Below are 48,589 nucleotides of genomic sequence, written 5' to 3' on the forward strand. Positions count from 1 at the left end.
CGTTGGCCGACTGGATAGTCAGTTCGCGCATCCGCTGCAGGATGTTGGTAATCTCGCCCATGGCGCCTTCAGCAGTTTGTGCCAAAGAGATGCCGTCGTTAGCATTCCGGACCGCCTGGTTGATACCGCGAATCTGCGAGGTCATACGGCTGGAGATGGCCAGACCAGCAGCATCATCTTTAGCGCTGTTGATACGCAGACCAGAAGAGAGGCGCTGCATCGATTTGTTCAGCGAGGATTGAGAGGTACCCAGGTTACGTTGAGCGTTCAGGGAAGCAACATTAGTGTTAATTGTAAGAGCCATGATTTTTCCTCCATGAATTTTGTGGTTTGGGGCGTCCGTGCCCCAGGTTTCAAATTATTTTTCTTTGTTTTTCCGTTTCAGCCGGGAAGCTTAAGCAAACGTTCTTTCACCTCCTTTATCAATATTTTCCCCGCTGTTGGCCTTTTCGGCTTTTCCTTTGAGAAACTTTAATTTTTTTTGCACTAATGACAGTAGCGCAACCTACTAACTTCAAATTTTTTAAAAAGTTTATTTTTTCTAAAAAAAACACCGTCTTTTATCCACTCTCATCTTGAAAATAACGACAAATCAACGAAAAAGGGATCGGCAATACCGATCCCTTCAAGAGCATAAATCAAGGGGGAAAAGCCCCCAGTATGGGCACAATCGACAAAAAACTATTTAAGCGCTGATGCTAAAATTGCTGCTTCGCGACGGAAAACCGGCACGTCCTGCAAAATAGGATATGCAAGCATCGAATACTCACTCCAATAACAATTACCAACCTTTTCCATCGGCAACTTGGTAGCGGGGCAAGCCCAAGGCGATTTTTCTGCCTCTTTCCTACATCCAGCAGGTGGAGTGATAATAAAAGCATAGGTTGGATTCAACGGGTTACTGATATTATCCAGTGGCACGATATCTTCACAGGTAGCCCCACACTCCTTGATAAACTCTGGAAGCCCTTTAATATATCCGAGCCGATCCATTCTCGCCTTTCCATCAGGTGAATTCCCTTCGTAGTACGGCTCGAACAAAATCAATTTTTTCTTTGCTACTCGCAAAAGCTCAGCTAAAGCCAGTTCTTCCCTGCCTCCGTTCGGTTCCAAAGCATGTGAAGTCCATATAACATCTATAGAACTATCAACAAACGGTAAATAAAAGAGGTCAGCGACAAAAGGATTGATTTTTTGAACGAGGTCTTCGGGCAGCTCTTCAGCAACAAATCGCTTTCCTTTAATCAACCTACTTAAACTGATATCGCAAGCATAATACGTAAACGAGCTTTTATAACAACATTTGGCAACCCCAGCCAATGTTGTCATCTCGCCAGTCCCGACATCTAGGACAGATTCTGCTTCAGCACAGTAATGGGACAATATACTAGCAATTTCTCCAGTATACGCCTCCCAGCTGTCTCGATTTTTTTTTACCGAGTCAACATAGGATCCGGCTTGAAGGTCATAAGCAATCTCAATAATCTCAGGACTGTTTTGTTCGAGACCAAAGCGTTCTTTTAAAAGTGACGTAATATTATGACCTTCTTCGTAAGCCGACTTTGCGTAACGCAAATCTCCATAAAACATGAATATTTCCCTTTAAGCACACTCTTGAATGGCCCTTGAGCCCCAAGCCCCTACTCGAGAGCTGAGCAAGTCAGAACATGCGGAAAAAATATTTTCTGACGCATTACCGGATATCAATTGCTTTGAATCGATATGCATCTTCATAAGAGTATTATGATTGGCATGAACCTGCTCAAGATGTTTATTCAAAGAGCCAAGGCTTTCTTCGAACGACTGTCCCAAACACCAGCAAGCATCGTTTTCTACAAGCTCCCGAATAAGAAAATATTTTTCGGATTGATCAATAAGGTTTACAGCGGGCAAGCCGGCAAAAGCAGCTTCATAGGAAGTCACTCCACCAGAAAAAATACCAACAGCGCAGTTTCGTAAAACTTGCCACATACTCTTGTTGGTCCTGGCTAAAATAATTTCATGCCTTTTATTATTTTTGATTTCAGCGATGAGCTCATCATATGAATGACAATAACCTTCGCCAAGCATGACCCAGAAAGTTGCATCCACCGCACAGTGCTTGAGAGTTCGCAATATTTTTAAAGTTTTGTTTGGTGCGTCCCCGCCGCCCATACAGATCGCAATGGGAAAAGTTCCTGATTCGAGAGTTTTTTCATATTCCCCGGCGCCAATTTTGCCACAATCACCCTGAATAATTGCATAATCAGGCCCGGCATAGACTTGGCCTGGGCCAGGCTCCGCGACGGGTTGATAACGGGTTCGACTAAAAAGAAGATCGACCTCTGCCATGCGATTGAAAATCGGGGAAAGGCTTGCAACGCGAGGAGCGCGCTGACGAATCGCGAACATTGTCTCTGCTTTCATCTCAAGCATATCGACAAAAGCCAGATCGTAGCTATTCTGAAGTGCCAGCTCATTTTCACTAGCCAAGGTAATTTTGTTCTGCACGTAGCCGTTAACGAGGGAAATAAGTGAGGCATCCCCGATAAGCACAAAATCGATAACTAAAGCGCCTAAACGATTTAAGCCCGCTGCCAACGTCCGTGACCGGATCAAATGACCCAAACCGATTTCTGTCGATGCTTTACAGACAAAAAGAATTCTCATTCTCTTCTGACATCCTCCAGACTCAAGGCCTGATATTGTTTTACGTCCCGAACCAGCCGGCTCCCGGCCACCAGATCGATCTGATCGGCATCCAAAATACCTTCCGGGCGAACAACCAATAAATCTTTATCGGCAACAAGCTCACCAGACTTTAGGTCTCGAGCGGCATAAATCGAACGTCGTGCTCTTTTGCGGGTGTAAAGTTCGGCTTCGGTCAGTTTATCTGCAACATCTGCCAAAGCAGATTGAGCTTCGTGCAGGTCAGCAACATAACGTCCAAGCCCATCTTCTTCCATCGCATAGGCATGGTCGAAACCGGCTTGGGTCCGATCCTCGGTGTAGTGTTTTTCAAACCAGGTCGCACCTTTTGCCAGAGCCATACAGGCGGCCAGGCTGTCTCCCGTGTGGTCAGAAAAGCCAACCGGATAGCCGAAATTATTCTTCAAGGTTTCGATAAACTGAAGATTGGTTTGTTCAAGTTTCGCTGGGTAGACCGACACGCAATGCAACAGCACCAAGTCGAGGGGGCCGACTTTTTCCAATTCTCGCAGCGTTTTTTCAATGTCGGTGAGTGTTGACATTCCGGTTGAGACAACCATCTTCTTGCCTCTTTCAGCAACTTGGCGCAAAAATCTCAGATTATTCAAATCACAAGAAGCGGTTTTGATGTACGATGGGTCAAACTGCATCAACAGATCGAGGCCGCGCTCGTCAAAAACCGATGCTGACATGGCAACACCTTGGTCCTGGCAGTATGCCGCTAATTCCTCGTATTCCTCGTCTTTAAGCATCCCCTCTTCACGAATGCGGATGACTTCCTTGATATCGTAATGACCATATTCGTATTCACCCGGCAAGTAGAGACCCCATGGATAAATAATCTGGAACTTTACCGAGTCCGCCCCCGCTCGCTTGGCAATATCGACCAGAGATTTCGCTTTAACCAGCTTTCCGTTATGGTTTGTTCCCGCCTCTGCAATGATATGGATTGGCTGAACTTCAGGCATTGGGTTATTTCCTTTCACAAATCATCTCTGCAAACCGTGCGCAATTCGTTACCAGGGTCTGGCGCAAGTCAGCCCACCGACCCTGACGCAAATGCTGGACCATCCCATCCAGATCGCCAAGATTATCGATGCGATTCTCAACTTCTTGCAGAAGGTTATCCGTAAGAAGATTGATATTCCATTGGTCCATCCCCAGAGTATCCAGCATGCTCAACGCGCGCTGATCATAACTGATCTTGATAGCGGGAACACCTAGAGCAACACAAGGGATAAACGAGTGGAGGCGGAACGTCAGATTAAGGCGCGTATTCCTCAAAAAGGAGAGATAAGTAAACACATCTTCCGTATAAAGATAGTCAACCTCGTCAAAAGAAGCGGCAAAAGGAATATCCCGATGATCATGACAAAGAATTTTCACCTTGCGATAACCCTTGGCCCGTAACAACTCTATCAAGGCTGCCATCTGCCCCCGGAGTTCATATTGGTAGCCGACAGGAATACTCATCAACGTCGGTGTGCGGATAGAAATAAGAGCATCTGTCCGATCTTCGTCGGTTATCTGTACCTCATGCTGAGGAACTTCATCCAAAAAGAGTGTTGGGCACCCACCTAAAATGGAGGAGCCACCAAGGTTGTTGACATAGTCGTGGGTTGCATGGTCGCGGGAGAGGGAAATAGCAGCATGCTGATTAATCAAAGCGATATTGCTATCCGTCATCACATCGGTTCGATCGACCAGTTTCAATTCTTTGTTATAAATTTTCCCGCGCGACACACTGAAAATCATCAATGGGCGCTCTAAGGCTTTAAGCGCCGTCGAATTGATTTCCAATTCTCCGTTTTCATAGAGGTTTCCACCTCCGACGATTACACCGTCGCCAAACTGGTTAATCTCATAGACTGTCTGTGAAGACAGTCCGGCTTTTTTCTGTGCTTCGTATTTGCCAGTCGCAGGCAAGGCAATGATATTAAGACCTCCAGGGAATGCCTGCCGGATAAAATGGTTCAGACCGACAAAGATGACATCGTTCCCTACGTTAAACCCTTTTGGCCGAATGGAATAAAGATTGATCATTTAAAACCTCCCCGGGTCTTCTCTGAATCGAGAAGTGTTGATTGATAAAGGTCAACCACATGCTGTAGCGGACAATCAAAAAGCCTTGGTTCTTTTTTCAGTAACTGCTCTACAACATTTAGATCTTCAGGCGTGTCTATGGTTAAGCGAACAGTGCTCAAATCAGCCTCGCCAACAATCGATGCATAGCTAAAATCATCTAAATTTTGATAGAAATAACTGCTGATATGTTCCCTGTGCTCCGAAGTTAAAATCGATTTTTCAGAATTCAAAAAAAACTCACTGCGAAAAATTTCCACACTGACACCATAAGGGAATCTGCGAGGCACCAGATTGGTGACAAAGTCGCAATTCTTCTGATTGAGTAAATTCAGCCCATCATTTAACAAATCAGGCTGGACAAAAGGGCTATCGCCATTAATGCGAGCAAAGGTATCAATCTTGTGTTCCCGGAGACATCCACAAACACGCTGGTAAACGTTCCCCAAATCGCCCCGATAGCAGAGAACCCCTTTTTTCTCAGCAAAATCTGCAAGGGGATCATCTACAGGCCTTGCCGTAGTTGCCAATATGGGGACGAAAGAGTTGGTTCGTTCTACTCCCTTTAGACATCTTTCGATAAGAGGAACACCTGAGACCGGTGTCAACGCTTTTCTGGGGAATCGACTCGAATCCATTCGGGCAAGAATTACCCCGGCAAATTGGATCATTCTACACCCCTCAGGCTGGAAATAAGATTTTGGGCAGTCTGATTCTTAGGGTCCTGCTCAAGCACAAGATCGAAAACTTGCTGAGCAGCTTGGCATTCACCCATGGATTGATAAAGCTGCCCCAATTGAATCAATGCAGTTAAATCTGTCGGAACTTCTTCAAGATAAGCAACATAAGCATCTGCTGCAGCCATCACGTTTCCAGTTATTCTCAAAAGCTCAGCGTACTTGGGCTTATAAACGACAGCAGCATTCGACAAACACTCAAGCGCCAGCAAAGCCATTTCATAGTGCTTTTCTTGTAGTGCTAGAGAGAGTATGCGCTTTAACGCTTCTTCAGTCAGATGATTATAAACATCCCCGACAAGAGCTTGGTAGTGGGTGAGAGCACCATCGATATCTCCTTTAAGCTCTAACTGCAAACCTTTTACTAAGCTGCCAAGATTATCAGCGGCCACTCGATTTTGGTGAATAGACAATCCGTCATCCAAACGCTTTAATGCTTCCTCGTCTTTTGCCCGGAAATACCGCATAGCTCGTTCGCGGACCCCTACCAAGGAACGAAACCTACGCACCTTCTTCATCTGCCCGGTTTCGGTTTCGGCCATAATATCGGAAAATTCAGCCTCCAACTTTTCAAAGAGCTGCCTGTCCGCATTATCCAGTTGCTCAGCGGTCTTGTGGTGCAGCTTCAACCAGACTAAAGCTCGACCAGGCTGCTTGTCTTTTTGCCATTGCTCTGCCAGTCGAGCAAAATCAGGATGAGAGTTCTCTTCGTCCAAGCGACTGTGCAATCTCTCCGCAGCGCTTTGCACTTTTTTCCTCAAATCACTGGAGCCTTCTTTGTAGGCCTGATAATAAGTGTGAATAACCTCTTCCATCTCCTGAGAGCTTTCAGTTCCTTCATAATTTGGACGAACGATTTTAAGAAACTTCCGAATCACGTATTTTTTGACAAACACACTGAGATCGGAGAACGTCTCGTTCAAAGTCTTTTCTATTTTTTCAAACTGCGCCTTAGCTTTTCGCGCATCCTTTTTATTCTTAAAGAGTTTTTCGTTGTATGAAAGTGCTTTTGCTGCCAGTTTTCCAATCTCTTTAAGCTGCTCATCTGCCCTGTTAAGCTCTTCAAGAACGGAAGAGTAATATTCTTGACGGGTCTGATTATCGGCAGAATCTGGCAACAAGACTAATAGTTTGGCGTTGGGGTCACAGTCAAGTGGCTCCAAAACGATTTCATCGAGTGAGACATGCTCTACATTTTCTATCTTTGCAGCCCTCGGGTTTGGATTGATCAATCGACAGCCATGTTGAGTTGCCATCTGCGCTTGGCCGCTTAAAAAGGAGATTGCGGATGCATAACCGACTCCTGTTTCAGCCTGCCCCCCGTCATTGGTAGCAATTGAAAGAGTATCCCCAAGCCGGGGGCCGGCGATGCTTTCGTTGCTCCCGCCAGCGTGGGTTATCCCGTTATCCGCATAGCACAAGTCAACCCCTACGAGAATAACCTGCTTAAATCCCATTGCAATTGCAGCGTTTAAAGCAGTGTTGGTAACAGTTGGAGGACTGACTTTCAGATTAGTCGGGTTCATTTTACTTACCCAGGGAAATCGTTCCCCAACATAGAGGCTTCGCCCACTCCACTGACCAACAAGCTGAGGAGAAGCATGATATGCGTGAACGAAAATTGTCCGATCCCACATTTGCAGCATTTCGCGACTAACATCGAAACTGGTCGACTGTGGATCTACGGAAAAAACAAGGTCAGGAACAAAATCATATTGCAACAATTGCCGACTGATGCGCGACACCGCCAAAACAAAAAATTTGTCACGATTTTCCTCAACCCAAGGCAACATATCATCCAAAGATGGGCCACCAGCCAAAAGTACTGCTGTTTTCCCTTTGAACTGGTCCTTGAGCACAATAGATTCTGTCTGGTTCTCTGCGAGATTCTCTAACTGCCTTTCAGCAAAATAGGCCAGTCCGATTTCAGCAACAACCGCATTTTTTCTACGACCAAGGCTATCCTCAATTTTTAAAGATAGATCACGATATTCTGACAACCGACCATCAACAGCACAAAGCGAATTAACATGGCTGACTGAATCGATATAAAGATAGTCATTCACCTTGAACGTATTCGCTTGAGCCCAAAGGTTCTCCAAAGTTACGACAGAAAAATCGGCAGGAAGATCGGCCAATAGACCTTCCTGCTCTAAACGCTTTTGAACTGAGTCGAGTTCTACAAAAATATAGCGTGAACTGTCTGAGCGCTGCCTATTTTTAAGAAAATCAATAAGCAATCCAGAATCAGTTCCAACAATAATATAGAGTTGAGTTTCTTTTAAGAATGTGTCTCCGAAGTGATTTTCATATAGGGCAGTAGCACCGACTTGGTTGAAAGCGATGCCATTTACCTCATAAAGGTATCTATCTCCGAAAGAATTTTTTAGAAAGACACCAAAACTATCACTGCTCTCCATGACCAGCCCTTATGATTTGCTTTGTTAGCAGACAAAAACTTGGCACCAACATTAAAATATGCAAAAAAAAGGCCATTCCACAGATTCCCCGCAGAATGGCCCTTTCATATCAATTAGCCCGGCACTGTCAAAATGCCGTCTCAAACTTCAGGCAATGGCGTACGAGAACTAAACTGGGTGCCCTCGAGAATCACTTGAAGCGCTCGATTTGTTTTCGGAGCAAACAAAATCGGAGCAGCGAGGTTAAGAGTTATATTATGATCAGGCGGTACCGTCACAACACTGATCACAAGGCATTCGTCACTTTCATTAATACCCAGCTTTTGCCGCTCACTCCTATCCGGAACCACTTTATAGTCGAAATAGAAATCTGTCGGGTTAGTCAGAACAAAAGCAACCTGGGGGTCTTCAACACTCTGGATCCAAAAAAGAGGTCCTTCTTTTTCGTTCGGCATAACAATAAAGTGCCTTAACCCTTCAAAACCGATAAGGCCCTCTGGAAAAAGAAGTGTATTATCAGGATCGTATTCGATCTCACCAAAACGGGAATTTATTTTTTTCATTTTTCTTTCCTCCCCGCATTCAAGAGAGTGCTCAATTCGTTGAGATCGGCAATGTTCCACTGGGTCGCCTCCTTATTTTCCTGCTTTATCTTCTCAAAAACTTCTTGCCGGTGAACTTTCATCTCCCTGGGAGCATCAATGCCGATGCGAACACCGCCGCCTTTCAACTCGACAACAGTGATCTTGATGTCATCACCAATAATAATTCCCTCACCTGCCTTACGGGTAAGTACTAACATAGTGCCTCCTGGCTTTGTGGTCCGCGCAACCTCCGTGCAACGGTCTTCATGGATAGGTTAAATATAGTCGAGGATAGACAACTCTGAAACTTTACCAGTTACATTCAAGGCTGCTTGGAAACTCTGTTGCTGCTGTTCCATGCTTGTGATGGTTTCAAGGATATCAGCATCCTCAAAGCGAGAACGGAATGTCTCCATATCGATCTTGATCTGCTCCATATGATCAAGAGCCGTTTCCAGTCTGCGACCGACATTTCCTTTTATGCTTCTGTGGCGTCGTACCTGATTAGCAGCACTTTCTATATTGTCGAGTTCAGCAACAACAGCATCTGGGTCATTCGCCCTCAACGCTTCCTCAACAGTCGTAATTACTGCGAAAATATCTATTGCACCTGGATCGGTCACACCATCATTATCAGAGTCCCCAAGAAGTAAATCATTTCCTGTCAGGTTGACCTCGATCAACTCATTTGGGGAGATTTCAAACTCAACACTGCCCGCGTCACCGTTGTACAAAACCGGGGCTTCGCCCGGCCCTGGATATGCAGGGTTCGAAACAAAGGGCGTCGTTTTCTCGCTAAATCCCGCGAAAAGATATTTCCCATCGACCTGGGCATTCCCGGCAACCATTAGCTCCTCTTTCAAAGAAGCAACCTCATCCGCATATGTTAACCGGTCAGATGCACTGAGAGCACCATTGCCAGCAGCGATCGCGATCTCTTTAAGCCGGATCAAGGTATTTTCCATCCCATCAAGGTAGCCGTCCATATTATCGACGCGGTCCAGCCCCGACTCGATGGTTTCGATGTAACGGTCAGAGGCCATAATCTGAGTCCGGGCACTCAAAACCGGGCTGATTGCTGTGGGATCGTCTGATGGGCGGTTCAGTTTTTTCCCGGTTGCGGCCTGCAGTTGCAAGCTCGCCAGTTTATCGCTGGTACGGTCCAGAAACGCCTGTAGGCTGCGATATGTTGTGGTTTGCGTTGCTCTCATAGGTCACCTAGCTCTTCAGGGTCAGAAGAGTCCCCATCATCTCGTCAACAGTGGAAAGGAATTTAGCAGAGGCTTCAAACCCTTTCTGGTACTGCATCAGGTTGATCATTTCGTCTTCCAGCGAAACGCCATCAATGCCGTCACGCAGGTTCTGCAGTTGAATCAAAGAGTCTTCATAGCCTTGTGATGCTTGACGGTTACGCGCGGTCTCAACGCCAACAGTTGAAGCAATTTTGCCATAATAGGAGACAAAGGTGTCGTTACCACCGAAGTCCGCCTGCTGCTTCTGCTCAAGTTGTAGGATAGCTAAGGCGTTGGTGTTGTCACCCGGCGCTCCGGTGGTCCCGGCTGCGATCTCGCTGGTCTGCGTGATATTCATTGTCAGCGATGCCGCGCTTCCGGCTACGGCCGCAGGTGCAACGAAAAAATTCTGGCCAGCGGCACCACTCAAATCGGTTCCTGCCGTATGCTGAGCATTCACTTCATTGGCGAAGGTGTAGGCCAACTGGTCGAGACGATTGACAACATCGGGAATCATCACGTCGCGGACTTCATACAACCCACGGAACTCGCCGCCCAGGGCAGTACGGTCCAGCGCCAGGTTTGTTGTCCCGAAATCGAGTTCAAGGTTGACTTCAGTGCCGGAATATACGCCGACGATATGAGTCGCTTCATTCCCCTCAACCAGCGGCATGCCGTTCTTCAGGTGAACCGAAACTGTGCCGTTGGATGTTTCAAAGCTGGATGCGCCGATCATTTCCGAGAGATTTTTGAGCAGCATATCTCGACGATCACGGTCGGAGTTGGCTTCCTGCCCCGCCAGCTCTAAAGAGGAGATCCGATTATTCAGCTGAGCAATTTCATCCAAATGCAGGTTCACACCGTCAATTTTCGAGCTGATGGTGTTGTTGATATTTGTCACTGACTGCTGGGTTTCGTTATAAACATTGACAAAAGCATTGCCAATCAACTCACCACGCTGCAACACCATCTGTCGCTCGACTTCGCCGCCCGGGTTAGTGGAAAGCTGCCGCCAGGCATCGAAGAACTGATCGAATTCGTCCGAAAGGCTGCCGTCACCGATACTAACGACGCGCTCAAGCTCTGCCAACGGGTTTGTCATGCTACTCTCTAAACCAACATCAGCTGATTTGTCTTTGATCTGCCCGTCAAGAAAAACGTCGTGCGAACGCATTACCGAACCGACGGTGACACCGGTACCAATAAAGTAATCACCAAAGCTCAACGCCGGGTATGGCGTCATGTTAGGGGTTTGACGCGAATAGCCCTCGGTGTTGACGTTGGCGATATTCAGACCGGTGATCTCGATCGCCTTCTGGTTGGTCTGCAGAGAGGTTCTGCCTGAATTGAGAGCTGCGTTCAAACCTGCCATGACTTACACCTTCCCCGAGAGCAGCCGGCCACCCTGGCTCAGGGTCTGGGCCTGGCCACCGCCACCGTAAACCTGCGGCATTGCCGCTTTACCGAAAAAGCCCATCATTTCACGAACCATATTCAGGCCGGTCCAGAGCAGGAACGCATTGCGGCGATTTTCATGATCGATCTGCTTCAGCAAGTCCTGTAAGCCTTCCACCTCTTCTGGCTGCGGTTTCAGGTCGGCCAGTAGCGCTTCTTTTTCCGCCACCACCGCCTGCAAACCGGCCATGTCCAGAGCTTTGGCTTTCTCCCGCTCATCAAGCAACAGCTCGAGCAGTTTTTCCAGCCTGGCTTTCAGGTCCATGTTCATCCCTAGCTGTCCTTCATGATGAAAGGAAGAACGCTGGCAGCTACCTTCTCCAGGTCGGGCTGATAGGTTCCACTTTCAATCTGGGCCTTCAAGGCCTGTAGTTTTTCGGCACGAGCACTCTGCTGAGTCGCCTCAGTTGCCTGGGTTTTGCTGGCCTGCTGCAGCGCACTGGAAAAATCGACCCGATCCGCTTTGCCAGCTTCACCTGATTTCTTGGCGACGTCCGGCTTGCCGGTACGGTTGATGCCACCGAGAGGGCCGAATCCCTTACCACCATTAATTTTATCGACCATGATTGACTCCCTATTCCCCTTCTTCTTCAGCTACACCTGCAAAATCATCCAGCTTTTGCATAATCGCATCGTAAGTTTGTTGTGATATCTCCGGCAGGGTGCCGCCAAAAGCTTCTTGCGCATCCTTGAAGCCCTTGTCGATCGCCTGCTTCATCTCTTCCAGCTTTGCCGGATCGTTGCCGAAAGCGTTGATAGCAAATTCGACGATCCGGTCGGAGGTTTTCTCGACACCGAAGTAACCGTCTTCGGAGATCAGCTCCTGTGCTTCCTCAACGGTCATCTCGTTCATGTCGATTTCACCGCTGCCGGTGCTGATCAGGAGCGGAATGTTCTGCTCTTCCAAAGTCTTGATCACCAGGCTGCGCAGAACTTCGTAAGGGGTACCGACATTCAGCCCCGACTGGGGGCCGTAGGTCGCTTCCGGCTGCCCGGATTGATTCAGCGAAACCCGATCCTCTGTTTGTGATTTGCCTTGTTCACGTTGACGCCGCTGGATCAGCTCGTCATGCTGGACCGCCTGCATTGGCCGGTTAGCACTTGTGGGATCGATCTTTTCGCTCATTTTATCCTCCATGTAAGCAACCGATGATGCGTCCCTGCACCACCTTTTACAACCTCTTTGGATACTTTATCGACAGCGGAGAATTTTTTCTTTAGGGGAATTTGGAGAAAATTGAAGATGGAATTGAGAAAGGATAGACAGAAAGTTGAAACAAAAGTCCCCTCTCCCCGAGGGAGAGGGCTAGGGTGAGGGGATAACGGCCGGTCAATCCCCCTCATCCGCCCCTACAGGGCACCTTCTCCCTTGGGGAGAAGGAATTCGAGCTACTCCTCAGAACCGGAATTTTCATCCAGCAGCTGCTGCATCATCAGGTCTGCCAAACCGATGCCACCTTTTTCTGCCATAATTTTAGCCGCTTCGGCATCCTGCAGCTGGGTATAGATATCATCGGCGTTACCACGCGGAATCAAACCATCATCGGGAATGGTGTTACGCATCTCTTTGAACATCTGCTGGATGAACACCGCCTCGAACTGCTCGGCGGCTGCGCGCAACTGCTCCGGATCCTTCCCCTTGGCCTGCTTTGGTGCTTGGCTGAGCGCTTGGCTGACCAGCTGTTTTGGATCTACCTTGCTGTCCATAGAGATAAACTCCTAGAGAATCACCAGATCTGCATGCAGGGCACCTGCTGCTTTGATCGCCTGGAAAATGGCAATCAGATCCCGTGGTGACGCGCCGATAGCGTTGAGAGCTGCCGCAACATCACCGATACTGACAGCCTCCTGCATGACCACCAGGTTGCCCTTTTCTTCGGTAATATCGATCAGAGTATCCTCAGTTTCAATCGTATCGCCATCAGTGAAAGGCAGTGGTTGTGAAACCGCGGATGATTCACTGATTACCAGGTTGAGGTTGCCATGCGAAACAGCCACAGTGGAAATACGGACCCGATCTCCCATGACGATAGTGCCGGTCTTCTCGTTGACAACAATCCGCGCCAGTGTGTCGGGAGTAACATCCAGCGTTTCCAGTTCGGCGACGAAATCGACCACCCGGTCAAGATAGCGGTCCGGCACCATAACCTGCATCTGACCGGCGTCGAGCGAACGTGCGATATTGCCGCCAAAGTATTCGTTGACGGCGTCGGTCATACGCGAAATGGTCGTGAAATCAGAATCTTTCAGGCGATATTTCAGGTCACGCTGCTGCCCGAAGACAAAGGGAACCTCACGCTCAACCAGTGCACCGTCCGGAATCCGCCCGGCGGTGGGATGATTTTTCTGTATCTTGGCCGCTTCACCGCCGAAGGCCAGAGAACCAACCACCAGGGGGCCCTGCGCAACCGCATAAATTTTACCGTCAGCTGCTTTCAGGGGCGTCATCAGCAAAGTTCCGCCAGCCAGGTTGACAGCATCGCCAACCGAAGAAACCGAGACATCGATGCTGGTTCCGGCGCGGGCGAAAGGAGGCAGGCCTGCAGTCACGATAACGGCCGCCACGTTGGAAACACTCACCGTGTTCGGATCAACAGTCACGCCGAGCCGCTCCATCATGTTAACCAGCGACTGAATGGTGAACTGGGTCGCAGCGCTGTCACCGGTGCCGTTGAGGCCAACGACCAGACCGTAGCCGACCAGTTGGTTGGAACGAACCCCTTCAAGCTGTGCCAATTCTTTGATGCGCGAAGCATCGGCTGTAGACAGCAGGACAACCGCCCAGAGAAGAAGCAGCAGGATGATGACCTTATCGGAAAAGTTTTTAAGTGTCATGGCTCGGCTCCTGCGACAAGCTAAAACGGCCAGATCTGATCAAGTCCACGGACCAGCCAGCCCTGCTGTTGTTTGTCGCTGATAACACCTTCGCCGACATAGGCGATACGGGCGTTAAGGACATTCTTCGAATCGACGATATTACCTGCCGAAACATCGGCCGGGCGCACAATCCCTGTCAATTTGACAATCTGGGTTTCACTGTTAACGGTCACCGTCTTGGTCCCTTCGAGACGTAAGTTGCCATTCGGCAACACCTCGATCACCTGAGTGGTCAACGTCGCGGTCAGAGTTTCCGTGCGTTCGGTCTTCCCGGTTCCCTCAAATTCGTTGCTGGTACTGGCACTGATCAATGTATCCGTACCATCGGCGCCTGCCAACCGGCCGATGGTTCCCTCCAGTCCGAGCAACCTGGGAATACCTGCTGACATAGTACTGGTACGATCGGTTTCGGTGGTTGCTTCTTTGCTTGCGCTGGCATTTTCGACGATGACCACGGTGATGATATCACCGACAGTACGCGCTTTCATATCCTGGAACAGGCCACCACGGCTCTCTGTCCAGAGCGAACCGGCGGTCTGTGGCGGCAACGGCGGCTGCAGAACCGGCTCAATCGGCTCGGTCGCAGTCAGATCAACATTACGCGCCGGACCGGCACAGCCGGAAAGCTGAATCGTCAAAACTATCAGTGCGAAAAAAATACTTTTCATATTTAATACTCCACTGTCACCAGCCCCGGGCCGAGCACTCTGCAGCGAATTTCTTTGTGCGTGTTGACGTTCAACACCCGGATGGTTTCATCAAGCACACCGTCCTGCTTGGCTTCGCCGGCAGCGGTCAGCAGCAGGCTCCCCCGTTCGACCCGGATCACCACCCGATCACCCCGGTTAACGAGAGGCGGAAACTCGACCTGTTTGCGCAGAATCGGCTGTCCAAGTCGTACCGAACGCTTTAACCGCTTGCCTAATACCTCATCGGCGATGAACAGCGGCTGCTTTAATTTCGCGATATTCTGCTGCTGGAAAATGGCATTGGTTTTGTCAAGAATTTCACCACGTCGCAGGTTATCGGCAGCAACCAGGATCTCGGCCAGCGCTTCAATCTCAACGCGGATCGAACGGTTGCTCACGACCCGATCATCGACCCGGGTCATCAAAGTGACTCGGCGACTACCGATCACGCCCGGTTTAGCAGGAATAACCTGAAAATCGAGGTGGCCAGTGGGAACAGTGAAAGGTTGGGGAAGCCGCATCGCGGTGAATCGGAGTTCGACTCCTGGCAGACGCTCTGACGCGTCAGTCAGGAAATCACTCAAGACCTCGGCCATTTCCTGCTGACTGATCTCTACTCCCTTTTCTTCCGGGGATTGCGCCATTGCCACAAACGGCAGCACCGCCAGAACAATTATCAGCAGCATTTTTTTCATTGATTCAACCTGTTAGCGGACCAGACCGCTGGTCATTTGCAGCATCTCATCGGCTGTCTGAATCGCCTTGGAGTTAACTTCGTAAGCGCGTTGGCCGGCAATCATGTTGACCATCTCTTCCATAATGTTGACGTTGGAACCTTCGAGAAAGCCCTGGGAAAGCGTGCCAAATCCCTCATCACCCGGAGTACCTGTCACCGGCGTACCAGTGGTCGGTGTTTCCGCATAAAGATTGCGGCCCAGGCTCTTCAACCCGGAAGGGTTGGAAAAACGGACCAGTTCCAGCACGCCGACCTCAGTCGGGGTGCTTTCACCATCTAGCAAAACTTCAACGTTGCCAGCTGGCGCAATAGAAATCGAGGTTGCGTTTTCCGGGATAACGATACTCGGAACAATCGCATAACCGTCTGAAGAGACCAGTTGGCCGGTGCTGTCTTTTTTCAAAGCTCCAGAACGGGTGTAGGCATCGGTTCCATCAGGCAGAGCAATCTGGAAAAAACCTGCTCCTTCGATCGCCACATCGAGCTCGTTTTCGGTCTGCTGAAAATCACCAGTGCTGAACACCTTCTGCACCGCAGCAACCCGGGAGCCGAGGCCAACTTGGACACCGGTTGGCACCTGCCCACCTTCGACACCGGTCCCCGCCGCTTTCTGGGTCTGGTAAAGAATATCCTGAAAATCGGCGCGGCTTTTTTTAAACCCGACGCTGTTGACGTTGGCCAGGTTATTGGCGATAACATCCATGTTGGTCTGCTGAGACTGCATGCCGGTGGAAGCTGTCCAAAGTGCCCTGATCATCTTCTTATCTCCTTTTCACCGCAGCCGCGGCGCTTAAATTTTTACTGGACCTGGCCGATTTCGGCGGCCTTGGCGCCCATATCGCTGTAAATCCGCAACACTTTCTGGGTCGCTTCGAAGGTCCGCAGGTTGGAGGTCATCCGCACCATGGTGCGCATCATATCGACGTTCGATGACTCCAGGTTTTTCTGCAACATCTCTGGCTCAAGGTGAAGTTCCGGTTCGGTATTGTCTTTCGGAATAAACAGGCCGTTCGGAGCACGCATCAAAATCGACTTATCCTCAAACTGGTAAAGTCCAATCTGGGCGACAAACTGGTCACCATGATAAATCGAGCCATCAAGGTTGATATTCACGTCCGGGTGCGGCAGGATGATCGGCTCCTCTTCAACACTGAGAACCTGAAGACCTTCTGAAGTCACCATCTCACCGAGAGTATTCATCTGAAACCCGCCGTTGCGGGTGTAGCCCATTTCTCCGTTTTCACGCAGAACCTGGAAAAAACCATCATTGATGATTGCCAAGTGCAAAGGCTTTCCCGTATAGCCGGTTTCCCCCGGAGTAAAGTCGATCTCTTCCTTGGTGGTGCGAGAATAATTGATGCCTTTCGTTGCCATGCCGGAGGCGGCTTCACCCAGTTTGGCCTCGAATGTCATTTTCCCTTTTTTGTAAGCAGTGGTGCGAACCGCGGCCAGATGTTCACTGATGTTGTCCATCATCTGCATCCGTCCGATCAGGCCCGAAATTGCACCGTATTTTCCGCTTCCCATCGATTACTCCTCTGTTGTTCCTGCTTACTTCTCGACCCTTCGGGGGAAAAAGTTTAGTGCCTCACTTCGGTAGCGCCGCGCGCTTCAATTTCGCCAGTTGCATCAGCTGCTCAACCTCGGCAACCGGCATCTGCAGCGCCTCGGAAATCCCTTTTGCATCCAGTCCCTGCTCGGCCAGCGCACCGACGTAACTGTACTTGTCGGTGCTTTTCACCGGAGCTGCCGGTTGGTTCGATTGCAGTTGCTGCCGTTCGACAGCATCGAGACTAGCGGAGAAGTTCGCTGCGGGAGCCTCTTCGGCCGATACCTCTGCCGCCAACTGTTGCTCCAGAGCTGCGACCCGTCGTTTCAGCTTGCGGTTGCCCAGCAGCTGGTAAAAACTCAGCAGCAGGCAGAAACCGACCAGCGCGAAAAGAAGCAACGGGGTGAGCTGGGCGCTAAGCATTACGAGCCCCCGGTTTTCAGCGCGTTGATGCTGCGACGCATCTTGCCCTTCAATTTGCCGAGGGCCTGACTGTGCAGCTGGGAGATGCGACCTTCCGTCAACTCGAGGACCTCAGCAATCTCCTTCTGTGAAAGCTCTTCGTAGTAGAGCAGGGCGATGACCAGCCGCTCTTTTTCCGACAATAGTTCCAGATAACCGGCCAGCTCTTTGGTCAGCTCGTTCGCTTCCAGCTTTTCCTGCACGCTGGTCTGGTTGGTATCTTCCAGATTGTCGATAAAACTCTTGCCGCTATCATCGCTGTCATCCAGCTTTTCATGCAGGCTGACATAACCGAGCTGACTGACCTGCAGCTTCAGCTCGTGAAAATTGTCCAGCTCCAATTCCATCGCCGCTGCAATTTCTGCGTCTTCCGGCTCGCGACCAAGCTGTTTACCGAGTTCGTCGGTGGTTTTGTTCAAACGTGATTGCTTCTCACGCATGGTGCGCGAGAACCAATCCATCCGCCGCACTTCATCAAACACGGCACCGCGAATACGCCGCTCGGCGAAGGTCTTGAACAGCACACCACGCCGTGGATCGAAACGATTGGCCGCATCGAGCAAGCCCATCAGCGCCGCGCTACGGATCTCATCCCGATTTACGAAACCGGGCACCTGAGTCATCATCCGGTCGACGAGAAAATCGACCAATGACAGATGGTTCTCGATCATCTTTTCGCGCTCTGCCGGGCCTGGTGGCCCGTATCCGCCGGGATAACTCATCAGCTCGCCTCCGAACCCACCCCGAGGAACTGCTTCCAGAAAAACTGCAGCGTTCCCTGTGCCTGAGTGTTCATCGGCGTATCGATCAAGTTCTCCGCCAGTTCGACGAACGCTTTGGCAACTTTGTGATCGGGGGCCAAATCGACCATTACCCTCTGTTCGCGCACCGATTCGTGCATTTTGCGGTCGAAGGGGATACAGCCGAGATAATCGAGAGAGATATCGAGGTAACGACCGGAAACCATGGTCAGTTTTTCGAACACGTCGAGCCCTTCATCCGGCTCGCGCACCGAGTTGACCGCCAGCAGGAAATGTTTCTGATGGAACTGAGTCGACAACAGCTTCATCAACGCATAGGCGTCGGTGATCGCCGTCGGCTCCGGGGTAGTGACAACCAGGATATCCTGGGCGGCGACGTTGAAATAGGTGACGTTATCGGAGATGCCGGCTTCGGTATCGATCAAAACCACGTCGAACTGCTCTTCGAGGGCGTCGAGGGATTCGATCAGGCGCATTTTCAGTTGTCCGTCAAGACGGGTAAACTGCTGCACGCCGGAACCAGCCGGGAGAATTTTAAGTCCGTGCGGGCCTTCCACCATCACCTCTTCCAGCGTACGCTCGCCGTTGAAGAAATGGTTCAGGTTGTAAGGCGGAGCCAGGCCAAGCACAACATCGATATTCGCCAGGCCGAGATCGGCGTCGATAATCAGAACTTTCTTGCCAAGCTTGGCCATCGACACCGCGACGTTGGAGACTACGGCGGTTTTACCGACTCCCCCTTTGCCACTGGTGATCGACAGCACACGTGTCATCGGCATATTCAGTTCGGTTGTACTGCTATCACGCTGATCCTGCATACTGCGCAGGGTCCCAGCCTGATCTGCGGCTCCACTTATCATACGGCAATCCTCCGTGATTCCGTTTCGTTCTGCATCACCAGTTCCGCGACCATCTGCGGCTCGGCCAACAGCAGGTCTTCCGGTACCTGCTGTCCGTTGGTCAGGTAAGCCAGCGGCAGATTACTGCGGGTCGGCAGATTGATCAGTGCGCCGCAGCGATCAGTCTCATCCAGCTTGGTGAAGATCAGCTTGGAGATCGGCAGTTGGCTGAAAGCTTCAAGGCTTCTGCGCTGCAAACGCTCGTCGGTTGGTGCGGCCAACACCAGGCAGTTTTCGACATCAGCACCCTGGCCGAGGAATTCGTTCAGCTCTGCAATCCGCTCATCATCACGCGGACTGCGGCCGGCGGTGTCGATCAGGATCAAGTCCTTATCACGATGACGGCGGAAAGCCTCCTGCAGCTGATCAGGACTCAGCACCACTTCAACCGGCAAGCCCATGATCTCGCCGTAAACCTTCAGCTGTTCGACGGCTGCGATACGGTAGGTATCGATGGTCACCAGGGCGACACGAGCACCTTCATTGGTGATCGCTTCGGCGGCCAGCTTGGCGATGGTGGTGGTCTTGCCGACGCCGGTCGGACCGATCAGGGCAACCCGCTTCTGCGCATCGCCACGCTGCCACAACGGGCCGGCAGCATTCACCAGGTTCGCAACGGTCTCAGTCAGAAAGGCGCGGCACAGATGCGGCTCCTGACGCTGACGATCATTCATCTGCTGAGCAGCGAAGCGGGCAATCGTTCCGGCGGCTTCACTTTCGATGCCCTGCTCGACCAGCAGCTCGATCAGGTCATCCAGATCTTTTTCCCGTTTTGCCAGCGGTGTCGGCTGAACCGGACGCGGTGCAGCTGCAACTTGAGGCAACGGCTCCGGCTGGGTCGGCATCTGCGACACCTGCCCGGCCATGGGCAGTGGGGTCTCGACAACATCCTGAGCCTGACGGGTTTGCGCCAGTTCCTGCACCAGATTTTTAAGCTGATCAATTTCGCTTTGCAGCTGGTTCACGTTCTGTGCTTCAAGCTGCGAGCGCAGGCTGCGTACTTCCTCTTCCAGCACGGCGCTTTCGTTCAACTCCACCCGCCTATCACGGCGGGCCGGTTGTGCCGGAGGTGTCGATTCAAATTGTGACAAATCGACCAACTCATCTTCCAGGGTATCGATCCGCTGGCGGTAAGCAGCGGGAATCTGCTGGGGAGCAGGTTTGCTTGCCGCAGCCTGTGGCTGACGTTTGGAGCTCGCTTTCATCGCCGGTGATTCGATTGCTGCGGTCACTTCGATGCTCTGTTTGCCAAGCACGCCCAAACCCTTCTTGCGCAGGGTTTTGGTGGAAAGAATCAGGGCCTCGGCACCAAGAGTCTCTTTAACCTGCTTGAGAGCACTCGCCATATCGTCTGCTTCAAATTTTCTAACCAACATCGACATTCACCGTTCCGACCGACCGGACCTTCAGGTGCGGAGCGATCTCGTTGTGAGAGATGATAGCCAGACTCGGCAGGTAGCGTTCGGTCAACCTTTTGACATGGAGACGGATTGTTGGCGTGCAGAGCAGCACCGGGGTCGCCCCCGCCAAATTCTGCAGTGCCTTGTTCAGGCTGTTGATCAGCGCCTGGGCGAAGCCTGGCTCCAGAGCAAGGTAAGATCCCTGTTCCGTGCTGTGCAGCGCTTCCTGAATCCTTGTTTCGACGTCTCGGTCAAAGGTCATAACTTCCAACACCTGCCCGTCCGGGCTGTAGCTGTTACTGATCGAGCGGGCCAAAATTGCTCGAACATGTTCCGTTAGTTGATCAGGATCTTGCACAACTGGTGCCCAATCTGCCAAAGTTTCTAAAATAGTTCTAAGATCGCGCACAGAAACCTGTTCGCGCAGCAGGTTCTGCAGAACACGCATCACCACACCCAGGCTGAGCAGGTTAGGGACCAATTCCTCGACCAACTTCGGATATTCGTTGGCCAGATTATCGAGCAGGTTCTGGGTTTCCTGGCGACCGAGCAGCTCGTGACCGTGCTGTTTGATCAGCTCGCTGAGGTGAGTGGCGACAACGGTAGTATTGTCGACAACGGTATAGCCAGCAATCTGCGCACGTTCTTTCTTGTCCTCGGAAATCCAGATCGCCGGCAGCTGGAAGGCCGGTTCGACAGTATCGATCCCTTTAATGGTTTCAGTCGCGGTCCCGGGGTTCATGGCCAGGTAGTGGCCGGGCAGCAATTCTCCACCCCCAATTTTGACACCTTTCAAAATAATGGCGTATTCGTTCGGCTTGAGCTGCAGATTGTCCTTGATATGCACTGGCGGCACGATGAAGCCCATGTCGAGGGCGAACTGGCGACGGATCGACTTGATCCGCGGCAACAGTTCGCCATCTTGGGAAGCATCGACCAGCGGGATCAGCCCATAGCCGACCTCCATCTCCAGCAGGTCGACGGAGAGCATCTGCTCGTAATTATCTTCGGTCAGCAGTGGCTGTTGAGGTTCGGCTGCTTCCAGTTCCTCGGTCGCTGCTTCGCGCTCCTTGCTCTTCTGCACCCGGTAGGCAACAAAACCGATAAACATGGAGATGAGGAAAAACGGGATATGCGGCAGACCCGGAATGATGGAAAAACCGAGCAGAATTCCGGAAACAACCCAGAGAGCACGGGGATGGACGGAAAACTGACGCTTCATCTCGTTGCCGAAGTCATCGTCCCCCGCCGTCCGGGTGACCATGATGCCAGCACCAGTCGAAATGATCAGCGCAGGAATCTGGCCAACCAGGCCGTCACCAACTGTCAGAATGGTGTAGTTGGCTGCCGCTTCCGCCATCGGCATACCCTTTTGCGCGACACCGATAACAAAACCGGCGCCGATATTAATCAGGGTAATGATGATGCCGGCAATGGCGTCCCCTTTGACGAACTTGCTGGCACCGTCCATCGCGCCAAAAAAATCGGCTTCCGAAGCTATCTCTTCCCGTCTTTTGCGTGCACCGGCTTCATCGATCAAACCAGCATTGAGATCGGCGTCAATCGCCATCTGCTTACCTGGCATGGCGTCGAGGGTGAAGCGTGCTGAAACTTCCGCAACCCGGCCGGCACCCTTGGTGATAACCATAAAGTTGATCAAAACCAGAATACAGAAGATAACAATACCCACCACGTAGTTACCGCCAACCACGAACTGGCCGAACGACTGGATAACGCTACCTGCAGCGCTCGGCCCCTCGTCTCCATGCAGCAGGATCAAACGAGTCGAAGCCACGTTGAGTGACAGGCGAAACAGGGTGGTGATCAGCAGGATACTGGGGAAAATAGCAAAATCGAGAGCACGAACTGTATAAAGAGAGATAATCAGGATCAACAGACCGACAGTGATATTAAGCGACAGGAAGATGTCGAGCAACATCGGTGGCAACGGTAGAATCATCAGCATCAGGATCAATACCAGTCCTACGGCGACCAGTATATCGCTGCGCATCACTTTTTCTCGCCAGTTTCCTTCCAGAATTCCGTCCAAAGCTGCCATGCCTGCTCCCCGGAGCCTGAATCCCGACAGTCAGCTGTCAAGCTTTTGGCTTGCCCTGACTGTCATCATTAGCTCCTGATAAACCTTTTACTTCTAAAGTGTTAGCGTTTCTTCAGGTTGTAAACATAGGCCAGAATCTCGGCCACAGCGGTGAACATTTCCTCGGAAATCTGCTCACCAACCTCCTGTTGGTACAAAGCCCGTGCCACCGGCTTGTTTTCGACAATAGGAACTTCATTTTCTTTGGCAATTTCCCGAATGCGGAACGCCAGATGATCGCCCCCTTTGGCGACGATGGTCGGTGCATCCATGGTTTCACGATCGTATTTGAGTGCCACGGAAAGGTGGGTCGGGTTGGTGACAACAACATCGGCTTGCGGCACCTCGGCCATCATCCGCTTACGCGCTGCCTGCTGCTGCATGGAGCGGATTCGTCCCTTAACCTGCGGATCGCCTTCGGTATCCTTATACTCTTCCTTGACCTCCTGCTTGGTCATCTTCATTTTCTGCTCCATCTCGTACTTACTGAAAGCGAAATCGATAACCGCCAGAACGATCATAATGCCGCAGGTTTTCGCCAATACGAGATATGAAACCTTGCCAAGAAACAACAGCGTCTGGCTCAAATCGAGGCCAACCAGAGTCAGGGCGGCATCAAACTCATTGGCCACGGTACGATAGGCGACAAAACCGATCAGTGAAACTTTAGCCAAAGATTTGATCAGTTCGACTGCTGAACGCTTGGAGACGAACTTCGCCATCCCCTTGATGGGGTCGAACTTGCTGATATCAGGTTCGAAGGGTTTCAACGTAAAGAGCGGCCCAACCTGCAGGAAAGAAGCGAAGAAACCGACGACAAGGGTGAGGAGGAAAACCGGCCAGAGCAGCTTGGCAAAGATGCCGGCCAAAGACCAGAGCAGGTTGACAGCAGACAGACTTGTCGCTTCGAAAGTGGCCAGCATCTGCAGGACAGAGCGCACCATGCCATCTAATTCCATCCAGAAGCTTTTGGCGTAAAAAATCCAGAGCAAGAGAGAAAACGTCATCAAAGCTGCCGTTCCGACCTCTTTGCTCTGGGCAACCTGGCCTTTTTTCCGGAAATCATCGCGACGCTTGCCCGTCGCGTCTTCTGTACGTTCCTGATCAGAATCTGCCATATTCTTCTCCGGCGGCCGATAAACGCCAATCTGCTGCGTTATGCTCTGACCTCATCACTCGATGTAGCCTCCGGCTACACCTCGTGAATCGTTCTTCGCACGCCTTGCTACTGCACACTTCTCCACAGCCTTGTGCTGGGGGAAGGTTAAAATGCCAAAATTCCGGCAGCTTTATTAAAGCAAATTGAAGAGTTGCAAAAAGCGGTCCGCAAGCAGGGAAAACTCTTTGCTGAGCAGGGAGGCAAAGACCCCGAGGGTCAAACCCATGACGAGAAAAGAGACACCGATGTTAATCGGGAAGGAGAGCATGAAAACATTGAGCTGTGGAAAAACACGGGACATGATTCCCAGCACCAGGCTTGACAGGATCAACAAGGTAAGGATCGGGGTGACCAGTTGAACACTGAGGATAAGCGAATGATTGGCCACATCCATTAGCATGGGCACGGCCCCGCCAGAGAGGTTTAAAGTACCAGGTGGAAGCATCTGAAAGGAACTAACGATCGCTTCGAGGAACAGGTGGTGGACATCTAGGGCAAGGAATAGAAGAATGGCAAAAACTCCCTGAAATTGTGATATCAGGGCAACCTGGCGCTGAGTTGTCGGATCAAAAACGTTGGCAGCGGCAAAACCCATCTGGTAACCGATAACCGATCCGGCAAATTCAGCAGCCATAAAAATCAGTTGAGCCAAAAAACCGACCAGCAGGCCGAGAATCACTTCTTTCGCCAGCAGTACTCCCAGTTCCGGAATCAAAAAAATTTGGCCCGGCAATTCACCTGAGACAGCAGGATAAACAACCAGGGAGATAAGAACAACAATACCGAGTCGAAGCTGTGGCGGCACCTGTCCACCGTTAAAAACTGGAATGGCGGCAACCATTGCGCCGACACGCGCGAGACAGATCAGGTAGCCCTGAATCATCGACAATGTAAAAGTCGGTAATTCCATCAGGGGGCCCTGTGATTACGGCTTGACATGGGGCAAGCGCTCAAAAATCATCAGAATGAAAGCGCTTGCCTTCTGTAGCATCCAAGGAGCGAAAATCAGCATCGTCACGAACACCCCGACGATCTTGGGAATAAAGGTCATGGTCTGTTCGTTGATCTGAGTGGCGGCCTGAAAGATACTGATGATCAGACCTATGGATAGTGCTGCTATCAGCATCGGGCCTGCAACCATCAACACAGTTTCGATCGCTTGACGTGCGATATCTACGACAAATTCGGGGGTCATACCAAATCCTTTAGCCGAAACTCTGCACCAGTGAGCCAATCACCAGTGTCCAGCCATCAACCAGCACGAACAGCAGTATCTTGAACGGCAGAGAAACGATAATCGGTGGCAACATCATCATCCCCATTGCCATCAGGATCGAGGCAACGATCATGTCGATCATCAGAAAAGGAACAAACAGCAGAAAACCCATCTGAAACGCGCGCTTCAACTCCGAAAGCATAAAGGCCGGAATCAAGGTCAGCATGCCGATATCGTCCTGGTTTTCCGGTTGCGGGCTGTTGGAGATATCGACCAGGAGTTGCAGATCTTTTTCCCCAACCTGCGAGAACATGAACGCACGCATCGGTTTGATCGCTTCTCCGAACGCCTGTTCCTGACCGATCTGTTTATCGAGATAGGGCTGTAGGGCGTTGTCGTTGATCTGCTCGAACACCGGTGCCATGACGAAAAATGTGAGGAACAGTGCCAGCCCGATGACGATCTGGTTCGACGGTGCCTGCTGGGTGCCCATCGCCTGGCGGACAAATGACAGAACGATGACAATCCGGGTAAAGCCTGTAGTCATCAGCAGGATCGCCGGGGCAACAGAGAGGATGGTGAGAACGATCAGGATCTGCAGTGCAGTGGAGACCTCACCAGGGTCGGTCGCTTCGCCGATACCGAAGGTGATCGTCGGCAGACCCTGCGCCATCGCAGCAACTGGCAGCAGCAAAATTATCAGCAGCAGGCAGGTTTTCAGCTTCATTTTGCGTCCTCTTCCAGCTGCTGTTGCAGGGTTGCAGAAAAGTCTTCTCGCTTGGAGAACTTGTTCAGGCATTCGATGCGGTCATTGCTCATACCCAGCAGCATCTCTTCGCCGCGCACCGAAACTAGGCAGAGAAACTTCTTGCCACCAAGCGGCTTGGTTTCCAGAATTTTGATCGACCCTTCACGCTGCTTCGGCAGAAAGCCGAACCCCTTACGGCTGGCGGCGTAAATCAGCAGCAGCAGGCCGATGATCACCCCCAGCGCGCCAACCATTTTCAGCGCCGGTGTCAACAAATCGACTTCGTTGCCGTTTTCAGCAGCCAATACCAGCGTCGGCAGCTGCAGCAGAATAAAAGTTATCAGCTGACGTTTCATCCGAGATTTTCAATCCGTTCCGAGGGGCTGACAACATCGGTCAAACGCAGGCCGAATTTCTCATTCACCACCACAGCCTCGCCACGCGCGATCAAGCGGTCGTTAACGTAAAGGTCGAGCGGCTCACCGGCCAGTTTATCCAGTTCGATCAGCGTCCCTTCCTGCATTTGCAGAAGGTCACGCACCAGAATTTTGGAGCGGCCAACCTCGACTGAAACCTGCAACGGAATGTCGAGCAACAGATCGATACCGCGTCCCTCCAGATCCTGTTTACCGGCCGGGGCCATCTGCTGATCATTTTCCTGATTGATGTCGTTCATAATCTATCCTCCGTACGGAATCCGGCCAAGAATCCGGATTGCTTTTTTACTGCCCTGCACTCCTGCCATCGCCTTAAACTTGGGCCGTCCCTCGACCTTGACCTGAAGCGGGGTATCGGGGTCACAATCGAGCTCAATGACATCGCCGGTCTGGAAATTAAGGATGTCCCGTACCCGCAGCGACAGGGTTGCCAGCTGGGCTTCCAGCTCGACACTCATCTGCTCCAGTTCTTCACACACGAGATTGCGCCATTTACTGTTCTGCATCTCGCTGACCGGCACCGACTTGTTACTCTGCTGCCGTTGCAGTGGTTCCAGCGCAGCGTGCGGCAGCACCAGGGTGATATCCCCCTCCAGGCTATCGATCACGACTCTGAAGCGAGCTGTGACCACCCCGGCTTCCGGCATGACAAAATTGAGCAGGCGCAGATTACTGACCACTTTGACCAAGGTAGAGTCGATCTCGATCAACTGGCGGAAACCTTTATTTAATTCCGGACAGGCCGAAACGATGACATCCCGCAGCACGTTCAGCTCAATGGCACTCATCATTCGATTTGGCACCGAGATTGTCGCTTCGGAGGACCCACCCAGAACGATTTCAACCAGCGAGTAAGAAAGCTGCTCATCATAAATCAGCAGGCCGCCGCCGTTCAGCGGTTCAACCTGCAGAATGCCGATGGCACCACGACCGGAAAGACGTTGCAACAGAGCTTCAAAAGTCATCGATTCCATGGCGTCCAGCTTGATGCTGACGGCGCGTTGGAAACGGGTGGAAAGAGCCATGGCATAGTTGTGGGAAAAGCTGTCAAGCACCAGGTCAAAGTTCTGCAGCTTCCAGCCTTCCGGGCCGTCTGCACGGAACAGGTTGCACTCCTCAGCCCTCAGCCGCTTACCGCCGACAGCTGGTGCTACGCCATCGGATTCGCCGAACTCCTGGTCAAGCGAGATGTCACCGTGGCGAACTGCCGATAACAGGTCGGCAATTTCTTCTTTGGAGAGTATCTTTTCCACAAAAAGCCCCTACTGGACCACGAAATCGGTGAAATAGATCCGTTTGACCTTGCCGTTCTGCAGAATACTGTTGATGCGGTTAAGCAGCTCGGCACGCAGTTGAATTTTCCCCTGCAAGTCGCGCAGCTCGCCAAAAGTCTTGTTGCCAACTAACAGCAGGATCGCATCCTTGATCTGCGCCATCCGCTCTGTGACTTCCATCGAAGCTTCCGGGGTGTTCAACTCCAGGGTAATAGCGGCCTTCAGATAGCGGCTCTCTTCATCATCCAGAATATTCACAATGAAGGTATCGATATTGACCATCGGCCCGACCTGTTTCGCCTGCTTCTCCAGCTCGGCCTGCTCCTGCTCCGGCGAAATTTCTTCCTCTTCGCCTCCCATGAACAGGAAAGCACCAACGCCGGCACCGATCAGCAACACCACAACTGCAGCGATAATAATGATCAATTTCTTTTTTGATCCACCTTCTGCCGGCTGCTCTGCGTCATTTTTTGCCATGGTCTATCCTTCCTCACTGCTTGGCGTCAAAATCACGCCACTCTTTATGATCACGATTAAAATGGAGTCTGTTCCCGGGCATCGATCAGGTACGGCAGGTCCTGATCCGGATCCCCCTGGCTTTCCAGAACAAATTCGACCCGTCTGTTCAGCGCCCGCTCCTGCTCGCTGTTGTTGGGAAACAGCGGCTTTTGCGACCCATAACCGGTCGCCGCCAGACGATTGAGCGGGATCAACTGGTTCGCTGCCAGGTAACGCAACACCGAAACGGCACGGGAAACCGACAAGTCCCAGTTGGCCAGCTCGTTCCCCCGGTTGTCAGTATGCCCTTCAACCTTCAACTTAAGCGGCAGCGGCCGCACCAGTTCCGCGACCCGACGCAACACCGGCTCAGCATCAGGATTGAGGGTGCGCTGGCCGGAAGCAAATAAAATCGATTCGTCGATCCGTAGCACCACAGCACCACGATCTTTCACCAGTTTGACCTTTTTGTTCAGTTTCAACTCACGCAGTTTGGTTTTCAGGCGACGGTAAACCTGCGAAGTGAAATCATCGTTCACCGGCGTAAATGAAACCACTTTGGGCGAGGTGACTTCAGTTTTATCGGCGCTCCCGAGTACACCGAAAGCACCAGCCAGCGAGTCGGCAGCCTGGTTGAACTTGATCTGGTCCATATTAGCCATCGATAGCAGCAGAACGAAAAAAGTCAGCAGCAGGGTCACCATATCAGAGAAGGTGACCATCCACATCGGCGCCCCGGCGGGCGGCTTTTTCGCTTTCTTCGCCATGTTTGCGCCTTTACTTGCCGAAGTTGCTCTCGCGTTCCGCAGGGGCCACAAAGGCGTGCAGACGCTGTTCCATCAAACGAGGGTTTTCGCCTTCGAGGATCGAGGTCATACCCTCGGTCACTAACGTCTTGTTCAGCACCTCGCTGGCGGAGCGGATTTTCAATTTTCCGGCCAGCGGCGTCGCCACAATGTTGGCGATAACCGCCCCGTAGAAGGTCGTCAACAAAGCAACCGCCATCGCTGGACCGATGGAGGAAGGATCACTCATATTCTGCAGCATCTGCACCAGGCCGATCAGGGTACCGATCATCCCCATCGCCGGAGAGATCGCAGCGAAGGTGGAAAAAATTTCCGCGCCTTTATCGTGCCTCTCCATGACGTATTCGATCTCTTTTTCCAGCATATCCTTCAGCGCTTCCGGCTCCTGACCATCGACCGCCATCTGCAGGCCTTTGAGGAAGAAATCATCATCGATTTCGTTCATCACCGATTGCAGCGAAAGGATGCCCTCTTTCCGTGCCTTACCTGCATAGGTGATCAGCTTGGTGATGGTATCTGTCGGTGACGTCGCTTTGTGGAAAAAAGCGTTGCGGACAACCTTAAAGGCGCCGACAACGTCACCGAAGGGGAAATTGACAAGTGCGGTACCGATGGTACCGCCGATGACGATGATCATCGATGGCACGTCGATGAAGATCATCAGGGATCCCCCCTGCATAATCGCACTGAGCATCAATCCAAATGCTGCCACTAGACCGACTACTGTCGCTAAATCCATTGCTCACCCTCTATCGTGTTCATCCTGAAGCACGTTATAAACTTAACTCCGCCTAACGAATTAGCAAGTTCTACGCCAGCAGAAAGACCATCCACAAATAAATTTATTCACAAATATTTTCAGCATCTTAGAAAACATAAAAATTCATGATAAACCTCTTTGACAAAAAAATGCCGCCCTAAAATTAGAGCGGCATTTTGTCATGTCATCATTTTGACCGAAATATTTTAACGTTTCAGGTTGATAACTTCGGCCAGCATTTCGTCGGTCGTGGTAATGGTTTTCGAATTCGCCGAGAAACCACGCTGAGTCGTAATCATCTTGACGAATTCCTGCGCCAGGTCGACGTTCGACAATTCCAGCGCGTTGGTAAAGATGTTACCAACACCGGAGCCGACGGTACCGACAATCGGCACACCAGAGCCGTTGCTTTGTGCAAACATGTTGTTACCAGCCTTATCCAGAGCGTTTGGGTTGGTAAACTTGGCCAAGGCAATCTTCATCAGTTTGCGCGGGGTGCCATTGGAGAAGTTACCAACGACATTACCTTCATCGTCAACACTCAACTGGACCAAGGTCCCGGTCCCATAGCCGTCCTGCTCTTGGGAAACAACCACCGAGGGGCTGGAGTACTGAGTAGTCTGCATATCTATTTCAATCAGGTTATTCTGAACGGCGCCGTTGTTCCAATCCAACGCACCCGCCAGCGTTGTCGCAGTCGGCTTGGGGAAAACCGGATCACTGCTGGTATCACCAGCTACAGTATAGAGCTGGTTGACAGTCAAAGTTCCTGTGCCATCGGTACTGTCATCAACACCGATAGCGATCAAGTCACCACTGGCATCAAACTGGAGAGTTCCCTTACCGACAACCTCGAGTTCACCAGACGTACCACCAGCGACCTCACCACCATCGACAACTGAAGTCCACTCCCAGTTCTGATTGGTGTTTTTGGTAAAATAGGTTGTCATCAGGTGAGTGCTACCGAGACTGTCATAGACCTGTATAGACGTGGCATAGTTGGAAGTCCCGGACGCATCGAGCGGATCGAAGGAAGGATAGGCACCAACGACAACCGAATCGGAATCGATGTTGGTATTCAGATCAATAGAGCTGGTAGAGCCTGCTGAGGTAAAAGATTGGGTATTGGCCCAGATCGGCGTCAGGTCACCGATGGTATCTCCATTATCATCCAGCTGATAGCCCATGACGTTATACCCTTCCGGGTTGACCATGTAGCCATCTGCGTCAAAGCGGAAAGCGCCGGCACGGGTGTAGTTATTCACCGAGTTTCCGGTGGACGGGTCGCTGACAATAAAAAAACCGGAGCCTTCGACCGCCAGATCGGTGTTGGTCTCGGTGTTTTCGAAAGTTCCCTGACTGAAGATATTGTCGACTATCGACAGGCCGACACCTCGGCCGACCTGCGAGATACCGCCGGAGCCGGAAATTTCGCTGGAGAGAAGATCTCCGAAAATCGCCCGGCTTGATTTAAAACCAACTGTGTTGGCGTTGGCGATGTTGTTACCGATAACGCTCATGGCGTTACCGTTGGCATTGAGTCCAGATACACCACTGTACAGAGATCCTGATACACCCATGTCGTACTCCTTTCGAGAGCCGCGTCAATCAGTCGGCGGCTCGCGAACCTCCTCAAAGAGGACCGGTTCGGTTTATGCTATAACGGCGCTGTCGATATTGGTAAAAACGTTATTCTTCAACTGACCCTTATCGACAACTGTGACAACGGTTTCATTTTTGACACTCACCACCAGGGCGGTATCATCGAGCATCACCAGGGAGTCTTTTCCTCCCTTCGCCTCAACCTGTGACACGGCCTGTTCCAAACGCTGCATCTGGCTGCTGTTGAAGTTAATTCCCCGGCTATTCATTCTATCGACCGCGTGGCGGGAAAACTTTACGCCTTGTTGGTCGATCTGGCGATTTAAAAGCTGCTCGAAACTCCCGCCCGCCGGGCTCTGCTGCGGTCGTGCGGCAGGCTTACCCCGGTTCGGGGTGATCGGTTGCGGGATGATGGTAATGCGATCGGTCATAGCAGCGCTCCGGCCCGCTCGACCTTGCTCATGGAGAAAATTCCAGCTGAGGTTTCCAGCTGCGAACCATTGCTCATATCGACGCCCATGACCCGCCCTTTGAGCAGGCTTTGCGAAGAAACAACCTTATCGTCTTTATCAAGAGCGCGGACCACCAACTGATAATCACCTGCCTCCAGCGGCATACCGAAATCGCTGGTACCATCCCAGCTGATGAAGTGATCGCCCATCTCGGTTTCGCTTGGTGTAATGGTTGCCAAGGTTGAACCGGTCTGGCTGAGCACATGCAGTTTGACGTCATCAGCCGGCAGTTCAAGGCGATAGCCAAGTTCTACCGGATCACCACTGAAACGGAACGAATTTGACTGAGCGACAACATCCTGACCAATCAGACCGAGTGCCGACATCCGCTCCATCTCGTTGCTCATGGCGGTCATGCCTTCGAGGCTTTCATTCATGTTGGTCAATTGCTCCAACTGGCTGAACTGGGCCAGCTGCGCGGTAAATTCGGTCGGATCAGATGGATTCATCGGGTCCTGATTTTCCAGTTGAGCCACCAGCAGCTTGAGGAAATCCTCTTTACCCATCGACACGTCATCAGGCGATGAACTGGTCGTTGGTGCGACATAGCCGGTGTTGATTCCACTGATTGCTGACATTCATTTACCTCCTTTCTTTAGGATTTTTGTTACACGTGGAGACTGATGCCTCCGCCACCATTCTGCATCAGGTGGGCAAGGGGAACGATCTGTTCTTCAGCGTTCAGATCTTGTTGCCAGCCGGACTGCTGCCGGTTTTGTTGGCGCTGTTGCTGCTCTTGCGCCATCTGCTCGAATTGACCTTGATCCTGATTGCGATCAACATCGACGTTGAATTGATCGATTTTCAATCCCTGTTCGGCCAGAGCGTTGCGCAGTTGCGGCAGGTTGCGTTCGAGAACTTCCTGAACCTGAATGCTTTGCGCGTGCAGGTTGGCACGGACACGATCACCTTCGACCTGCAGTTCGATCTTCAACGAACCGAGTTCAGCCGGTTGCAGACGCAGCACCATACGGCCTGATTCACCATTCTGGCTACCGACAAAGCGGGTCACCACCTGGTCAAAAATCTGACTTTCAGCGACCTGCTGTCCGCTCGGCAACTGGACGGTCGGGGTTTGTACCTGAACCCTGGCAGCCTGCTGCTGCACCGTATTCAGGTTCGGCTGAGCCTGCTGTCCCGCCTGTTGCACCAGGCTTTCAACGTTCTGCTTCGGCTGTTGCGACAACATTTCCGCGAAATCAGCAGTTTCAGTTGTGTCCGCTTGTGCTTCGGCAGTTACCTGCTGAGCATTACCGGCAGTATTCGCCTGCACTTGGGCAGTTTCACCCTGGGCACGTTGACGCAGCCCTTGTTGCGGTTGATTCTGCGGTCTGATCTGCTGTTCGCCACGCGGCTTGAGCAGACCGGCAAAACGGGGATCTACCTCCTCGGCAGTTTCCTCCGAGAACAACATTGCTTCCGCTGTCTCTTCAGTTTCCACGACAACCTGTTCAGCTGTTTCCTGCTTGGCAGTTTGTGCTGTGGCAACACTGTCGATCGCTTTCTGCAGAATCTGACGGGCTTGGGCCAGGTTTTCCACCAGTTTCGGTTCTTTGCCCTGAGTCTCGGTGTTCATCATGCCAGCTGCCAGCTCGGCGTTTTCCAACAGTGATTCATCACCGTTCAGTTCCGCGTCCAGTTCTTCGCTCAGCTCGGCACCCAGTTGTTCCGCCAGTTGAGTCAGCTGTTCGCCATCGGCATTTTCCGTCAGGTTTTGCAGTTGTTCTGCCAACGCGGAGAAATCGATTCCGGCCAGCACCTGCTCGCCCTGCAGATCAGCACCTTCGAGCTGTTGTACCAGCTGCTGCAGCAATTCTTCACTGCTGCCGAACTCCTCGACCAGTTCCGGGGTTTCACCACCGGCGATCACCTTCATCAGGTTGACGACAGTCTGCTGCAGCTTAGCTGCTTTTTCTGTCATCGGCTCAGCGTTCTGCTGACCCTGATCAGCTACCTGCGGCTGTTGCTTTGCTTCCCGTGCGGGCTGCTCCGACGTTTTAGCTTCCTGCTTCGCGGCCTGTTTTTCCACCTGCTTCGGCTTGGTTTCCGCCTGTTCCGGATGTTCCGCACGACGCTGTTCGTTCAATACCTTGCCAAACTCTTTGCTCTGCGGCTCAACCGGCTTGGCCGGAGCCATCATTTCCGACGTCTGAGTACCCATGTCGATCATGGACATTGCTTGCATTCGTTTTCACCTCCTTTCCTTTTTGAATTTTGTTGCTTCAGGCCTAGTAGCCTGATTTATCATTCACCGGTATCTCGGTAAAAGCCCTGCTCAATTCGGTTGCGATATCTGGATCGAGATAGTCAAGGATCTTTCCTGCGGTCTTTTTCTTAATACCAAGCAGAATGTTGATCGCTAAATCCTTATCCAGATCCCTGATCAACCTGGCTGCTTTCTGCGGCGACATCTTCTCGTAAATCTTGCCCAACTCCTCGACGCGAACACCCTCTTCCTGATCTTTGCGGTTCAGCAGTTTTTCCAACTCGTCACGAAGTTCCTGCATCGCCGCGAGTTTCTTATCGACTTCTGCTTCCAGGGTCTTTAGCTGCATTTCGCGACTATCCAGTTTCGCTTCACGCTCGCCAAGTTTGTCGTATTCATCTTCAATCGACACCAGGATGCGTCGCTCCTCCACCGACTCGATCTGCTCTTCATCGATCAGATCCTGGGCGAACAGCGGTGCCGTCAGGCAAAGAAAGGCCATCACGGCCAGGGTGAGGCGACCACTCATGTCAGGTCTCCTTTATTGCGCAGGCTGATTTCATCCAGCATTTCCCGTTCTTTCCGATTCAATTCCTGTAGATATTCCGCGTCCTGTTTTTCTTTGAGTTTTTCGATCACCTGCCGGTCGCGGGCAGCAGCCAGCAGCTCATCCCGCTCACCGACGATCTGACGCTCCAGACGATTCAGCTCCTGCTGCAGCCGTTCGATAATGCGACGACAGTGCTGGATGCCATTCTCAAACAGGTCGATTTCGGCAATCGTCAACCCATCACGTTGGCGCTCTTTGAGTTCGGCGTCCTGCCGCATCAGCTCCTGTTGCTGGCGCTGCAGCTCTTCCTCCAACTCTGTTTTGCGCTGCATGCTGGCTGCCAACAGCTGCTGCGCCTGATTTTCAAGCAGCTGACGGTAGTTAAGCACCGATTGCAATTTGAATTTTTTCGCCACGAACACTCTCCTTAAGAGCTTCGGCTAACAGGAGCTTACCTGGGTTGCTGACGACGATCCTGAACCAATTCACCGAGCGCTTCGACGGTACTGTCAAAATCGACCGCATCATCCATCCCCTGGCGCAGAAACTCGGTCACCGCCTCGATACGGGAGATCGCGTAGTCGATTTTGCCATTGCTGCCCTCGGCGTAGGCACCTATGTTGATCAGGTCTTCCGCTTCTTTGTGGGTTGCCATGATTTCGCGGATCCGACCACTCATCTGCACATGCTCAGGGCTGACGATGTCGCGCATGACCCGGCTGGCCGAGCGGAGAATATCGATGGCGGGGAAGTGGTTGCGCGCCGCCAGATCGCGCGAAAGAACAATGTGGCCGTCAAGAATCGAGCGGACCGCGTCGGCAATCGGCTCGTTCATGTCATCCCCTTCGACCAACACGGTGTAAAGCCCGGTGATACTGCCTTTGCCTTTGAAGCTGCCGGCGCGCTCCAGCAGTTTCGGCAGGGTGGCAAACACCGACGGCGTATATCCCTTGGTGGTCGGTGGCTCACCGATGGCCAACCCGACTTCACGCATCGCCATGGCGAAACGGGTGGCCGAGTCCATCATCAACAGCACGTTCTTGCCCTGGGCACAGAAATACTCGGCAATCGTCGTCGCGACAAAAGCGCCACGCATACGCAGCAACGGCGAAACATCGGAAGTCGCGGTGACCACAACCGTACGGGCCAAACCTTCCGGGCCCAGATCACGCTCGATAAATTCGCGTACTTCACGGCCCCGCTCGCCGATCAGGGCGATAACGTTGACATCGGCACGGGTGTGCTTGGCCATCATGCCGAGCAGCACGCTTTTACCGACACCGGAGCCGGCCATAATCCCCATTCTCTGCCCACGGCCACAGGTCAACATGGCGTTGATCGCCCGCACGCCGAGGTCGAGAGGTTGGGAAATCTGATCGCGTGCCATCGGGCTGGCCGGCAGCGCATAAAGGGGATATTCGGTTTCACAGGGGGCCAGCGGCATCTCGTCGAGGGGTTGACCGAGGGCATCGATAACGCGACCGAGCAGTTGATCGCCGACCGGCAGGGTGGCGCTGTCACGGACCACTTGAATCAGGCTGCCGGGGCCCAAGCCCCGCAACTCACCGAGCGGCATCAGCAGGGCGCGCGATTCACGGAAGCCGACAACCTCGGCCGGAACCGGTTCACCACCACCCAAAGGAATCATCTGGCAGAGGGTACCAACGGTCGCGGACGGACAGTGCCCTTCGACGACCAGGCCGACGATCTGGGTCACTTTGCCACTGACCTTGAGCGGATTGACCGCTTTAATGCGCTCGACCAAATCCTGCATCAACCTTCCGATATCGCTTGGGTGAGTGCTTCGCGGATGCTCTCCAACTGGGTTTCGATGGTCGCATCAACATCGCCAAGCTCGGAATCAAGCCGGCAGCCGCCCTGGCTGATGCTCGGGTCGGCTTCGAAGCTGATGTTCTTCAGACCGCTGATGCTGGCCAGAAACAATGGTTTCTGTGCGGTCACGGCTTCCAAGTCGACTGGATTGACCCGCACCCGATAATTATCGGAGCGAACCGAAGCCTGCAGCGCGTTCTCGATAATGCCGAGCACCACTGCCGGGTCGGCCGCAACCGAAGAACGAATGACCTGCTCGGCAACCGCCATCACCAGCCGCAACATGTCCTGTCGGCCTGCCTGCGCCAGAGACTCGCGCAATCGGCTGACACCTTCCAGCGCCTGCGTCAAAGCCTGCACACTGTTATTGAAACGCTGCTCAGATTCGTTCAGACCGTCCTGACGTCCGCGTGCGTAAGCTTCTTCAATCTGCTGCTGTACCCAAACTTCAGGGGCAGCCGGAGCAGTGGGCTCAGCCTTGGCGGCAGCGGCAGGAGCAGGCGGCGCCTTGGTCACCGAACCATCCTCCTCACTGCCCGGGGCCGCTGCCGGCTCACCGAAAGAACGGAAGCGGAACTCGCGCAGATCACCGGCTTCAGTGCCGCGGTAAACCTTAGACAAGCTCATCTCCACCTCCGCCGCGACCCGGAATCACGATACTGCCATCCTCTTCAAGCTTCAATGCGACTTTAACCACTTCCATCTGCATCGCTTCAACTTCCGACAGCTTACGCGGCCCCATCGCTTCAAGGTCTTCGGCGATCATGTCGGCCGCACGTTCGGAAATGTTACCGAAAATCTTCTGCTTGATCGCATCGGAGGCGGTCTTCAGCGCCAGGGTCAGCATATCTGTGCTGACTTCGCGCAGGATCGCCTGCATGCCACGGTTGTCAATCGTGACCAGATCTTCGAAGGTAAACATCAGCCGGCGGATATCTTCGGCCATATCGGGATCAGCCGCTTCGATACTGGTAAGGATCACCTGGTCGGCGCCCTTTTCCATTTTGCTGAGAATCTCGACGACCTTCTCGATTCCGCCAACCTGTTTGCGATCTGTACCGGACGCAACACCAATCTCGCGCTGCAGGGCGTCTTCGATCTGGTTGATGACTTCGGGCGAGACGTTGTCGATCTTGGCGATACGATACATGATCTCACCGCGGGCATCGTCCGGCAGTTCGGCGAGGATGCGGCTGGTGTGATCTTCCTTCTGGGTCGACAGGATCAGGGCAACGGTCTGCGGGTGCTCGTTTTCGAGCAGACCGGCAACCATCCGCGGGTGCATTTTTGAGATTGTTTCCAGCGGCCGCCCCTCGATACCGGCAGAGACCTGGTCGAGCAGCTGCTGGGCGCGCTCATTGTTGGCCCCACCGAGGATGGCGTGCTTGGCAAACTCTTCACCGCGAATATAAACGCCGATATCGCCATCACGCGCCGTTTTGAACTCTTCCAGGATCTCCCGCGCAACTTTCGGATCGACATGGTCGATGTCCATCATGCAGCGGCTGATCTCTCGGACTTCGCTGTCATCCAGGGCTTCGAAGATCTTGGCCGTGGCCTCTTCGCCCAGACAGAGCAGCAGCAACGCCGCTTTTTTTGCCCCACTTAAATGCTTCGCTTTCAGCACAAATCACTCCAGCTCAAAACAGGTCTGTATCAGGATTCAGCAGGTTCTTCACGCAGCCAGTTCTTCACCACCTGCACCGGCATCATATCGCCACCGAGAACTTCCTGGCGGATCTGTGCCAACGGATCACTCGGGCCACCAAGCAACGGGGTTCCTTCCCCTTCCCGCAGCTCAGCTTCAAGTTCTTCCACCGTTTTCATCGGCTGAGTTTCTTGCTGGGCACCGCGCATCGTCTTGATCATTGGCCGCAGGAACAGCAGGTAACCCATCAGCGCAGCGAAACCGAGCAGACCGTACTTGATAAACGGCATGAAGGGGTAAACTTTGTCGATCAAAGACGGCGCCGGTAAAATTTCTTCCGCATCAAAACCGCTCTCGAACGGCATCGACACAACCGAAATCAGGTCACCGCGCTGATCGTTGATACCAAGAGCGGTTCGCACCATCTTCTCGATTTCTTTCAGCTCTTCTGCGCTGCGGGGTGTCGGGGTCGGCTCATTGCCTTCCGCCCCCGGAGTCAGTTTGTCGGCGACCAGCACAGAAACGGAGATTTTGCTGACGTTACCAACCGCCTGCACAGTTTTACTGACAATCTTGCTCATCTCATAGTTTGCCATCTCTTCGGTACGGCTCGATGGCGTGGTGCTGCGGGTTCGGCCGACGTCTCCATCGTCCATATTGGAAACAACACCCGGAACACCGCCAGTCGTTTCGCTGCTGCCCCGCTCACTGGTTGCGCGCTCGCTGACCACGACCACGCTGTTCGGATCGATCGCTTCCTCAACCCGTTCGCGCTGATCGAAATCGACTTCGGCATTCACGCGGACCAGAGAATTCCCGGCACCAAGGGCACGATCGAGTAACGATTGCGCACTGTTTTCCAAGCGACGCTCCATGGTCAACTGGTATTCCAGCATGCCGGGCGTCATCGGGCCGGCGATCTCATCGGAACGGCTCTTCGACAGCACCTTGCCGCTCGAATCAACGACGGTGACGTTCTCCGCTTCCAGGCCTTCAACACTGCCGGCGACCAGATGGACGATCCCCTGCAGCTGGGCTTCTTTCAAATGCCGGCCAGAGACCAACTTGACGATGACTGATGCGGTCGCCTGCTGCTGCTGTTCGCGGAACAGGCGTTTTTCCGGCAGAGCCAGGTGGATGCGGGCCCCTTCGACCGGGCCGAGCGAGGTGATGGTGCGCATCAGTTCACCCTGCAGGGCGCGCCGATAGTTCACCTTCTGGGCAAAATCGGTCATGCCGAAGCTCTGCTTGTCGAAGATCTCGAAGCCGACACCTCCGTCAGCCAGGCCGGAACCGGCTAGCTCGAGGCGAGCTTCATAAACCTTGTCGGCCGGGATCATGATGTCGCGACCGCCACCATCCAGACGATAGGGAATCTTGCGATCTTTCAACCACTCGACCACCTGGGCGGCATCACGGTTCGGCAGGTTGGCGAACAGCAAACTGTAGTCGGCGACCTTTGATTGCATGATGATGGCGCCAAAAGCCAGCGCGCTTACCAACACAACGCCAATCAAGCTCAGCTTGCGCGCCAGAGACCATTCCATGATCACGGTGAAAACGGTCTTCTTTGCCTGCGTTTCGGGAGCTACTTTTTCCAATGCTTCTTCAGCCATCGCCAGAATCCTTTGCCAGCGTCAAAATTACATTCAAAATCGAACAGAAACAGTCGATCAAACCTGCATGCGCATGATTTCCTGGTAGGCCTCAACCGCCTTGTTGCGCACCTGAACCATCAGCCGCAACGAAATGTCGGCCTCTTCCAGTTTGATCATCGCTTCGTGCAGGTTCTTGGTTTCACCAGCAGCGATCTGCTCAGCGGCACGGTCGGCGCCCAGCTGCGCTTGGTTGACCTGACCGATCGAATCTTTGAGGGCGTCGGCAAACTTGCTGCCGATATTCTGCGCCGCCGGCACTTTGTTGCCGTGCAGGCTCTGCAGATGCGATTTGAGGGTAATATCAGCAATTGAACTCATAGATCACCTCTACTGCCCGATCGACAGGGCTTTAAGCGCCATCCGCTTGGCCGACTTGACCACTGTAACGTTGGCCTCGTAGGCGCGACTGGCCGACATCATATCGGCAGTCTCTTCCACCAGATCGACGTTCGGCATGGCAACATAACCGTTCTCATCAGCGTCGGGGTGCGCTTCGTTGAACACCATCCGCGGTGGCTTGCTGCTGGCCTGGATATGAGACACTTTGACGCCCTGAGCGGCATCACGCAGGCGAGAATCGAGGGTGTCGGCGAAGCCCTGGCTGGTCGCTTGGAAAACCACTTCCCGCTTGCGGTAGGGGCCGCCATCGGGAGTCCGGGTGGTTTCGATATTAGCCAGGTTGGAGCTGATGGCGTTCATCCGCACCCGCTGAGCCTTAAGCGCCGAGGCGCTGATTTTCATGCTGGTAAAAACGTCCATAAAACCTCCTAACGACCGTCACCGGCGACGTACTTGAGCATGCCCATTTTCTTTTTCAACATCTGTGCACCGGCCTCAAACAATAGCTGGTTCTCAGCCAGGTCGAACATTTCGTCGTCGAGCGAAACGGTATTGCCATCGCCAAGCGGGTTGGTGTCGCGTACTTTGCTGATTTCGCCCTGCACACTTGCGATGCTGCTGCCGCCGATCGGAAGATGTTTCGGGTTGCTTGTTTTTCCCTGCAGTTGCGGGCTCTGCATCGCTTGCCGCAAACCTTTCTCGAAATCAAATTTACGCGCTTCGTAACCGGGTGTTTCCGCGTTAGCGATATTGCCGGCGATCACCTGCTGATTCTGCGAACGAAGATCGAGACTCTTCTTCAAAACCATCATGCTGCGATCTGCGATCAAGAAATCTGCCATTTTCAACTCCTGCCTGTTTTCTGACACCTGTCTTAATTTTTTCTATCGCTTTTCCTGAATGAGCAAATCCTGGGCCAATTTTCCCCAGGGGCTGTTACCATCTTCTTCGACCAATTTCGCCAGAAGGTTAAGAGCGCTCCGCTTCTTACCCGCGCGCAGCAGTATTTGCGCCCTGCGGTAACGCGCCTGGCTGGCGTACTCGGGGTCATCCTGCAGATGAAAAAAAGCCTCGTCGGCAGCAGCATTCCTGCGAAGTTGATAGTAGGCCTCGGCCAGCAGTGCCATTTCTTTGACTGGCATCCCTTTTTCCGTTTTCAGCGCTTTTTCCAGGCTACGCACAACCTCTTCGTAACGCTGCTGCTGCCAGTAGATCCAGGCGGCACGTGATTCCAGCTCAGGGCTGCTGGGCCGATTTTTCCGCTCCAGCCAGGCGATCATCTCTTCAGTGCGCCCCTGCTTCTCAAAAGCATCGAGCAACAGGCCGAAAATTGCGCCAGCATCCTTGCCACGGGGGTATTTCTTCAGATAACGATCAGCATAGTCGCTGGCATTGCTGTACTCGCCTCGCTTAAGAAAGGTACGGGCCAAAGGCAGATAGAGCGGCTTGCGCTCCGACTCGCTCTTCGCCCGATCGTACAGATAAAGCAAAACCCGGCCGGCACGGGGATAAAGACCGAGGTTCTCGAAAGATTCCGCCAGATCCTGCAGAAAGTTCTGATCGACACCACCCCGCAGCAATAGCTTGCGATTCTGTTCAACCAGCACAACGGCATCGAAATCATTGCCCTGCTGTAACAGCTTGTTGACCACAATCGGGATCTGCTTGAGCAACAGCAGATCTGCCTCGCGACGCAGCTCGGAACTGCCGAATTCACGCCGGAAGCGCATCAGGTCATTGATGCTTTCACGGTGTTCCGCCAAGAGATAGAGGCTGAGCCCACGCTTGAAAAAGGCCTCTTCCCGCACCTTGCGGAAAGCGGAGTGCTGAGCAAGTTGCGCGTAGCTGGTAGCAGCCTTGGCCAGCTCGAACTCATCGCCACTGATCAGCTTGTGATCAATCAGCCGTAGCTCGGCCCGCTCCCCGCCCTCGGTGCCGGGCCAATCGAGAGTCGCCTTCTGCAGACCGATCACGCCCCAGTCGATATCTCCCGCCTCATAAGCAGAGGAGCCGATAGCGAACTGCACCAGGTCAGCACCGGTCTCCAGCTGCTGTTCACCCAACCTGCCGTAAAAACGGCCGGCGGTAGCATATTCACCGACTTTAAAAGCGCTGGTGGCAGCACGGTTACAGGCTGCCGGATAATACCCATACAGGCCCTCTTCCTCTTCCAGCTCCCGGTAGAGCTCGACCGCTTCTTTCAGCTCACCAAGCCCGGCCCTGGCATCGGCCGTGCGCAAATCGACCAGCGACAGCAGGCTGGTTGGCCAGGGCAGCTTCTCCGTTTTCAGGTAGTCGAGGGCCTGCTGCGGCTTTTTCCCTGCCAACGCAGTCTCCGCCGCCAGCAGGTAGCAGTAAGAAGTCAGCGGAGCAGTCTTGTCGAGGGTCGGCAGCAGTTCCTGCAATTGCAGCTCGGCGACCATCGGCTGGCCTGCGACCGCTTCGGCATAAGCCGTCAAATAATCGACACGAACCGGATCCGCGGTCTGCTGATCCTGCAGTTGCTCCAACCGGTAAAGCGCTGCGGCAACGGCATCTGTCCGCAGCTGCGCTTCACTCAACAGCAGGTCACGGATCTCTTGCTGCTCTACCGTCAGCCCCTGCAACTGACCCGCTTTGCGGATCAGGCTGAGCCATTTGCCTTCATCGGCAAACTGCTGCAATGGCAGCAGTGGACTGGTGCTGTCCATGACCAGCTTCGGCAGTGACGGCAGGCTGTATTTCTGTGGAATAGTAATTTTAAAGTCGCTGCGATATTCGCGGAAAAACGCGTTCCAACGCCCGTCCCAAGGAGATTTTTGCTCAAACTCCTGCGCTTTTTTTCCCGCCTTGCGCACCGGCATGTCAGAGATGCGGAAAGCAACGCCGGGGCGTGCCTGGGTATCACCTTCCCAGAGCAGCTCCATTTCGATTCGAGGTGGAGCGAGCTTCGACTCAGCCCGCACCTCTACAGGAGCACGGCGCAACAGCAGCGAGGTCAATAGCTCTTGCTGTTTTTGGGCAAAGAGAATTTTCACCACTGTTTCATCTTCCGGCAGTTTGCGCATCTGTGCCGAAACCCAGACATTCTGCAGAAGCAGGTCAACCCGCTGCCCCGAGCTCTCGACGGCAAACTCCGGCAGGGAGGTAAAGTTGAAGCTGATCAGCGTACGGCCGACATCTTCCTTCTTTTCGATCCCGGTCAGGGTCACTCTGCTGGCAGCACGAACCGGCAGCACGCTGCTGAGAAAGAACAGCAGCAGAAACAGGGCGATGCCCAATATTTTGATGATCTGAGTTGGATAGCTCATCCATGCCTCCGAAGCCTGGCGATAAAATTCCGCAAATCCTCTATGGCCAGAACCATGCCAAAACCAGAACCATCCAGCCAACCACATGAAATATATAGACATTTTCTTTGAGAACTTTTATCTTCCGACAACTCGATTTTTTTCAGCACATTGGGAAATGCCAGAAGTCGTCTTTTTGACAAGAGGTAACCGCCTGGAAAACTGCTATATTTTCTAGAACACTCTGCAGGAGATCAGCCGATGCCGACAGCATCCAGAACCAGCACCCTGTTCGACACCCTGCTGCACAGCAGCGCCGAATATGCCGAGCGCACGGCTTTTATCTACCGTGCGGCCAACAGCGAGTTCGAAGTCAGCTACCAGAAGCTGTTCGAGGATGCCCTGATCCTTGCCAAGGCGTTTGCTTCGAAAAAAGTACGCAAAGGCAGCAAGGTAATGCTGCTCTCTGACAACCGCTACGGCTGGATTGTCACCGATTTCGCCCTGCTCTCCCTCGGTGCCGTCAGCGTGCCGCGCGGCAGTGACACTCCGACCAAAGAACTGCAGTTCATCCTCGACCACGCCGAGTGCGAATTCCTCGTTATCGAAACCGCGCAGTTGCTCAAAGCGCACGAAGAGATGCTGAAAAAACTGAAGAAACTGCGGGCGATTTTCATCATCGAAGGCGAGAAGACCCACAAATGGTTCGATAGCACTTACAGCTATAACGATATTCTCGACGACCGTCGTATCAGCCAGGGCGACCGGGACGATTTCATCGCCCGCCGCTACGCCGTAACCCTACAGGACCCGTTCACCCTGATTTACACCTCCGGCACCACCGGCACTCCGAAAGGGGTGCTGCTGACCCATCAGAACATCATGCACAACGTCAACACTCTGCCGGAGCTGATCGACCTGCGCGAAGATGACCGCTGGGTTTCCATCCTGCCGAGCTGGCATATTTTCGAGCGGGCGGCCGAGTACCTTGCGCTGTCGCGCGGCTGCTGCACCGTCTACTCCACGATCAAAACCTTCGCCGCCGATCTTGAGAGTTACAAGCCGACCCTGGTCGCCACGGTGCCCCGGCTGTGGGAATCGATGTACAGTAAAATCAATACGACGCTGGAAAAACAGGACCCGAAAAAAGCGCGCATCTTCAAAAAGCTGGTGCAGATCTCCAGCCGCTACCGCTACCATCAGCGCCGTCTGCGCAACCATCTGCCGATCTACCAGAAACCCTTCTTCCTCAAACGGATCGGACAACGCCTGCAATCTCGACTGATACTGATGGCGCTTTTTCCACTCTACAAATTCGCCTTGAAAAAACTGGCGCTGGTGCAGGAGAAGTTCGGCGGCCGTCTGCGCATGGCAATCAGCGGCGGCGGCAGTCTGCCGCCCTACCTGGATGAATGGATCGACGCCATCGGCATCCGCATCGTCAACGCCTACGGCATGACCGAATGCGCCCCGGCCATCGCCGGGCGTGCGCTTAACTGTGAAATTTTCGGCACCCTGGGTCCACCGATCAAAGAGACCGAGCTGCAGATTGTCGATGAAGAGGGCAAGCTGCTACCTGCCGGCGAGGTGGGGGAAATCCAGCTGCGCGGGCCGCAGGTTTTTCCCGGCTACTACAAAAATGACGAGGAGAATGCCAAAGCTTTTACCGAAGACGGGTTCTTTAAAACCGGCGACCTCGGCAAACTGACCCTGACCGGCGAACTGGTCATCACTGGCCGCTCAAAAGAGATCATCGTGCTGGCCAACGGCGAAAATATCGACCCGAGCAACATCGAATCGACCATCACCCAGCTGCCGTTCGTCAAGGACGCCGTTCTTGTGGGGCAGGATAAAAAAGGACTCGGCGCGCTGATCGTGCCCGACTTCGAGCAACTACGCGATTTCGTCGGCAGTAAATTTGAGCGCAACACCGAAAGCGACCAACAGCTGATGGAAAACAAGCAGGTTCTCGACCGGGTAAAAGCGGAGATGAACCGGTTGCTGCATCCGAAAAAAGGCTTTAAACCGTTTGAAAAACTGCAGAACATTCACTTCTTGGACAAAGAATTCAAAGCCGGTGAAGAACTGACCAACACCTTGAAAAAAAAGCGTCACGTGATCGAAACCAAGTACCGGGAAATTATCGGCAAGCTATTGAAGTAATCTGCAAATCAAAAAATGAGCTGTCAGCCGATAACGCCACTACAGATCAGCGTCAGCGTTGCGGCGCTGACCAGTATCCAGAGCAGAAGGCCCATCAGCAGTGGGCGCAGGCCGACCTGTTTGAGGACCTCTCTGGTCAACCCGCTACCGATCAGGAAAAGGGTCATCACCAGAGCCTGCCTGGCAATGCCATAAATTCCGTCCCAGATCGGTGCGTAAGCACTCAGCCAGGAACTGATGCCGGCAGCGGCAATAAAACCGAGGATAAACAGAGGAATACCGGTTTTCTCTGCAGATTTGTAGTAGGCCCCGGCGAGCAGGGCACAGGGCGCGATCCACAGTGCCCGTGTCAGCTTAGCCGTGGTCCCGACTGCTAAAGCCACGCTGCCGAACGCTGCGGCAGCACCAACCACGCTGCTGGTATCGTGAATTGCCAGCGCAGCCCAGAGACCGAACTGTTCCTGGCTTAACCCAAAAAGCTGGCCAAGCGGAGGGAAAAGCAGCAAAGCCAGCGCATTCAGGGTAAAAATCGTGGCCAGCGATACCGCGATCTCCTCGTCCTTCGCCTTGATCACCGGAGCCATTGCTGCAATCGCACTGCCGCCACAAATTGCTGTCCCGAAAGCGATCAACTGACGTGTATTTGCCGGGACCTGCAACCATCGGCCAAGCCCTTGACCGACAAGAATCGTCACCAGAAGGCTGATCAGGGTCAGCAGCAGGGAATCCCTGCCGACCTCCAAGACACTGACAATGTTCACGCCAAACCCGAGCCCGACAACAGAAAGCTTCAAAAGCGTTTTACTGTATTGTCCTGTTTGGCGTGGAAAAGGGTTGCCAAACAGAAAGCTGAAAGCAAAACCTGCGCTCAAAGCAAGGCCAGAGGAAACAAACGGCAACGCTGTCAGCAAAAACAGGCCGACAAAGGCAATTCCAGTAAAGTGGTGTTTCAAATCATTTTCCATGAGTAGAGATAATACAGGGAGGGAGCAGGCACTGAAATTAAGCTTGCTCCTCGTTCAATACCAGGAGATAGCCATCCGGATCGTGCAACCAGATTTCGCTGCGCTGATGTTCACTATCATCCAATTCATAAACCACCGGCCAACCGTAGCGGTCAATGGCCAGACGGATTGCTGACAGGTCCGGGCTACTTAACTCAAGCTGCAGGCCAACACCGAGGGTCTGGCGAATCAGATTCTGCAAAAGGGCAGGATGTTGCGCTTCGAGGATTTGCAGCGGGCGAAAAACGATACTGGTTCCAGTGCAACGCAGCAATAGAAAATCGGGACCATCTGTACCCGCAGGGTTGCGTTCCGGCTTCAGCTGCAGAATCTCGCGGTAGAAATCTTCTGTTCGCTCCAGATCGGCAACCCCGAGGGTCAAACTCAATTGCATGATTAATTGTCCTATCAAATTGATTTTGATTTCTTGTCTGTGTTTTAATCCGGCACGTTATGACAACGGTAAGCAAGAGTCGAGTTTTTATTGCCCTGGGCGGCAATCTGGGAAATCCGCAGCAAGCCTTCCAAGAAGCAATGGACAGTCTGCAACAGCATCCGCAGATTACCCTGAGCGCCTGCTCGTCACTTTATTTAACGCCTCCGGTTGGCGGGCCGAAAGGTCAGCCCGACTACCTGAACGCTGTTGTCGAACTGAGCAGTGACTTGTCCCCTTATGAGCTGCTCAAAGTCTGTCGGCAGATCGAAGATGACGCCGGCCGCACCCGGGAGGTTCTCTGGGGATCACGCACCCTCGACCTCGACCTGCTGTTCTACGGTCAGCAGGTACTGACAACCAAAGAGCTGGAGATTCCCCACCCCCGCCTGCATCAGCGTCACTTTGTTCTGCTGCCGCTGGCGGAACTGGCCGCGGACTTTATCCACCCGCAGAAACACCGCACAGTCGCCGAACTGCTTGCTCAACTGCCACCGGCCACGGGGATAATCCGTTTGCAAGAGAAATGGACAGATCATGATTAAAATTCTGATGCTGATTCTGCTGTGCTTCGTCGGCTATTCGATGCTGCAGGGCATGATCAACCCGAAACCGAAAAAGGAAAAACGTGGCTGGATGTCGCGCCGGCAACCACGCAGCAGTGAAGGCGAGCAGATGGTGGAAGACCCGCAGTGCGGCACCTTTATCCCGCTCGGCGATGCGGTTTCAGCCAATATCAAAGGAAAACAGCACTACTTCTGCTCGAAGAAGTGTCTGAAAGAGTACAAAAAAAACCACAAGTAAACTTATCTTTTTACAGTCCTTAAAAGGAGACATTGATGAAATTCTTTATCGACACCGCAGAAGTAGAAGAGATCCGCGCCGCCCACGAGCTGGGACTGGTTGACGGCGTCACCACCAACCCTTCGCTGATCGCCAAGAGCGGCCGCGATTTCCGTGAAGTCATCATCGAAATCACCGAAATCGTCGACGGCCCGATCTCGGCTGAAGTCATTGCTCTGGATGCCGAAGGCATGCTGGCGGAGGGGCGCGAACTGGCAAAGATCAACAAAAACATCGTCATCAAGGTGCCGATGACCACCGAAGGACTGAAGGCAACCAAGCAATTCACTGCCGAAGGGATCAAGACCAACGTCACCCTGATCTTCTCGCCGCTGCAGGCGCTGCTGGCTGCTAAAGCAGGCGCAACTTATGTTTCCCCCTTCGTCGGCCGCCTCGACGACATCAGCCACGACGGCATGGACGGAGTCGACCAGATCCGCACCATCTTCGACAACTACGGCTATGAAACCGAAATTATCGTCGCCTCAATCCGCAACCCGCTGCACGTTCTCAATTCCGGGCTGATCGGCGCCGACATCTGCACCATCCCCTACAGCGTCATGACTCAACTGGCCAAGCACCCGCTGACCGATGCTGGTATCGAAAAATTTCTCGCCGACTGGGAAAAAACCAAATAACTTAATCTGGTTATCCACCTCGCTCAAGTAGCAGGTTCCAGAACCAGATTCTTCAAAGGAACTGGCGCTGATTGAGCGGCTTGTTGCATGATTCGCCAAAATCGCTTACCAACTGCTCTGCAGCTACGGCGATTGAAGCGAAAGACATATTCATCCAGGTAGCGCTGCAAATACTGCGGGTCAAAGCGCCCCTGGAAGGTGCCGAGCATAACCCGCTTTGCTAGTGACGTTACCAAGTGGACGCCCGGCAGCACGCTTTCTTTTTCGGCGGTCTTGCTCTGAATGATGGCTTTGTGAGAATAGCCTTCAGCCTGCAAGCCGCTG

At 52.8% G+C, this 48,589-nt stretch carries 56 protein-coding genes; 4 read left to right on the forward strand and 52 right to left on the reverse strand.

The features are described 5' to 3' along the window. The 49 genes from BUB13_RS15850 to BUB13_RS16090 form a co-directional block, all read right to left on the reverse strand. The coding region (locus BUB13_RS15850) for a flagellin (RefSeq protein WP_482796770.1) at positions 1-304 on the reverse strand (304 nt) is incomplete at its 3' end. 377 nt (positions 305-681) lie between these two features. Then, positions 682-1,590 carry a class I SAM-dependent methyltransferase gene (locus BUB13_RS15855; RefSeq protein WP_072909748.1) on the reverse strand — a complete coding sequence of 303 codons (909 nt, stop codon included), beginning with the start codon at positions 1,588-1,590 and terminating at the stop codon, positions 682-684. A 12-nt stretch (positions 1,591-1,602) separates the two neighbouring features. Beyond that, on the reverse strand, positions 1,603-2,649 hold the full coding sequence (locus BUB13_RS15860) for a hypothetical protein (RefSeq protein WP_072909749.1): 1,047 nt from the start codon (positions 2,647-2,649) through the stop codon (positions 1,603-1,605). Next, positions 2,646-3,656, reverse strand: coding sequence for an N-acetylneuraminate synthase family protein (locus BUB13_RS15865; protein WP_072909750.1), 1,011 nt, complete (start codon positions 3,654-3,656; stop codon positions 2,646-2,648). The genes BUB13_RS15860 and BUB13_RS15865 overlap by 4 nt, the downstream gene beginning before the upstream one ends. 4 nt (positions 3,657-3,660) lie before the next feature. Further along, complete coding sequence (locus BUB13_RS15870) at positions 3,661-4,731, reverse strand: polysaccharide pyruvyl transferase family protein (RefSeq protein WP_072909751.1); 1,071 nt, start codon at positions 4,729-4,731, stop codon at positions 3,661-3,663. Continuing rightward, a complete protein-coding gene (locus BUB13_RS15875) occupies positions 4,728-5,441 on the reverse strand; it encodes a cytidylyltransferase domain-containing protein (RefSeq protein WP_072909752.1) in 714 nt (237 codons plus the stop codon). The genes BUB13_RS15870 and BUB13_RS15875 overlap by 4 nt, the downstream gene beginning before the upstream one ends. After that, positions 5,438-7,927 carry a 6-hydroxymethylpterin diphosphokinase MptE-like protein gene (locus BUB13_RS15880; RefSeq protein ID WP_072909753.1) on the reverse strand — a complete coding sequence of 830 codons (2,490 nt, stop codon included), beginning with the start codon at positions 7,925-7,927 and terminating at the stop codon, positions 5,438-5,440. Before BUB13_RS15880 ends, BUB13_RS15875 begins: the two co-directional genes overlap by 4 nt. 140 nt (positions 7,928-8,067) lie before the next feature. Continuing rightward, positions 8,068-8,490, reverse strand: a complete 423-nt coding sequence (locus BUB13_RS15885) for a flagellar assembly protein FliW (RefSeq protein ID WP_072909754.1) — start codon at positions 8,488-8,490, stop codon at positions 8,068-8,070. After that, a complete protein-coding gene (gene csrA, locus BUB13_RS15890; protein WP_072909755.1) occupies positions 8,487-8,729 on the reverse strand; it encodes a carbon storage regulator CsrA in 243 nt (80 codons plus the stop codon). The genes BUB13_RS15885 and csrA overlap by 4 nt, the downstream gene beginning before the upstream one ends. A 57-nt stretch (positions 8,730-8,786) precedes the next feature. Next, on the reverse strand, positions 8,787-9,722 hold the full coding sequence (gene flgL / locus BUB13_RS15895) for a flagellar hook-associated protein FlgL (protein WP_072909756.1): 936 nt from the start codon (positions 9,720-9,722) through the stop codon (positions 8,787-8,789). A gap of 7 nt (positions 9,723-9,729) precedes the next feature. Then, positions 9,730-11,115 (reverse strand): flagellar hook-associated protein FlgK, encoded by a 1,386-nt coding sequence (gene flgK, locus BUB13_RS15900; RefSeq protein ID WP_072909757.1) that lies wholly within the window; start codon positions 11,113-11,115, stop codon positions 9,730-9,732. Positions 11,116-11,118: 3 nt separating this feature from the next. Further along, complete coding sequence (locus BUB13_RS15905; RefSeq protein ID WP_072909758.1) at positions 11,119-11,469, reverse strand: hypothetical protein; 351 nt, start codon at positions 11,467-11,469, stop codon at positions 11,119-11,121. 2 nt (positions 11,470-11,471) lie between these two features. Further along, on the reverse strand, positions 11,472-11,762 hold the full coding sequence (flgM, locus tag BUB13_RS15910; RefSeq protein WP_084092214.1) for a flagellar biosynthesis anti-sigma factor FlgM: 291 nt from the start codon (positions 11,760-11,762) through the stop codon (positions 11,472-11,474). 10 nt (positions 11,763-11,772) lie between these two features. Beyond that, entirely contained in the window at positions 11,773-12,324 is a 552-nt protein-coding gene (locus tag BUB13_RS15915) for a hypothetical protein (protein ID WP_072909759.1), read from the reverse strand. 263 nt (positions 12,325-12,587) lie between these two features. Further along, positions 12,588-12,905: a rod-binding protein gene (locus tag BUB13_RS15920; protein ID WP_072909760.1), complete on the reverse strand. Its 318-nt coding sequence runs from the start codon at positions 12,903-12,905 to the stop codon at positions 12,588-12,590. Positions 12,906-12,917: 12 nt separating this feature from the next. Further along, positions 12,918-14,033 carry a flagellar basal body P-ring protein FlgI gene (locus tag BUB13_RS15925; RefSeq protein WP_072909761.1) on the reverse strand — a complete coding sequence of 372 codons (1,116 nt, stop codon included), beginning with the start codon at positions 14,031-14,033 and terminating at the stop codon, positions 12,918-12,920. A 20-nt stretch (positions 14,034-14,053) separates the two neighbouring features. Beyond that, positions 14,054-14,743: a flagellar basal body L-ring protein FlgH gene (locus BUB13_RS15930; protein WP_072909762.1), complete on the reverse strand. Its 690-nt coding sequence runs from the start codon at positions 14,741-14,743 to the stop codon at positions 14,054-14,056. Positions 14,744-14,745: 2 nt separating this feature from the next. Beyond that, positions 14,746-15,459, reverse strand: coding sequence for a flagellar basal body P-ring formation chaperone FlgA (flgA, locus tag BUB13_RS15935; RefSeq protein ID WP_072909763.1), 714 nt, complete (start codon positions 15,457-15,459; stop codon positions 14,746-14,748). Positions 15,460-15,471: 12 nt separating this feature from the next. Continuing rightward, on the reverse strand, positions 15,472-16,257 hold the full coding sequence (gene flgG, locus BUB13_RS15940; protein ID WP_072909764.1) for a flagellar basal-body rod protein FlgG: 786 nt from the start codon (positions 16,255-16,257) through the stop codon (positions 15,472-15,474). 41 nt (positions 16,258-16,298) lie between these two features. Then, complete coding sequence (locus BUB13_RS15945) at positions 16,299-17,027, reverse strand: flagellar hook-basal body protein (RefSeq protein ID WP_072909765.1); 729 nt, start codon at positions 17,025-17,027, stop codon at positions 16,299-16,301. A 61-nt stretch (positions 17,028-17,088) separates the two neighbouring features. Then, complete coding sequence (locus BUB13_RS15950) at positions 17,089-17,472, reverse strand: hypothetical protein (RefSeq protein ID WP_072909766.1); 384 nt, start codon at positions 17,470-17,472, stop codon at positions 17,089-17,091. Further along, positions 17,472-18,233: a FliA/WhiG family RNA polymerase sigma factor gene (locus BUB13_RS15955; RefSeq protein WP_072909767.1), complete on the reverse strand. Its 762-nt coding sequence runs from the start codon at positions 18,231-18,233 to the stop codon at positions 17,472-17,474. The genes BUB13_RS15950 and BUB13_RS15955 overlap by 1 nt, the downstream gene beginning before the upstream one ends. Beyond that, positions 18,233-19,132, reverse strand: a complete 900-nt coding sequence (locus BUB13_RS15960) for a MinD/ParA family protein (protein ID WP_072909768.1) — start codon at positions 19,130-19,132, stop codon at positions 18,233-18,235. Before BUB13_RS15960 ends, BUB13_RS15955 begins: the two co-directional genes overlap by 1 nt. Beyond that, positions 19,129-20,547, reverse strand: coding sequence for a flagellar biosynthesis GTPase FlhF (gene flhF / locus BUB13_RS15965; protein ID WP_072909769.1), 1,419 nt, complete (start codon positions 20,545-20,547; stop codon positions 19,129-19,131). The genes BUB13_RS15960 and flhF overlap by 4 nt, the downstream gene beginning before the upstream one ends. Further along, positions 20,537-22,630 carry a flagellar biosynthesis protein FlhA gene (gene flhA / locus BUB13_RS15970; protein ID WP_072909770.1) on the reverse strand — a complete coding sequence of 698 codons (2,094 nt, stop codon included), beginning with the start codon at positions 22,628-22,630 and terminating at the stop codon, positions 20,537-20,539. Before flhA ends, flhF begins: the two co-directional genes overlap by 11 nt. Positions 22,631-22,731: 101 nt before the next feature. Further along, positions 22,732-23,787 (reverse strand): flagellar biosynthesis protein FlhB, encoded by a 1,056-nt coding sequence (gene flhB / locus BUB13_RS15975; RefSeq protein ID WP_084092218.1) that lies wholly within the window; start codon positions 23,785-23,787, stop codon positions 22,732-22,734. A gap of 174 nt (positions 23,788-23,961) precedes the next feature. Beyond that, a complete protein-coding gene (gene fliR / locus BUB13_RS15980) occupies positions 23,962-24,738 on the reverse strand; it encodes a flagellar biosynthetic protein FliR (RefSeq protein WP_072909772.1) in 777 nt (258 codons plus the stop codon). A 15-nt stretch (positions 24,739-24,753) separates the two neighbouring features. Next, complete coding sequence (fliQ, locus tag BUB13_RS15985; protein WP_072909773.1) at positions 24,754-25,023, reverse strand: flagellar biosynthesis protein FliQ; 270 nt, start codon at positions 25,021-25,023, stop codon at positions 24,754-24,756. A gap of 10 nt (positions 25,024-25,033) precedes the next feature. After that, the gene (gene fliP / locus BUB13_RS15990) at positions 25,034-25,771 is read right to left on the reverse strand and encodes a flagellar type III secretion system pore protein FliP (protein WP_072909774.1); all 738 of its coding nucleotides are present in this window, start codon (positions 25,769-25,771) and stop codon (positions 25,034-25,036) included. Next, positions 25,768-26,148 carry a flagellar biosynthetic protein FliO gene (locus tag BUB13_RS15995; protein ID WP_072909775.1) on the reverse strand — a complete coding sequence of 127 codons (381 nt, stop codon included), beginning with the start codon at positions 26,146-26,148 and terminating at the stop codon, positions 25,768-25,770. Before BUB13_RS15995 ends, fliP begins: the two co-directional genes overlap by 4 nt. Further along, positions 26,145-26,468, reverse strand: a complete 324-nt coding sequence (gene fliN, locus BUB13_RS16000; RefSeq protein ID WP_072909776.1) for a flagellar motor switch protein FliN — start codon at positions 26,466-26,468, stop codon at positions 26,145-26,147. The genes BUB13_RS15995 and fliN overlap by 4 nt, the downstream gene beginning before the upstream one ends. A gap of 3 nt (positions 26,469-26,471) precedes the next feature. Next, complete coding sequence (locus BUB13_RS16005) at positions 26,472-27,482, reverse strand: flagellar motor switch protein FliM (RefSeq protein ID WP_072909777.1); 1,011 nt, start codon at positions 27,480-27,482, stop codon at positions 26,472-26,474. Positions 27,483-27,491: 9 nt separating this feature from the next. Then, complete coding sequence (locus BUB13_RS16010; protein ID WP_072909778.1) at positions 27,492-27,980, reverse strand: flagellar basal body-associated FliL family protein; 489 nt, start codon at positions 27,978-27,980, stop codon at positions 27,492-27,494. A gap of 56 nt (positions 27,981-28,036) precedes the next feature. Continuing rightward, positions 28,037-28,768, reverse strand: a complete 732-nt coding sequence (locus tag BUB13_RS16015; RefSeq protein ID WP_072909779.1) for a flagellar motor protein MotB — start codon at positions 28,766-28,768, stop codon at positions 28,037-28,039. Positions 28,769-28,778: 10 nt separating this feature from the next. After that, positions 28,779-29,546, reverse strand: a complete 768-nt coding sequence (locus tag BUB13_RS16020; protein ID WP_072909780.1) for a motility protein A — start codon at positions 29,544-29,546, stop codon at positions 28,779-28,781. 227 nt (positions 29,547-29,773) lie between these two features. Then, positions 29,774-31,147 (reverse strand): flagellar hook protein FlgE, encoded by a 1,374-nt coding sequence (locus tag BUB13_RS16025; RefSeq protein ID WP_072909781.1) that lies wholly within the window; start codon positions 31,145-31,147, stop codon positions 29,774-29,776. Between the two features lie 72 nt (positions 31,148-31,219). Beyond that, a complete protein-coding gene (locus BUB13_RS16030) occupies positions 31,220-31,600 on the reverse strand; it encodes a TIGR02530 family flagellar biosynthesis protein (RefSeq protein ID WP_072909782.1) in 381 nt (126 codons plus the stop codon). Continuing rightward, complete coding sequence (locus tag BUB13_RS16035; RefSeq protein ID WP_072909783.1) at positions 31,597-32,259, reverse strand: flagellar hook assembly protein FlgD; 663 nt, start codon at positions 32,257-32,259, stop codon at positions 31,597-31,599. The genes BUB13_RS16030 and BUB13_RS16035 overlap by 4 nt, the downstream gene beginning before the upstream one ends. Positions 32,260-32,288: 29 nt before the next feature. Beyond that, positions 32,289-33,866, reverse strand: a complete 1,578-nt coding sequence (locus tag BUB13_RS16040; protein ID WP_072909784.1) for a flagellar hook-length control protein FliK — start codon at positions 33,864-33,866, stop codon at positions 32,289-32,291. 43 nt (positions 33,867-33,909) lie between these two features. Next, a complete protein-coding gene (locus BUB13_RS16045) occupies positions 33,910-34,416 on the reverse strand; it encodes a MotE family protein (RefSeq protein WP_072909785.1) in 507 nt (168 codons plus the stop codon). Then, positions 34,413-34,853 carry a flagellar export protein FliJ gene (fliJ, locus tag BUB13_RS16050; protein WP_072909786.1) on the reverse strand — a complete coding sequence of 147 codons (441 nt, stop codon included), beginning with the start codon at positions 34,851-34,853 and terminating at the stop codon, positions 34,413-34,415. Before fliJ ends, BUB13_RS16045 begins: the two co-directional genes overlap by 4 nt. Positions 34,854-34,888: 35 nt before the next feature. Next, complete coding sequence (locus BUB13_RS16055; RefSeq protein WP_072909787.1) at positions 34,889-36,211, reverse strand: FliI/YscN family ATPase; 1,323 nt, start codon at positions 36,209-36,211, stop codon at positions 34,889-34,891. Then, complete coding sequence (locus BUB13_RS16060; protein WP_072909788.1) at positions 36,211-36,897, reverse strand: FliH/SctL family protein; 687 nt, start codon at positions 36,895-36,897, stop codon at positions 36,211-36,213. The genes BUB13_RS16055 and BUB13_RS16060 overlap by 1 nt, the downstream gene beginning before the upstream one ends. Then, positions 36,884-37,897, reverse strand: a complete 1,014-nt coding sequence (gene fliG / locus BUB13_RS16065; protein ID WP_244151893.1) for a flagellar motor switch protein FliG — start codon at positions 37,895-37,897, stop codon at positions 36,884-36,886. Before fliG ends, BUB13_RS16060 begins: the two co-directional genes overlap by 14 nt. A 29-nt stretch (positions 37,898-37,926) precedes the next feature. Next, the gene (gene fliF / locus BUB13_RS16070; RefSeq protein ID WP_084092222.1) at positions 37,927-39,534 is read right to left on the reverse strand and encodes a flagellar basal-body MS-ring/collar protein FliF; all 1,608 of its coding nucleotides are present in this window, start codon (positions 39,532-39,534) and stop codon (positions 37,927-37,929) included. Between the two features lie 57 nt (positions 39,535-39,591). After that, positions 39,592-39,894, reverse strand: coding sequence for a flagellar hook-basal body complex protein FliE (fliE, locus tag BUB13_RS16075; RefSeq protein ID WP_084092224.1), 303 nt, complete (start codon positions 39,892-39,894; stop codon positions 39,592-39,594). A gap of 9 nt (positions 39,895-39,903) precedes the next feature. Further along, positions 39,904-40,335, reverse strand: coding sequence for a flagellar basal body rod protein FlgC (flgC, locus tag BUB13_RS16080; RefSeq protein ID WP_072909789.1), 432 nt, complete (start codon positions 40,333-40,335; stop codon positions 39,904-39,906). Between the two features lie 8 nt (positions 40,336-40,343). Then, positions 40,344-40,757: a flagellar basal body rod protein FlgB gene (gene flgB, locus BUB13_RS16085; protein WP_072909790.1), complete on the reverse strand. Its 414-nt coding sequence runs from the start codon at positions 40,755-40,757 to the stop codon at positions 40,344-40,346. Positions 40,758-40,799: 42 nt separating this feature from the next. Further along, the gene (locus BUB13_RS16090) at positions 40,800-43,205 is read right to left on the reverse strand and encodes a tetratricopeptide repeat protein (protein ID WP_072909791.1); all 2,406 of its coding nucleotides are present in this window, start codon (positions 43,203-43,205) and stop codon (positions 40,800-40,802) included. Positions 43,206-43,445: 240 nt separating this feature from the next. Between BUB13_RS16090 and BUB13_RS16095 the strand changes: the two genes are divergently transcribed. Beyond that, positions 43,446-45,347 (forward strand): AMP-dependent synthetase/ligase, encoded by a 1,902-nt coding sequence (locus BUB13_RS16095; protein WP_072909792.1) that lies wholly within the window; start codon positions 43,446-43,448, stop codon positions 45,345-45,347. A 23-nt stretch (positions 45,348-45,370) separates the two neighbouring features. Here the strand turns inward: BUB13_RS16095 and BUB13_RS16100 are convergent, their stop codons facing one another. Further along, complete coding sequence (locus BUB13_RS16100; protein ID WP_244151894.1) at positions 45,371-46,300, reverse strand: YeiH family protein; 930 nt, start codon at positions 46,298-46,300, stop codon at positions 45,371-45,373. A gap of 49 nt (positions 46,301-46,349) precedes the next feature. After that, positions 46,350-46,745 (reverse strand): VOC family protein, encoded by a 396-nt coding sequence (locus tag BUB13_RS16105; RefSeq protein ID WP_072909794.1) that lies wholly within the window; start codon positions 46,743-46,745, stop codon positions 46,350-46,352. A 59-nt stretch (positions 46,746-46,804) separates the two neighbouring features. On the opposite strand from BUB13_RS16105, the gene folK reads away from it, so the two are divergent. The 3 genes from folK to fsa are packed head-to-tail and all read left to right on the forward strand — an operon-like array spanning position 46,805 to position 48,265. Next, entirely contained in the window at positions 46,805-47,329 is a 525-nt protein-coding gene (folK, locus tag BUB13_RS16110) for a 2-amino-4-hydroxy-6-hydroxymethyldihydropteridine diphosphokinase (protein WP_072909795.1), read from the forward strand. After that, a complete protein-coding gene (locus BUB13_RS16115; protein ID WP_072909796.1) occupies positions 47,322-47,588 on the forward strand; it encodes an eL24 family ribosomal protein in 267 nt (88 codons plus the stop codon). Before folK ends, BUB13_RS16115 begins: the two co-directional genes overlap by 8 nt. A 35-nt stretch (positions 47,589-47,623) precedes the next feature. Further along, on the forward strand, positions 47,624-48,265 hold the full coding sequence (fsa, locus tag BUB13_RS16120; protein WP_072909797.1) for a fructose-6-phosphate aldolase: 642 nt from the start codon (positions 47,624-47,626) through the stop codon (positions 48,263-48,265). Positions 48,266-48,288: 23 nt separating this feature from the next. On the opposite strand, the gene BUB13_RS16125 is transcribed toward fsa, so the two are convergent. Then, a partial coding sequence (locus tag BUB13_RS16125; protein WP_139249410.1) for a transposase occupies positions 48,289-48,589 on the reverse strand: 301 nt, incomplete at its 5' end.

It is taken from the genome of Malonomonas rubra DSM 5091 (genome assembly GCF_900142125.1).
Classification (GTDB): domain Bacteria; phylum Desulfobacterota; class Desulfuromonadia; order Desulfuromonadales; family Geopsychrobacteraceae; genus Malonomonas; species Malonomonas rubra.

Coding starts and splice junctions, on each gene's coding strand:
- BUB13_RS15855 (WP_072909748.1), bottom strand. CDS start 1,590: ATGTTTTATGGAGATTTGCGTTACGCAAAGTCGGCTTACGAAGAAGGT.
- BUB13_RS15860 (WP_072909749.1), bottom strand. CDS start 2,649: ATGAGAATTCTTTTTGTCTGTAAAGCATCGACAGAAATCGGTTTGGGT.
- BUB13_RS15865 (WP_072909750.1), bottom strand. CDS start 3,656: ATGCCTGAAGTTCAGCCAATCCATATCATTGCAGAGGCGGGAACAAAC.
- BUB13_RS15870 (WP_072909751.1), bottom strand. CDS start 4,731: ATGATCAATCTTTATTCCATTCGGCCAAAAGGGTTTAACGTAGGGAAC.
- BUB13_RS15875 (WP_072909752.1), bottom strand. CDS start 5,441: ATGATCCAATTTGCCGGGGTAATTCTTGCCCGAATGGATTCGAGTCGA.
- BUB13_RS15880 (WP_072909753.1), bottom strand. CDS start 7,927: ATGGAGAGCAGTGATAGTTTTGGTGTCTTTCTAAAAAATTCTTTCGGA.
- BUB13_RS15885 (WP_072909754.1), bottom strand. CDS start 8,490: ATGAAAAAAATAAATTCCCGTTTTGGTGAGATCGAATACGATCCTGAT.
- csrA (WP_072909755.1), bottom strand. CDS start 8,729: ATGTTAGTACTTACCCGTAAGGCAGGTGAGGGAATTATTATTGGTGAT.
- flgL (WP_072909756.1), bottom strand. CDS start 9,722: ATGAGAGCAACGCAAACCACAACATATCGCAGCCTACAGGCGTTTCTG.
- flgK (WP_072909757.1), bottom strand. CDS start 11,115: ATGGCAGGTTTGAACGCAGCTCTCAATTCAGGCAGAACCTCTCTGCAG.
- BUB13_RS15905 (WP_072909758.1), bottom strand. CDS start 11,469: ATGAACATGGACCTGAAAGCCAGGCTGGAAAAACTGCTCGAGCTGTTG.
- flgM (WP_084092214.1), bottom strand. CDS start 11,762: ATGGTCGATAAAATTAATGGTGGTAAGGGATTCGGCCCTCTCGGTGGC.
- BUB13_RS15915 (WP_072909759.1), bottom strand. CDS start 12,324: ATGAGCGAAAAGATCGATCCCACAAGTGCTAACCGGCCAATGCAGGCG.
- BUB13_RS15920 (WP_072909760.1), bottom strand. CDS start 12,905: ATGGACAGCAAGGTAGATCCAAAACAGCTGGTCAGCCAAGCGCTCAGC.
- BUB13_RS15925 (WP_072909761.1), bottom strand. CDS start 14,033: ATGACACTTAAAAACTTTTCCGATAAGGTCATCATCCTGCTGCTTCTT.
- BUB13_RS15930 (WP_072909762.1), bottom strand. CDS start 14,743: ATGAAAAGTATTTTTTTCGCACTGATAGTTTTGACGATTCAGCTTTCC.
- flgA (WP_072909763.1), bottom strand. CDS start 15,459: ATGAAAAAAATGCTGCTGATAATTGTTCTGGCGGTGCTGCCGTTTGTG.
- flgG (WP_072909764.1), bottom strand. CDS start 16,257: ATGATCAGGGCACTTTGGACAGCTTCCACCGGCATGCAGTCTCAGCAG.
- BUB13_RS15945 (WP_072909765.1), bottom strand. CDS start 17,027: ATGGGAAGCGGAAAATACGGTGCAATTTCGGGCCTGATCGGACGGATG.
- BUB13_RS15950 (WP_072909766.1), bottom strand. CDS start 17,472: ATGCTTAGCGCCCAGCTCACCCCGTTGCTTCTTTTCGCGCTGGTCGGT.
- BUB13_RS15955 (WP_072909767.1), bottom strand. CDS start 18,233: ATGAGTTATCCCGGCGGATACGGGCCACCAGGCCCGGCAGAGCGCGAA.
- BUB13_RS15960 (WP_072909768.1), bottom strand. CDS start 19,132: ATGATAAGTGGAGCCGCAGATCAGGCTGGGACCCTGCGCAGTATGCAG.
- flhF (WP_072909769.1), bottom strand. CDS start 20,547: ATGTTGGTTAGAAAATTTGAAGCAGACGATATGGCGAGTGCTCTCAAG.
- flhA (WP_072909770.1), bottom strand. CDS start 22,630: ATGGCAGCTTTGGACGGAATTCTGGAAGGAAACTGGCGAGAAAAAGTG.
- flhB (WP_084092218.1), bottom strand. CDS start 23,787: ATGGCAGATTCTGATCAGGAACGTACAGAAGACGCGACGGGCAAGCGT.
- fliR (WP_072909772.1), bottom strand. CDS start 24,738: ATGGAATTACCGACTTTTACATTGTCGATGATTCAGGGCTACCTGATC.
- fliQ (WP_072909773.1), bottom strand. CDS start 25,023: ATGACCCCCGAATTTGTCGTAGATATCGCACGTCAAGCGATCGAAACT.
- fliP (WP_072909774.1), bottom strand. CDS start 25,771: ATGAAGCTGAAAACCTGCCTGCTGCTGATAATTTTGCTGCTGCCAGTT.
- BUB13_RS15995 (WP_072909775.1), bottom strand. CDS start 26,148: ATGAAACGTCAGCTGATAACTTTTATTCTGCTGCAGCTGCCGACGCTG.
- fliN (WP_072909776.1), bottom strand. CDS start 26,468: ATGAACGACATCAATCAGGAAAATGATCAGCAGATGGCCCCGGCCGGT.
- BUB13_RS16010 (WP_072909778.1), bottom strand. CDS start 27,980: ATGGCAAAAAATGACGCAGAGCAGCCGGCAGAAGGTGGATCAAAAAAG.
- BUB13_RS16015 (WP_072909779.1), bottom strand. CDS start 28,768: ATGGCGAAGAAAGCGAAAAAGCCGCCCGCCGGGGCGCCGATGTGGATG.
- BUB13_RS16020 (WP_072909780.1), bottom strand. CDS start 29,546: ATGGATTTAGCGACAGTAGTCGGTCTAGTGGCAGCATTTGGATTGATG.
- BUB13_RS16025 (WP_072909781.1), bottom strand. CDS start 31,147: ATGGGTGTATCAGGATCTCTGTACAGTGGTGTATCTGGACTCAATGCC.
- BUB13_RS16030 (WP_072909782.1), bottom strand. CDS start 31,600: ATGACCGATCGCATTACCATCATCCCGCAACCGATCACCCCGAACCGG.
- BUB13_RS16035 (WP_072909783.1), bottom strand. CDS start 32,259: ATGTCAGCAATCAGTGGAATCAACACCGGCTATGTCGCACCAACGACC.
- BUB13_RS16040 (WP_072909784.1), bottom strand. CDS start 33,866: ATGCAAGCAATGTCCATGATCGACATGGGTACTCAGACGTCGGAAATG.
- BUB13_RS16045 (WP_072909785.1), bottom strand. CDS start 34,416: ATGAGTGGTCGCCTCACCCTGGCCGTGATGGCCTTTCTTTGCCTGACG.
- BUB13_RS16055 (WP_072909787.1), bottom strand. CDS start 36,211: ATGCAGGATTTGGTCGAGCGCATTAAAGCGGTCAATCCGCTCAAGGTC.
- BUB13_RS16060 (WP_072909788.1), bottom strand. CDS start 36,897: ATGAGCTTGTCTAAGGTTTACCGCGGCACTGAAGCCGGTGATCTGCGC.
- fliF (WP_084092222.1), bottom strand. CDS start 39,534: ATGGCTGAAGAAGCATTGGAAAAAGTAGCTCCCGAAACGCAGGCAAAG.
- fliE (WP_084092224.1), bottom strand. CDS start 39,894: ATGAGTTCAATTGCTGATATTACCCTCAAATCGCATCTGCAGAGCCTG.
- flgC (WP_072909789.1), bottom strand. CDS start 40,335: ATGGACGTTTTTACCAGCATGAAAATCAGCGCCTCGGCGCTTAAGGCT.
- flgB (WP_072909790.1), bottom strand. CDS start 40,757: ATGGCAGATTTCTTGATCGCAGATCGCAGCATGATGGTTTTGAAGAAG.
- BUB13_RS16090 (WP_072909791.1), bottom strand. CDS start 43,205: ATGAGCTATCCAACTCAGATCATCAAAATATTGGGCATCGCCCTGTTT.
- BUB13_RS16095 (WP_072909792.1), top strand. CDS start 43,446: ATGCCGACAGCATCCAGAACCAGCACCCTGTTCGACACCCTGCTGCAC.
- BUB13_RS16105 (WP_072909794.1), bottom strand. CDS start 46,745: ATGCAATTGAGTTTGACCCTCGGGGTTGCCGATCTGGAGCGAACAGAA.
- folK (WP_072909795.1), top strand. CDS start 46,805: ATGACAACGGTAAGCAAGAGTCGAGTTTTTATTGCCCTGGGCGGCAAT.
- BUB13_RS16115 (WP_072909796.1), top strand. CDS start 47,322: ATGATTAAAATTCTGATGCTGATTCTGCTGTGCTTCGTCGGCTATTCG.
- fsa (WP_072909797.1), top strand. CDS start 47,624: ATGAAATTCTTTATCGACACCGCAGAAGTAGAAGAGATCCGCGCCGCC.